Source organism: Mycobacterium sp., assembly GCF_025933915.1.
Classification (GTDB): domain Bacteria; phylum Actinomycetota; class Actinomycetes; order Mycobacteriales; family Mycobacteriaceae; genus Mycobacterium.
The window spans coordinates 1-42,157 of the sequence record NZ_JAICZA010000026.1 but is presented as its reverse complement, the minus strand read 5'-3'; the positions used below and the strand labels follow the sequence as shown (position 1 = coordinate 42,157).

The following is a 42,157-nucleotide window of genomic DNA, read 5'->3' as shown; positions in this document are numbered from 1 at the left end:
GGGGTGAGCCGGTGCCGGCCGGGTCGGCCGCCGCCAGCGCCGCGGCCAGATCACCAGCCCTGGCCCAGCGGTAGATGACATTGACGAAGCCGTCGTCGGGCTCGCGACTCGGGGCGATCCGGTGCGTCTGCTCATCGGCGCGCAGCGCCATCGACAGCCTCGACGTCTGCTGCAGCGCCCGCCGCAATTGCTGCGTGGGGGCGTCGGCCGCAAACGCCGCACCCGGCCCGTCCCCGCCTCGGCTTTCGTACAGAACCGACGAGATCACCGCCGCCAGCTCGGCCGGCTTCAATCCCGACCACGCGCCACTGCGCAGGCATTCGGCGACCAGCAGGTCGCTTTCGCTGTAGATGCGCGCCAGCAACCGGCCGGCGTCGGTGACGCGGGGATCACCGTCACGCCCTTCGATGAACTCCCGCTCGGTGAGCAGCCCGACGATCCGATCGAAGGTTCGGGCCAGCGAATTGGTCGCTGCCGCAACATTTTTCTCCAGCTGCGCGTTGTCGCGTTCGATCCGCAGGTAACGCTCGGCCTGCCGGACCTGTGCTTCCAGGCCGGCCGTGTTGTGCGACGGGTGCCGGCGCAGCTGTTCGCGCAAGGACGCCAGCTCCGGGTCGTGAAAGGCGCCGTCGGCGTCCCCGCGCCCGCCGCGGTGCCTGGCCGGAATAGTCAGCCCGGCGGCCGCCGACCGCAGCGCCGAGGCCAGATCACGACGGACCCGTGGCTGCCGGTGCTCGACCCGCTTCGGCAGCGACATGGAACCGACCGGCGCGGTCACGCCCGAATAGTCGGCCGAGGAAATCCTTCCCGCCCAGCGGTTTTCGGTCAGCACCAGCGGGCGCGGATCGGAGCTGTCGCGGGCCGATTCCAGCACCACGGCCAGCCCACCGCGCCGGCCGTGGGTGATGTTGATGATGTCGCCCCGGCGCAGCGCGGCCAGCGCGTCGCTGGCCGCCTGCCGTCGCTGCAACCGCGAGGCACGTGACTGCGCGCGCTCCATCTCGGAGATGCGCGCACGCATCCGGGCGTAATCCAGGATCGGCGCCTTGGATCCGCCCAGCTCGGCGGCGATCTCGGCGAGCATCGCGGTGCCCCGCTCGATCCCACGCACCAGCCCGACGACGGAGCGGTCGGCCTGATATTGCGCAAATGACTGCTCGAGCAACCGATGTGCCTGCTCGGGCCCCATCTGGTGCACCAGGTTGATCGTCATGTTGTACGACGGGGCGAACGAACTGCGCAGCGGGAAGGTGCGGGTGGAGGCCAGCCCGGCCACCGCGGAGGGTTCGGTAGTTTCCTCGCTGGGGTTCCAGAGCACCACCGCGTGGCCCTCGACGTCAATGCCGCGCCGCCCGGCGCGCCCGGTCAGCTGCGTGTACTCCCCCGGCGTCAGCGCCACGTGCTGCTCGCCGTTGAACTTGACCAGCCGCTCGAGCACCACGGTGCGGGCGGGCATGTTGATGCCGAGCGCCAGGGTCTCGGTGGCGAACACGGCCCTGACGAGCCCGGCAGTGAAGAGTTCTTCGACCGTGTGCCGGAAGGCGGGCAACATGCCGGCGTGGTGGGCGGCCAGACCACGCAGCAGCCCCTCCCGCCACTCGTAGTAGCCGAGCACGGCCAGGTCGGAGTCGGCGAGATCGCCGCAGCGATGCTCGATCACCTCGGCGATCTGCGCGCGCTCCTCCTGAGTGGTCAGCTGCAACGGGGAACGCAGGCATTGCTGGACGGCGGCGTCACAGCCGGCCCGCGAGAACACGAACGTGATCGCCGGCAGCAGCCCCTCCGAATCCAGGGTCGCGAGCACGTCCGGGCGCCCCGGTGTGCGGTAGAAGCGGGGCCGGCCCGACCCCGCCGGTGAACGCCCACGTCCGGCGCTTCGCCGCGGCTGCCAATCCGACATGCGATCCGCCTCGCGACGATGCGCGATGTGCCGCGACAGATCCGGGTTGACGCGCGGCTCGCGGGCGACACCCGGTTGCGCGGGGGCTTCCGGATTCCGGTAGTCGAAGAGGTCGAAAAGCCGCTTGCCCACCAACACGTGTTGCCAGAGCGGCACCGGCCGGTGCTCGTCGACCACGACCGTCGTATCGCCGCGCACGGTCTGGATCCAGCCGCCGAACTCCTCGGCGTTGCTCACCGTCGCCGACAGGCTGACCACCCGCACCTCGTCGGGCAGGTGCAGGATCACTTCTTCCCACACCGGCCCCCGCATCCGGTCGGCCAGGAAGTGCACCTCGTCCATCACCACGTACGAAAGTCCCCGCAGCGCAGGCGAATCCGCGTAGAGCATGTTGCGCAGCACTTCGGTCGTCATGACCACCACGGGCGCGTCGGCGTTTACCGACATGTCCCCGGTGAGCAGGCCGATGCGGTCGCGGCCGTACCGCGCCGTCAGGTCGGTGTGCTTCTGGTTGCTCAGCGCTTTGAGCGGCGTGGTGTAGAAGCACTTGCCGCCGGCCGCCAGCGCCAAGTGCACCGCGAATTCGCCGACCACCGTCTTGCCGGCTCCGGTCGGCGCGCAGACCAGCACCCCGTGGCCGCGTTCGAGCGCCGCGCACGCCCGATGCTGAAAACCGTCGAGCGCGAAGGGCAGGTCGGCGGTGAACCGGGTGAGCTCGACCAGCTCCGTCACGCCGCTGCCCCGTTACGCGAGGGTGCGCAGTTGTACGTCAACACCGGCGTGTCGCTGTGCAAACACGCACCCTCGCGCCAGAAAGACTCAGGTGACATCGTCGTGTTGCCCCGCGGTGACTGAGGGCTCCGGTATCGCGGTGGGCCGTTCGATGACCGATGCTTCGTCGTCGGGGACCACCGCCTGGGCTTCGCGCTTGGCCTTGCGCTTGTCGTGGAGCCGGGCGATCTGGATGGCGAACTCGAGGAGCACGGACAGCGCCAGCCCGAGCGCGGTCATCGAAAACGGATCGGATCCGGGCGTGAACACGGCCGCGAACACGAACATCGCGAAGATCAGACCGCGCCGCCACGACTTGAGCCGCTGGTAGGTCAGCAGCCCCACCGTGTTGAGCATGACGATCAGCAGCGGGAATTCGAAGCTGACGCCGAACACCACCAGCAGGTTGATCAGGAAGCCGAAATACCGGTCGCCGGACAGGGCGGTCACCTGCACGTCGCTGCCGACGGTCAACAGGAAGCCCAGCGCCTTGGACAGCACGAAGTAGGCCAGCGCCGCGCCCGCGCCGAACAGCACGACGGCCGGCACCACGAAGGCGACCGCGAAGCGGCGCTCCTTCTGGTAGAGCCCGGGGGTGATGAAGGCCCACAGCTGGTAGAACCACACCGGGCAGGCCAGCACCACCCCGGCGGTCAGGCCCACCTTGAGCCGCAGCATGAACTGGTCGAACGGCGCGGTGGCCAGCAGCCGGCATTGCCCGTCGGCACTGATACTCGCGCGCGCCGACTGCGGCAGCGAGCAGTAGGGATGACGCAACCACTGGCCGAGGCTTTCCAGCCCGAAGATCGAATGCGAATACCAGACGAACCCGAAAATCGTGGTCAGCACGATCGCCGCCAGGGAAATCAGCAGCCGGGTGCGCAGCTCGGTGAGGTGGTCGACCAGCGACATGGTCGCATCCGGATTGGTGCGACTGCGTCTGTTACGCGGGTTGAGGCGTTTCAGCACGCCGGAAGTGCGCGCTGAAGCCTTGAATACTTTCACGATGCTCGTCTAGGGCTCGGTCAGGGCGCTCGGGCACCGCGACGATGATGGCGGCTACGCGGGGCGTGCTTCGCTGTGCCCCTGCTCGCTGGGCGCCGGAGCGTCGACGCGCTGCGACTGCACGGGAGCGGGGTCCGCCGCGGAGGCGTCACTTTGGGTCCCCAAAGCCGATGTCTCCGGCTTGTTCTCGCTCTGCATTTCCCGGATCTCGGACTTGAAGATCCGCATCGACTTGCCCAACGAACGCGCCGCGTCGGGGAGCTTCTTGGCGCCGAACAGCAAGATCACCACGACCGCGAGGATCGCCCAGTGCCACGGACTAAGACTGCCCACTTTGATTACCTCCAGACGTTCACCCGATGCTACCGCAGCAGCGCCGCGTGCCGGTGGGCCCGCGCCGCACCGCGGTATGCCATATCGCCTGGACTTTTAGGGGCTCAGGGCGTCATAGGACGTCACGGCGGCCGCCGCGGCATCCCGCACCCGCTGCGCCAGTGAGCCCGGTGCCAGCACCTGGACGGCGGGCCCCAAGCCCAGCACCAGCCGCGTCATCCAGTCCTCGGACGCGTAGGTCATCACCGCCTCGCAGGATCCGTCCGGCAACTCGCGCACGTCGCGCATCGGGTAGTACTCGAACATCCAGGACGCCGCGGGCGCCACCCGCAGCGTGGCCAACGGCAGCGACGGATCGCCGTCGAACAGCGAGGTGTCGGGCGGCGCGTGCAGCACCGGCTCGGGCGGCGCGGCGGGCTCATCGAGCTCGCTGGCTTCCACGATCCGGTCGAAGCGGAACAACCGGACCCCGTCGGCCTCGCGCGACCAGGCCTCCAGGTAGCTGTGGCCGCCGATCAGCAGCACCCGAATGGGATCGACGACCCGGCTGGTGAGTGTGTCGTGTGACGCGGAGTAGTAATCAAGGGCCAGCGCGTGTCGCGACTGCACGGCCGCGCGCACCGCGGCCGCGGCCCGACTTTCCACCGGCGCAGGCTCGTCGACGGCCGTCGCCGCGTGCGTGGCGTCGTGTCCGACGGCCCCGGCGGCGTCCTCGATCTTGGCGATCGCGCTGCGCGCGGCTTCGGGGTCGACGACGCCGGGGATGTCGGCCAGCGCCCGCAGCGCCACCAGCAGGCCGGTGGCCTCCGGCGAGGTGAGCTTGAGCGGGCGGTCGATGCCGGCCGAGAACGTCACCTCGATGGTGTCCCCGGAGAACTGGAAATCGATGAGGTCACCCGGGAAGTAGCCGGGAAGCCCGCACATCCAGAGCTGGTTGAGATCCTCTTCCAGTTGTTTGGCCGAGACCCCGAGATCGGCGGCGGCCTTGGCCCGGGTGACCCGCGGGTTGGCCTGGAAGTACGGGACCATATTCAGCAACCGGACCAGGCGGGCGGAGATCGGGGTCATGTGGACACGCCCGCATGACCCCGCAACCGGGCCAGCACGTCGTCGCGCAGGGACGGCGGCTCGAGCACCAGGGCGTCCGCGCCGTAGCCGGCGATGTCACGTGCCAGCTGGTCGGTGGATCGGATGTCGAGTTCGATCACCTCGCCGTCGCGATCACCCAGTTGCCGCCCGCCGACGGGCCTGCCTGCGCGGCGTAGCGCGGTGGCCCGCCCGTCGGCCACCCACACCGTGGCCGGCCCGCCGGGCGGCGTCGCTGAAACCTCCGTGACCGTCTGGGCCACGATCCTGCGCAGGTCGATCCCTTCGGGCACGGTGACCGCGCCCGGCGGGTCGATCGGTGTGACGTCGGGACCAATCCGGGAGAGCCGGAAGGTGCGGGTGGCGTCGCGGTCGCGGTCGTGACCCACCAGATACCAGCGGCCCTTTTCCGTGACGACGCCCCAGGGTTCGACGGTGCGGGTGGCGTACGGCTCGGTTCGTGACGGCCGATGCGGAAACTGCACGGCCTGCCGGGAGTCGATGGCGGACAACAGGATTCCGAGAACGTCTTCCGAGCCACGCAGACCCGGCACCCCGGCCGGCGATGCGATGGCGACCGGCGCGTCGGGATCGACGTCGACGCCGGCCGCGCGCAGTTTGAGCAGGGCGCCCTGGGTGGCGGTAATGAGTTCGGGCGACTCCCACAGCTGGGTCGCGACGGCCACCGCGGCCGCCTCGTCCGGGGTCAGGTCGACCGGTGCGAGCGAATAGGCGTCGCGGTTGATCCGGTAACCCTCGCATGGATCCCCGGCCGACGCCCTGCCGACCTCGAGCGGGATGCCCAGGTCACGCAGTTCGTTCTTGTCGCGCTCGAACATGCGGGAGAACGCCTCGGCGCTGGCGCTGTCCGAATAACCGGCTACGCTCGATCTGATCTTTTCCGCGGTGATGTAGCCGCGGGTGGACAGCAGGGCTATGACCAGATTTACCAGCCGTTCGACTTTTGACGTCGCCACCTGTAGCAGCTTAAAGGTGCCGCAAAAAAGCTACCTCAGATGGCCGGGCGGGTCTCGTCGGCAGTTTGACTGACGAGTGTGCCGGAAACCCTGTGGTGATTATGAGACGACCGAAAAGGGCGTGCGACGTTGACCGAGTTTGAATACCAGCCGGGCCGCCCCGCACCCCAGCCGCCAGACCTGACCCAGGCACAAAGCGACGCCGACGATGACGATCTGTATGCGTCGCTGACTGGGTTATCCCGCATAGTGGTCGATGCCTTGACGGTGGACGAGTTGCTCACCCAGGTGGCCGAATTTGCCGCGCATGCGATCCCGGGCGTCACCGGGGCAGGTGTGACCGTGGCTCGCCCGTCCGCGCCCTTGCGTATCGAGTCGTGGGCAGTGACCGCGGAGTTCGTCCGGGAAATCGACGCCCTTCAGTACGAGGTCCACCACGAAGGACCCTGCATGAGTGCTATGCGAACGCGGCGGCCCTGTATCAGCGGATCGCTCGGTGACGACATACGCTGGCCGCACTTCGGCAGCGCCGTGGCACGCCTGGGCGTGAACTCGTCGTTGTCCCTGCCGCTGGTGCTCCGCGAACAGGTGATCGGCGTCATCAACGCCTACGCTGATGGCCTCGACGCATTCGACGAACACGCCGTGGCACTGGGCGCAAAGTTCGCCGGACCCGCGGCTGTGTCGATCTACAACGCGCGGTTGCTGATGCAGGCCCGGCAGCGGGCGGAGCAGCTGCAGCGCGCGCTGGGTAGCCGGTCGGTCATCGACCAGGCGATCGGCATCATCCGCGGTCGCTCCGGTGGCAGCGCCGAGGAGGCGTTCGGCCGAATGGTCAAGATCAGTCAGAACGAGAACGTCAAGCTGCATGTGATCGCCGAGCGAATAGTCGACCTATCGGTACGCCGCGCCCCCGCACGCGAGGACTAAACCTGACGCGTGAGTAGATCTACGCCGACGGCGCGGCTTTCAGGGTTGTCATGGCCGCGAGCATCGCGGCGCGGGAGTCGGGCTGGGCGATCAGCCTCCGCGACACCTCTGTCAGATGGTCATGGTTGGACCGCGCGTAGCGACGCAACAACGTAAATGCATCCTCCACCGACACGTCAAGGCGCTCACGCAGGAAGCCCTTGGCCTGCTCGATCACAACGCGAGCAGCCAGCGCGGTGCGCAGGCGGGGCCCCACCATCGCCGGAGTCGGGGCGTGTTCCTGCAGGATCGCGACGCTCGCGATGTGCGCCAGGCTTTGGCCGACCAACAGATCGGCGTCGTTGAGTTCACCCGGATGCGTACCGAACAGGCCCAATGCGCCTAATACGACGCCGGCCGCGCGCATCGGCACGGCGTGCACCGACGCAAAGCCGGCGTCAACGGCAGCGGGCGCGAATCGCGGCCAACGTGATGACGTGGCCGCGAGATCCGACACCGAAACAGGCTGTCCGCTGGCATAGCACTCCACACACGGACCTTCGTCGGCCTGCAGCTGAAAGAGCTCTAGATCGCGCGCATTTTCCGAAGTCGCAGCCAGCAGATGCAATTTCTCGAACGGGTCGACCAGCAGCAACCCGGCCGCGGCAACATCGAGTAGCTCTGCGCAGCGTTCCGTGAGTTCGGTCAACAGGTCGACCACGTCAAAGTCGTCGAGCAGACTGTCGACAAGCGATACAACGGCGTTCAAAACTCGGGTCTCACGAGGAGTATCGGTCATCTTCGACTCCTTCCTGGCTGATCACCGCGGGTCGCATCGAGCGGGTGGCTCACGTGAGGGGAGCGCATCAATCGTCCTCCAGTCGCAGTCGGCGGTCCAGGATGTCGCGCGCGACGTCGATGGCGCTGCGGTCGGTGGCGTACGCACGCCCCCGCAGCCGGACAAGAGCCTCCGCGGCGTCGATGTCGAGCTGAGCCATCAGCATGCCCGTGGCCTGGCTGACCTCCGCGCGAGACAAGGCATTCAATTCGGCCCAAGCATCGCTGTTGGGATCCGAGATCGCGGCCTGCAGGTCGGTATCCATGAGATCGAGCACAGGCACCGCCGCCAACTCGGCGGCCGTGATCGCACCGGCCAGTTGCTCGGTGGCCAACGTACCCGGCTCGACGCGAAACAGGTCTAAGGCTCCGACGTACTCGCCGGCGACCAGCACCGGAATCGCGTACACCCCCCGGATCTGGTGGCCCAGCATCGCCGATCCATACGCGGGCCAGCGTGCATTGTTTGGGTCGGCAAGGTCACCGACGAGCACGGGCGCCCGGCGAGCCACCGACTCCAGGCAGGGCCCTTCGCCCAGAGTGAATTGCAGCTCGTCATACATCAGCGCCGAGGGACCGCTGGACCCTAGCGTTCCCGCGTTGGCACCATCGAAGACCAGCGAAATCGCCGCAGCATCGACGTCGAGCAGCCTCACGCAAGCCCGGCACAGCCGGTCTGCCGCCTCTAGTCGGTGCCCGCCGCTGACCGCGGCACGCAGTTGCTCACCGATTGTCACAGCGATCCGAATTGTCCCAGTGATCCGAACATGGATCGGCCGAGTCGGCGCACGGGCCCGAATCGCGCGTTCGTAGTGTCATTCGCGCCACGTCCGATGCTGCCAAACAGCCAGCCAAGGATGACGGTTGCCGCCCACACCGTGGATGAGCAGGATCGGTCGGCCCGTCCGCCGCCAGGGTGTAGGCGATGGCGCAACCGCCGGGCCGCATCCGACCATCGCGTATTTGTTGGCCTGCCGCGGTTCGACAGCTGCTCAGCAGCGAAGAAGACGAGGACATGCCGACCAGCTCCAAGCTCTAGTTCACCGAAAGACCAGGTCTATCCGGCGCCTCGGAAATGACGCCGCGATATTCGCACAGAGGGGCGCGACAGTCTGGCTGGCTGGCTGGTGTGTCAACCGAGCCGAAGGATACCCGATTTCGCAAGTCCCAACCGGCGCAGCCGTATCCAATTGCCGGAGTGGCCGAATGACCGAACAGGGCGTAGCGTTGCTGTTGTTGGTTCTCACCCAGTCCGGAGCGGTTAAGGATGAGCCGCAATCATCTGTTCAAGCCGGACCCCAAACAAGCCAGTCGATTCCGAGGTTGCCGTAGCGTATCTCGGACGTGGCTGGGCGCATCCAACGATGCGCTACTGAATCAACACCATCATTTGATGGCAGACTGAAACACCTTGCTGTCAATGAATTTCGCACAAACCTCTGTCCAGGCGTACGTCCGATCGGACCGGTCGGACACTTGACAGGCTTACACCCAACTTAGGAATAGAAATGGCTATTAGTAACCCCACCGACGCGCGCCGCCCCAACGCACAGACCGCCTATAGCGCCGAAGGCGCCGACGTCAGTCGAGTCCGCGCACCAGCCGGAAATGAGACGAAAACATCGTTCAAGACATCCGAGTTCGCGGTGTTCGTGGCCGCAGTCATCGGCGTGCTGCTCGCGTCGTACTTGGTGAAGGCGACCGACGGACGTGCCGACTACTTCTTGGCCGATCGGGCATGGTTCTACGTCGTGTTGCTCAGCATCGGCTACATGGTCAGCCGCGGCCTGGCGAAGTGTGGTACTCGAAATCGCCGCGACGGCTAATCGGAGCTGTCGCCCCACCGTCGGGTCCGCCTGTTCTGTATTGACATGCCGCACAATGGAATAACTAGATCTCTCGCACCCGGGTATGACCCGGGTGCGAGCCCAGGACGACCCCGCAGGGGGCGTCCATGGGCAACCGCAATTCGCGGCTGCCCACCACAGAAGGGACACACCCATGGGAATCACCGACAAGGTCAAGAATGCCGCCCAGGACGTCGCGGGTAAAGCCAAGGAGCAGGCCGGCAAGGTCACTGGCGACAAGGACACCGAGGGCGAAGGCAAGAAGGACCAAACCAAGTCCAGCGTGAAGAAGGCCGGCGAAAACGTCAAGGACGCATTCAAATAACCGTTCTTGGTGTGGCCTGCCGCCGACCACGGCGGCAGGCCACACCGCTTCCACCACCAGGTTCCTTAAACCTTCAGCGCGACAATGATGTTCGCGCAGTTACCCCAAGCAACAACCTCGAACTCTCCAGGGAGCAAACATGACTCATGCCGCCATCGATAAGCTCATCAGCCAACTCCGCGCACTGCATCGCCTCACCAATAGCGAGATTCAAACCGCCCAAACACGGTTGGCGCAGGCGCGCAACGATACTGTGCGCCAACAATTCACGACGAACGCTGCCAACGCGCGTGAACGCGCAAGGCTGATCGCGGCGGTACTGCGTGAGCTCGGCGGCATTCCGGACGTCATCACCCCCGCGCTGGGCCGCGCTACCGCACTGGCCAAGACCGTGGCCGTACAGGGTCAACCGATATCGACCGCGCTGTTCGGTGACCTCGCCCTGGAACATCAACTGCTCGACCGTGCAATCTATCTCGAAGCCCTCGCCGACGCGGCCGACCACGTCGACGCCCGATTGCTTGCGCGACGTCTACAGGCTGCGCATCAGGAAACCATCGAATGGATCACCTCGGTACTGGCCCAGGAAGCAGCCGGAGAGCCCACCGCCGTGCGGCCCACCCCGGTGCAGACGGCCGTAGGTCGACTCACCAAGGCGGCCAATTATCCTTCCCGCTGGGTTGCCGAGCGGATCAACGGAACCGCCGAGGCCGTCGCCCGCACCCGCTCGCGAGTCGCCACCGTCGCCGAAGCCGCCGTCGACTCGCTGACCGCCGGCCGCGACGCTGGACTCCGTCACGCAGAGCAAACCGCGACCCGTAAAGGCGCCCGCACTACCGCCACCGCGTTGAACCGCACCCGTATCCTGACCGGGGGTCTTACCGAAGACGAGCTACCCGTCGCTAACTATGACGATCTCACCGTCGGCGACGTCGAGGCCGCGGTGCAAAAAATCACCGATGCGACCGCGCTGGGGATCTTGCTGCGCTACGAAAACAACCACAAAGACCGTGCCGGTGCGTCCACCGCAATCAAAAACCAGCTGGCCGAACTCAACGCGCGGCACAGCAACAGAAACTGATTGCCCTGGTTGGACGCGGCGGTCGCCGCACGGGGTCTACGGCAGCACGCGCTACATACTGGCGATCAGCCGTTTGACCCGCTCGTCGACCGCACGGAATGGGTCTTTGCACAGTACGGTCCGCTGGGCCTGGTCGTTGAGCTTGAGGTGCACCCAGTCGACGGTGAAGTCGCGGCCGGCTGCCTGGGCGGCGCTGATGAACTCGCCACGCAGCCGTGCCCGGGTGGTCTGCGGCGGATTGTCGACCGCCTCCGCGATGTCCTCGTCGGTGGTGACGCGCGCGGCAAGACCCTTGCGCTGCAGCAGATCAAAGACGCCGCGCCCGCGCTTGATGTCGTGATAGGCCAGGTCCAGCTGGGCGATCTTCGGATCGGACAGCTCCATGTTGTACCGGTCTTGATAGCGCTGGAAGAGCTTGCGCTTGATCACCCAGTCGATCTCGGTGTCCACCTTGGCGAAATCCTGGCTCTCGACCGCGTCGAGCTGGCGGCCCCACAGGTCGACGATCTGCTCGATCTGCGCGTTGGGCTCCCGGGTCTGCAGGTGCTCGACCGCGCGGCTGTAGTACTCGCGCTGGATGTCCAGCGCGCTGGCCTGACGCCCGCCCGCCAGCCGCACCGGTCGACGGCCGGTGACGTCGTGGCTGACCTCGCGGATGGCGCGGATGGGGTTATCCAGCGAGAAGTCGCGGAACGGCACGCCGGCTTCGATCATCTCCAGCACCAACGAGGCGGTGCCCACCTTGAGCATGGTGGTGGTTTCGCACATGTTGGAGTCGCCGACGATCACGTGCAACCGCCGGTACTTCTCGGCGTCGGCGTGCGGCTCGTCGCGGGTGTTGATGATCGGCCGGCTGCGGGTGGTGGCCGAGGAGACGCCCTCCCAAATGTGCTCGGCGCGTTGGGAAAGGCAGAACGTTGCGGCCTTGGGGGTCTGCAGCACCTTGCCCGCGCCGCAGATCAGCTGGCGCGTGACCAGAAATGGCAGCAGGACATCGGAGATCCGGGAGAACTCGCCGGCCCGCACGATCAGGTAGTTCTCGTGACACCCGTAGGAGTTACCGGCGGAATCGGTGTTGTTCTTGAACAGGTAGATGTCGCCACCGATGCCCTCGTCGGCGAGCCGCTGCTCGGCGTCGATGAGCAGGTCTTCGAGCACCCATTCGCCGGCGCGGTCGTGGGTGACCAGCTGCACCAGGCTGTCGCACTCGGCGGTCGCGTACTCGGGGTGGCTTCCGACGTCGAGGTAGAGCCGCGCGCCGTTACGCAGGAAGACGTTGGAGCTGCGGCCCCAGGACACGACGCGCCGAAACAAGTAGCGGGCCACCTCGTCCGGGCTGAGCCGCCGATGGCCGTGGAATGTGCAGGTGACCCCGAACTCGGTCTCGATGCCCATGATTCGCCGCTGCACGTAATCGAGCGTACTGGTTGTCCGAGCGCCGCGGTAAGCAAGCCGCGCCTATCGATCCGACGAAGTTTCTCCCGCGCCCTTTTCCGGAGCGCCCCGGGCCCAATGGGGCCACGAGGCTCCGGCGCACAACCTTGATGACGTGAGAGCTCACCAGCACCTTGAGCACCACCAGGCCCAGCAGTACCGGCCATGGGAAGCCGCCGATCCATTGCGGGTCGGGTCTATTCGGACGGTCCGCCGTCCGAATCCGCCTCTTCGCCGTCGTCTTCGGACCCGTTCGAATCCAGCTCGCGGAGCAAATTTTCCAGGGTGGCACGATTGATCCGCCGAAACGCCCGTCGCGGCCGGCTGACATCCAAGATCGCGACCTCCAGGCTGCCCACGTCCAGGGTGGACTGGTCCCCGTTCGAGGATTCGCTGCCGGCCCGCAACGCCTTCACCGCGATGCGCGTGGCCTCGCGCAGATTGGCGTTTTCGGCGTAAGAGTCCTTCAGCGCGGTGGCGATCGGCTCGGTGGTGCCGCCCATCACCACGAAGTGCGGCTCGTCGGCGATCGATCCGTCATAGGTAATCCGGTACAACTCAGGCGGTTTCGTCTCGCCGTAGTGCGCCACCTCGGCGACGCACAATTCCACCTCGTAAGGCTTGGCCTGCTCGGTGAAGATGGTACCCAGCGTCTGCGCATACACGTTGGCCAGCTGGCGACCGGTGACGTCGCGGCGGTCGTAGGCGTACCCGCGGGTGTCGGCGAATTGGATTCCGCCACGGCGCAAATTGTCGAATTCGTTGAACTTGCCCGCGGCGGCAAAGCCCACGCGGTCGTAGAGTTCGCTGATCTTCTGCAACGACCGCGACGGGTTCTCCGCGACAAAGAGCACACCGCCGGCGTAGACCAGGGCGACCACGCTCTTGCCCCGGGCGATGCCCTTGCGCGCGAGTTCGCTGCGCTCGCGCATCGCCTGTTCGGGCGAGATGAAATACGGGAAGCTCACTTCTCACCACCATCGGGGCCGAAAGTGTCAGCGCGCGAACGACTTTCGATCACTTCACGAGCCAGTTCGGCGATGCGGCCCTCCGGCACTTCGAGCGCCCCCTCGGCGCCGATGGTGACCGCCGTGGGGTAGATGCCGCGGACCAGATCCGGCCCGCCGGTCGCGGAGTCGTCATCGGCCGCGTCGTAGAGCGCCTCGATCGCGACCCGCACCGCCGAATCGGCGTCGGTGACCTGTGAGTACAACTTCTTCATCGACGACTTGGCGAAAATCGAGCCCGAGCCCACCGACTGGTAGCCCTCCTCCTCGAAGTTCCAGCCGCCGGCCGCGTCGAACGAGACGATGCGGCCGGCGCCTTCCGGATCGGCCGCGTGGATGTCGTAGCCCGCCAGCAACGGCAACGCCACCAGCCCCTGCATGGCGGCGGCCAGGTTGCCGCGCACCATGATCGCCAGCCGGTTCACCTTGCCGGCAAACGTGAGCGGGACGCCTTCGAGTTTCTCGTAGTGCTCGAGCTCCACGGCGTAGAGGCGAGCGAACTCCACGGCAATGGCGGCGGTGCCGGCGATACCGGTGGCGGTGTAGTCATCGGTGATGTACACCTTCTTGACGTCGCGCCCGGCGATCATGTTGCCCTGCGTCGAGCGCCGGTCGCCGGCGAGCACCACGCCGCCCGGAAACTTCAGCGCGACGATGGTGGTCCCGTGGGGCAGCTGCGACCCGGCGCTTCCCGGCTGGGCGGCCCCGAGGCTGGCGGGCAGCAACTCCGGCGCCTGACGGCGCAGGAAGTCAGCAAACGACGAAAGGTCTACAGCGCGGTTTCCCGGAAGTGCGGAGTTGATGGGTAGGCGATCAGAGAACTGCCAGGTCACTGGCCGCCCTTTTGGACGTATGCCCGAACGAAGTCCTCAGCGTTCTCCTCGAGGACGTCGTCGATCTCGTCGAGCAAATCGTCAGTCTCCTCGGCCAGCTTCTCCCGGCGCTCTTGGCCCGCGGCCGTGCTGCCGGCGAAGTCGTCCTCGTCGTCGCCACCGCCACCACGCTTGGTCTGCTCCTGCGCCATCGCCGCCTCCTGCTTGGTCTGGGCTTGTTGAATGGCTTTCCATTGTCACGTTCAATGTCACGTTCAATGTCACGCCACGCATGCCCGTTGGTCTTTCCTACCCTACCGGTCAACCCCAACGTTCCCCGGCTGAACCGACGTCTAGCTGGTGAGTTGTTCTACCAGTTCCGCGGCGCTGTGGACTGAGTCCAGCAGCGCTCCGACGTGCGCTTTGCTGCCACGCAGCGGCTCCAACGTCGGAATGCGGACCAAGGAATCGCCGCCGAGATCGAAGATTACGGAGTCCCAACTGGCCGCGGCGATGTCGGCGCCGAACCGGCGCAGGCATTCACCACGAAAGTATGCGCGGGTGTCCGTCGGCGGATTGTCCACCGCTTCGAGCACCTGGTGTTCGGACACCAGACGCTTCATCGAGCCACGCGCGACGAGCCGGTTGTACAGGCCCTTGTCCAGCCGGACGTCGGAATATTGCAGGTCGACCAGGTGCAGTCGCGGCGCCGACCAGCTCAGGTTCTCCCGCTGCCGGAACCCTTCGAGGAGACGCAGCTTGGCTGGCCAGTCCAGCAGCTCGGCGCATTCCATCGGGTCGCGCTCCAGTTGGTCGAGCACGTGCGCCCAGGTTTCGACGATGTCGGCGGCGCGCGGGTCGGGGTCGCGGCTATCGACCAGCTTCGCCACCCGATCGAGGTAAACCCGCTGCAGCGCAAGCCCAGTCAGTTCCCGACCATCGGCCAGGGCCACCGCGGTACGCAGCGACGGGTCGCGGCTGATCGCGTGGACCGCGTGCACCGGCCGGGCCAGCGCCAGGTCGCTCAGGTCGATGCCGTGTGACGGGCCCTCTTCGATCAAGTCCAGCACCAGCGAAGTGGTGCCCAGTTTCAGGTAGGTCGACGTCTCGGCGAGGTTGGCGTCGCCGATGATGACGTGCAGCCGTCGGTACCGGTCGGCGTCGGCGTGCGGCTCGTCGCGGGTGTTGATGATGCCGCGTTTGAGGGTGGTTTCCAGGCCGACCTCGACCTCGATGTAGTCCGAGCGTTGCGACAGCTGAAAACCGGGCTCGTCACCGGAGGGTCCGATGCCGACGCGTCCCGAGCCGGTGACCACCTGCCGCGAGACCAGAAAGGGGGTCAGCCCGGCGATGATCGCCGAGAACGGCGTCTGCCGCGACATCAGATAGTTTTCGTGCGACCCGTAGGAGGCGCCCTTGCCGTCGACGTTGTTCTTGTAGAGCTGCAATTTCGCGGCCCCGGGCACGCTGGCGACGTGCCGGGCGGCGGCCTCCATCACCCGCTCGCCGGCCTTGTCCCAGATCACGGCGTCCAGCGGGTCGGTGCATTCGGGTGCGGAGTATTCGGGGTGCGCATGGTCGACGTAGAGCCGGGCGCCGTTGGTCAGGATCATGTTGGCCGCGCCGACCTCGTCGGCGTCGACCACCGGGGGCGGGCCGGCCGAGCGGCTCAGGTCGAACCCGCGGGCGTCGCGCAGGGGCGATTCCACCTCGTAGTCCCACCGGGTGCGCTTGGCGCGCTGAATGCCCGCTGCCGCCGCATACGCCAAGACCGCCTGCGTCGACGTGAGGATCGGGTTGGCAGTCGGGTCCGATGGCGAGGAAATGCCGTATTCGACCTCCGTTCCGATAATCCGTTGCATGCCCCAAGGGTAAGCCGGGCGACGGGGCGCCCCGCGAAGCGGGGCGCGCAGGAGGCGGCCCATCGGGACCGATCGGACGACGAAACGCCCCCCGGCGATAGGCCGGCACGGGTGGCGTGGCCGCCGTAGGGTGAGCCGGCATGGAGCTGCTTCGCGGCCGCGCGCCGGACCGTCCAGCCGAGCCGAGCGCCGCGGCTGAAAGCTGGTTTTTGGAGCGGGGTTTGCCGTCCGTGCTCACCCGGCGCGCGCGGTGGCGCAGGCTCTGGACGCGGTCGGCGCCCATGCTTGCGGCGTACGCGGCGCTGCAGGCCTGCATGCTGGCCATCTATCTGATCACCGGCGGCCGCGACGTCGAGATCAGCGGCGAACCGACGACCTCCGAGTGGGCCGTGCTGGTTCTCCTCGCCTTGGCCCTGCCATCGATGGGTGTGGTCGGCTGGCTGGTGTCTCGATCGCGACGCCGGAAGGCACGCACCGCAATAGCGGCAGTCGCCGTCCTGTTCGTGGCGTCCGTCGGAGTCGCCGTGGCCGACCTCGCGCAGGAGGCCATCGTCGTGGCCGCCGTCCTGATCCTGACCGGGCTCGGCATCGGGTCGGTGGTCGGATGGGCGGTACGGATGATGCTGTCGCATCTTGCGACGGTGGGCGCCTTGGCCGTTCGGGCGTTACCGGTCGTGCTGCTGACCGCATTGGTGTTCTTCAACACCTACGTCTGGCTCATGGCCGCGACCATCAGCGGCAACCGCCTGGCGCTGGCGATGGCATTTTTGGTTTCCATCGCGGCGGCCTTCGTCACCTCGGCCACCCGCGAACGGGTCCGGCCGATGCTGCACTCGGCCACCATGCCGCGCGAGGCACCCGAAACGCTCGCCGGCACACCGTTCGCGATGATGCCCCACGCCTCCGACGCGGCACCGTTAAAGAAGGCGGAACGCCTCAACGTCGTGTTTGTTCTGGCGGTCTCACAACTGGCGCAGATCCTGGTGGTGGCGGTGGTGACCACCGCGATCTACTTGATCCTCGGCCTCATCGTGCTCAGTCCGGAACTCCTCCACGAGTGGACCCATACCTACAAAAGCAGCGCGACGGTGCTGGGATTCACGCTGCCGGTGCCGGACTCGCTGATCCACATGACGCTGTTCCTCGGCGCGTTGACGTTCATGTACATCAGCGCCCGCGCGGCCGGCGACGCCGAATACCGTTCCACGTTCCTCGATCCGCTGATCGACGACCTGCACACCACATTGGTGGCGCGCGATCGCTACCGTGGCGCCACCGGGTAACCGTCCGCCCTGTTGACGGCACCGACACCAATGATTAATTTCACCGGAGTGTCCGCGCCCGAATCCGACCGCGCCGTTGGTAAGCACGCACTCGACCTATTCGGGAAGCGCTACGGCGAGGTACTCCTCGTTACCCCCGGCGAGGCGGGACCGCAGGCGACGGTGTACAACAGCTTCCCGCTCAACGACTGTCCGGCCGAGCTGTGGTCGAAGCTCGACGCCCAGGCCGTCGCCAAGGAACACGGGGCGGCCACGGCGTTGCTGAACGGTCCGCGCTACTGGCTGATGAACACCATCGAGAAGCAGCAGCAGGGGCCGCAGATCACCAAGACCTTCGGCGGGATCGAGATGATTCAGCAGGCCACGGTCCTGCTGTCGTCGATGAACCCCGCGCCCTACATCTCCAACAAGGTCAATCGCCACACGGTCTTCGTCTTCAACCCCGGCCAAGAGATCTACGAACTCATCGATCCCCTGAGCCGCCACTGGGTGATGCAGACCTGGAGCCAGGTCGCGGACGCCACCTTGTCACGAGCAGACCTGCCGGGCCTCGCCAACCGGCTCGACCTGCCAGCCGGCTGGACCTACCAACCGCGCGTGCTCACCGGCGAACTGCGGGTGGACACCACAACCCGGGCCGCCGAGGTGCTGCAGGACAATTTGACCAACAGCTATTCGCTGGTGACCGACTGACGTCTCGTCAGCAGCGGTTCGCCATCCAGCTCTGGTGCCGCACCGCCGCTTTGCGCGCGGCTTTGGCCAGTATGCGGTCCGGCAGATGGCGGCCCAGCGCATCGAGAACGAGCGCGGTCTCGGGCACCGGATGGCGCCAGATGTCCTCCAGCAGCTGCGACGGATCGGACAGACCGGCGAAGAGGCTGCACAGCTCCTCGGGCGATTCCAGGGTGCTCGACAGGACGTCGACGAGCACCGCGACGTCGATGAAACTCGCGAGAGTCTCGGCATCAGCGGGGTCACGCTGGATCAACCACAGCGCCGCGTGGCCGGCCACCGGACTGTCCAGCAGCTGACGAACGAAGGGTTCGGCTACGTCGATGTCGAACTCATTCAGCGCGATGAAGCCCATCGTTCGGCCGGCCGCGGTGTCCATGGCCGCCGCCGCCTCGGTGAGCATCTGTACCCGTTCGGCGTCCGGGCGGTCGGGCTGCCAACGCCCTATCAAAGTCGCGTGAATAGTGTTGTCCACCAACAACATTGCGCTGATCAGGTCCGTCGCGTCCCAGTCGGCGGCGCGGTCGAGGCGGCGCAGCGCGAATCCGGCGTCCTCCAAATAATCCGGCAGGATGTGGCGCCCCAGCGCAGTCAACGCCACCGTTCCACCGGTCCAATCGCTAGGCCCAAGCGGCTGCGGCACTTCGACTGGATCAGTCCACCGCACCACACCGGCCTCCCGCAGAACTTCGAAGAGACGGCCCATGTCGCCCTCGGCGCAGTCCTCGAGCAGGTCCGCCTCGTCCCCATACGAGCTGTGCGACACCGGCTGCGTGGCCACCAGCGCGTGCACCCACTCCAGCAGGGACTCGAAGGGAAGTTCCGCGCCGTCTTGCAGCAGCGGCGCCAGCCAATACACAATCCCGTCGTCGAACAGCTCGTGCATTGTGTTGCGCTCGGGATAGAGCTGCGACGATTCCGACGACCGCAACGGGCGCGACAAGAGGATCGCCGCGAACAGCGACTCCGCCCGCTCGACGGGCGAGCGCGTCCCCCACTCCTCCGCCGGCACCAGACGGTGTTGACGCACGTCCACCGCGCCAGCCTCGATGGCCACGTCGACGAGGAAATTCAGGCGCCGGAGTGCCGCCGTCGACCGAGCCGGAAGTATCCGCTCACCCAACTCCACATCAAGCACGTCGCCGGTGTCGAGCGATTCGACCAGCGCGCGACCGTCAGCCAGTTCGAGGTCCCCGTCGCCGGTCAGTGGCTTACCGTCCGACCCGAGATAGCCGCGGAGGGTATCGAGTTTGGCGAGCAACGGGGTCGCTGCCGCGGCGGCCGCCACGTCGGCCGCGGAGGGCGGGATGTGGAGGAACGGCAGTTTCAACGGCTCCGGCGCCTCGACGTCGGCCGCGGTGGGGTCGCGTGCTTCCGCCAGCAGGGTCGGCGCGAGATCGTCGGCCAGCCGCCGCAACCTGGCGGCGCGCTCGGCACCCCCGATCAGACGTCCCGTGGCTGCCATGAAGTCGACGTAGACGCCGATCGCGAAGCACAGGCACACCGCGTCGTCGGGCCGCCCCGTGAACCGATTCGGACACCAGTCGAGCAAAAACTCCGCGATATCGCCGGGCGTGAAGTCGTCGAGAACGCCGGTGGAATCGCAATAACGCCAGTCCAGGAAGACGCCGACGTCGGAGACGACATCCTGCCGATCCGAATCGAGCCCGTCCCACCAGCTCTCGAGCTCATCCAGCAGCGTGTCACGCGCCTCGGCATAGGCGTCGTCGTCACCTGGAGCGTCAAAGCGGAGCCGCACGGATGCGACGCTAGTCGGTGGTACCGACAAATGCTTACAAGTACTGACCCAGGTTCGACTCGGTGTCGATGGCCCGCGACGCGCTCGAGCTCTTGCCGGTGACCAGCGTGCGGATGTAAACGATCCGCTCACCCTTCTTGCCCGAAATCCGCGCCCAGTCATCGGGGTTGGTGGTGTTGGGCAGGTCTTCGTTCTCGGCGAACTCGTCGACGATCGAGTCCAGCAGGTGCTGGATACGCAGACCCGGTTGACCGGTCTCCAGCACCGCCTTGATGGCGTTCTTCTTCGCCCGGTCGACGACGTTCTGGATCATCGCCCCGGAGTTGAAGTCCTTGAAATACATGACTTCCTTGTCACCGTTGGCGTAGGTGACCTCCAGGAACCGGTTGTCGTCGATCTCGGCGTACATCCGCTCGACGACCTTCTCGATCATCGCCTTGATGCACGCGGTGCGGTCGCCGCCGAACTCGGCGAGGTCGTCAGCGTGCAGCGGCAGCGACTCGATCAGGTACTTCGAGAAGATGTCTTGCGCCGCTTCGGCATCCGGCCGCTCGATCTTGATCTTCACGTCGAGGCGCCCGGGCCGCAGGATGGCGGGGTCGATCATGTCCTCCCGGTTGGAGGCGCCGATCACGATGACGTTCTCCAGTCCCTCCACGCCGTCGATCTCACTGAGCAGCTGCGGGACCACCGTCGTCTCGACGTCCGAGGACACCCCGGTGCCACGGGTGCGGAAGATCGAGTCCATCTCGTCGAAGAACACGATCACCGGTGTGCCTTCCGACGCCTTCTCGCGGGCGCGCTGGAAGATCAGCCGGATGTGGCGCTCGGTTTCACCGACGAACTTGTTGAGCAGCTCGGGGCCCTTGATGTTCAAGAAGTACGACTTGGCCTCGCGCGCGTCGTCGCCGCGCACCTCGGCCATCTTCTTGGCCAACGAATTCGCCACCGCCTTGGCGATCAGTGTCTTACCGCAACCGGGCGGACCGTAGAGCAGCACACCTTTGGGCGGGCGCAGCGCGTACTCCCGGTACAGCTCCTTGTGCAGGAACGGCAGCTCCACGGCGTCGCGGATCTGCTCGATCTGGCGGGTCAGACCGCCGATGTCCAGGTAGCTGACATCGGGCACCTCTTCCAGCACCAGATCCTCGACCTCGGCCTTGGGGATGCGTTCGAAGGCGTAGCCGGCCTTGGTGTCAACCAGCAGCGAGTCGCCCGGACGCAGCTTGCGGGGCCGGGTGTCGTCGTTGAGAGCATCGGGATGACCGTCCGGCAGGTTCTCGGCGACCAGCGGGTCGGCGAGCCAGACGATGCGTTCCTCGTCGGCGTGGCCGACGACCAGCGCCCGGTGCCCGTCGGCCAAGAGCTCACGCAGCGTGGAGATCTCGCCGACCGATTCGAACGTGCCGGCTTCCACGACGGTCAGAGCCTCGTTGAGGCGAACGGTTTGGCCCTTCCGCAGCAACGCGAGTTCGATGTTCGGCGAGCAGGTCAGGCGCATCTTGCGGCCGGATGTGAACACGTCGACGGTCTCGTCTTCGTGCGTGCCGAGCAGGACGCCGTAGCCGCTGGGCGGCTGCCCCAGTCGATCGACTTCCTCGCGTAGCGCCAGTAGTTGCTGGCGGGCCTCTTTGAGGGTCTCCATCAACTTCGAATTACGGGACGCGAGAGAGTCGATGCGGGCTTCGAGCTGATGCACATCGCGAGCAGTGCGAGCGGCGCCTTGCGTGCCGACGGCGTGCTCGAGTTGCTCCCGCAACATCGACGCCTCACGGCGTAGTTGCTCCAATTCGGCCTCGTCGCCGCTGGACAGGTCTGATTCGTGGGGGGTTCCGAAAGCTTCAGAACGCTCTGAGCTACCCATCGTGCGCTCCTTTCCCACACCGAATTGGCGCGGCGGATACTTCAAAGCTACCGGCGATTGCCGATTGATGTGCGTAGTCAAATACCCACGAAAAGTTAAGATTTTCGTCACGCTGGTAATCTCGGCCACTAATCGTGATGATCGAAAGGGCCGTGGGAGGTGGCAGAGTGACCGCAAAAAGCCCCACCACGGGCTCGGCTCGCGTCACCGTCAGCGCCAGCTCCGCCGGTGTGAGTTCAGTTGCACCCATCGGCCCGACCTTAGCGACATCTCTCCCACCCGAAGCGGCCAGAGCCGCCTAGCCGGCCGACCGACTGGATGCCTCGACCACTGTCCGTAGCGCTGCGCACCGCCACCGCCGTGGCGGCGATCGGGCTCGCGGCGTGTTCGTCGAATCACCCCACGAGCGGGTCGACGACCGTCTCTTCGCTACCACCGGCCTCATCCCCTCAGGCTGCTGCGCCCGTCACGGCTCCCCTGCCGCCGCCCGAAGCCCTCACCGATGTCCTCGCCCGCCTGGCGGATCCAAACGTCCCGGGTGCGGCCAAGGTGAGCCTGATCGAAGGCGCCACCCCGGAGAGCGCGGCCACTCTGGACAAATTCACCAACGCATTGCGGGACAACGGTTACCTGCCGATGACCTTCGCCGCGAACGACATCGCGTGGTCGGACAAGAACCCGTCGAACGTGAAGGCCAGCATCGCCGTCCACACCGCCCAGGCCAACAACGCCAACTTCACCTTCCCGATGGAATTCGCTCCCTTCCAGGGCGGTTGGCAACTCTCCCGGCGTACCGCCGAAATGCTGTTGGCCCTGGGTAAGTCGCCCGCGGCCCCGACTTCCGGGGCTCCTGCGAGCCCGGCCCCCGCGCCGCCGCCCGGACCCGCTCCGCCACCCGAACCCGCTCCGCCACCGACACCACCGCCACCACCACCGGCACCACCGCCTCCCCCGCCGGCGCCGGTTCCGGAACCCGCACCTTCCGAAAACCCGCCAGGCTGACCCGCGGGATGTGGATCGGCTGGCTCGAGTTCGACGTGCTGCTGGGCGACGTTCGCTCACTCAAACAGAAGCGATCGGTCATCCGTCCCGTCGTCGCCGAGTTGCAGCGCAAGTTCAGCGTCTCGGCGGCCGAGACGGGTTCGCATGAGCTGTATCGACGAGCCGGCATCGGTGTGGCCCTGGTGTCCGGAGACCGCGGCCACGCCGTCGACGTCCTGGATGCGGCCGAGCGGCTGGTGGCCGCGCATCCCGAGTTCGAGCTGTTGTCGGTGCGGCGCTCACTGCTGCGCAGCGAGGATTTGAGTTAGCCGATAGTGGCGGCTCGCTGCGCCCGGCAACGCCGCGCTTGCGATCGCCACTGATTAGCCGTCGCGGCCTTCGCGTTTGCGACCCAGCGGCGTGGGCGCGACCACACCGGGAGCGAGCCGTCGCGTGAAGATCAGGAAGGCGGTGTGCCCGCGCATCGAATGCTGCGGGCGCACCGCGAGACCGACGACGTTCCAACCGCGTTGCAACGTCTCCCAGGACCTCGGTTCAGTCCAGCACTGCTGCGCCCGCAGCGCCTCGACCGTGCGCGACAGCTGGGTGACCGTGGCCACGTAGATCATCAACACACCACCGGAAATCAGCAGCCGCGCCACCGACTCCAGCACGTCCCACGGGGCGAGCATGTCGAGCACGGCGCGATCGAAAGAACCGTCCGGCAGATCGGAGTCGGCCACGTCGCTGACGATCAGTTGCCAGTTGTCCGGCACGTCGCCACCGGAGAACACCGACACGTTGCGTTGGGCGTGTTCGGCATGGTCGGCGCGCTGCTCGTAGGAGACCACCCGCCCTTCGGGCCCGACCGCGCGTAACAGTGAGCAGGTCAGTGCGCCCGAGCCGGCCCCGGCCTCGAGCACCCGGGCGCCCGGGAAAATGTCGCCCTCGTGAACGATCTGAGCGGCGTCCTTCGGGTAGATCACCTGCGGGCCGCGGGGCATCGACATCACGTAATCGATCAGCAAGGGCCGCAGCACCAAGTACGTGGCACCGTTGCTGGACTTGATCACGCTGCCCGGCTCGAGCCCGATCACCGCGTCGTGGGGGATCGCCCCGCGATGCGTGTGGAACTCGGCGCCCTCCGCGAGCACCATCGTGTAGTGCCGACCCTTGGCGTCGGTGAGCTGAACGCGCTCGCCCACGGTGAACGGGCCGGTTACGGACACACGGTCTAGCGTGCCAGCCGACTCACCGCAGCAGGTGCTTGGGGGTTGTCGGCGCCCGGTCATAGGCTTTCGACATGATCGTCCAGCCGGAGGCGCCGCAGTCGGCGCTGGGCCCGGCGAGGCAGGTGTCCCGCCCGGCGCTGTCACCGTCGCGGGCGGCGGATTTCAAGCAATGCCCGCTGCTGTATCGGTTCCGGGCCATCGACCGTCTGCCCGAGGCGCCGTCGCCGGCGCAACTACGCGGGTCGCTGGTCCACGCTGCCCTACAGCAGCTTTACGGCCTGCCCGCCGCACAGCGTGGCCCCGACACCGCCATGTCGTTGTTGGCGCCCGCGTGGGAGCAGATGATCGCCGCCGCGCCGGAGCTGACCACGGTCTTGGACCCTGGCCAGCGCACCCAGCTGCTGGCCGAGGCCCAGGCGTTGCTCACCGGCTACTACCGGCTCGAGGACCCCACCCGTTTCGACCCGCAATGCTGCGAAGAACGTGTCGAGGTCGAACTCGCCGACGGCACGCTGCTGCGTGGATTCATCGACCGCATCGACGTTGCCGCCACCGGTGAACTACGGGTAGTCGACTACAAGACCGGAAAGGCACCGCCGGCCGCGCGAGCCCTGGCCGAGTTCAAGGCCATGTTCCAGATGAAGTTCTACGCGGTGGCCCTGTTGCGTTCGCGTGGTGTACCGCCTACCCGGCTGCGGCTGATCTATCTGGCGGATGGCCAGGTGCTGGACTATTCGCCGGATCACGATGAGCTGCTGCGCTTCGAGAAGACCCTGATCGCGATCTGGCGGGCCATCCAATCCGCCGGCCAGACGGGCGATTTCCGTCCCACCCCGTCACGATTGTGCGACTGGTGTCCCCACCAGCAGCACTGTCCGCTTTTCGGTGGGACACCGCCGCCCTATCCGGGTTGGCCGGAATCGATTGGTGCGCAGACTGATTCGCCTTCGGCCGAACCAGCGGCGTAGGCGGGCGGTCAAAGCGGCGACAGCTCCTGCAGCATCGTCGGAATGAGCTCGCTGACGGTGGGATGAATATGCATGGTGCGTGACAGCGTGGTGTACGGCGCTTTGGCCGACATGACATCCAGGATGCAGTGGATGGACTCGTCACCGCCGACCCCAAAGACGGTGGCCCCTAGGATCTCCTGGGTTTCGGCGTCGACTACGACTTTCATGAAGCCCTGCGTCTCACCCTTTTCCACCGCCCGACCAACTCTGGTCATCGGCCGCTTGCCGACCAGCGCCTTGCGTTTCGACGCGCGGACCTGGTCGACGGTCAGACCGGCGCGTCCCAGCGGCGGATCGATGTAGAGCGCGTAGGTGGTGATGCGGTCGCTCACCCGGCGGGGGTCGTCGTCGAGCAGATTGGCGGCGACGATCTCGAAATCGTTGTACGAGGTGTGGGTGAACGCGCCCTTGCCGTTGCAGTCACCCATCGCCCAGATGTGATCGACGCTGGTCTTGAGCTGGTCGTCGACCACGATGTAGCCGCGGGTGTCCGTCCGCACACCGGCCGCCTGCAGGCCCAGCTCGTCGGTGTTGGGTCGCCGGCCCACCGCCAGCAGTAGATGACTCCCCCGGATGGGCGGTGCGCCATCACGAGGAATGAGCTCAAATCCGCTGTCGGCCTTGGTGACTCGTATATCGTCAGCACCGAGGATGACGTCGATGCCCTCGTCCCGCAGGATGCCTTCGATCGTTTCCGAGACGTCCTCGTCTTCCCGGGACACCAGCCGCGGGCCCCGCTCCACGACAGTCACCCGCGCCCCGAAGCGCCGATACATCTGCGCGAACTCGAGCGCGATGTAGCCGCCACCCACGATGACGAGATGTGATGGCAGTGTGTCGAGTTCGAGAATCGACACGTTGGTGAGGAAGTCAACCTCGTCCAGGCCCGGGATGTCGGGCACCACGGCACGGCCGCCGACGTTGAGGAAGATACGGTCGGCGTGCAGCGCGTTCTCGCCGACCCGCACCGTATGCGGATCCTCGAACATCGCGTGCCCGCGAACGACGGTGCAGCCGTCCATACCCTCGAGCCAATCTTCCAGACCCTTGCGGTCGCCCAGCATCACCTGGTCCTTGCGGGCCTTGACTTTCGCCATGTCCACGCTGATCTCGCCGGTGCCGACGCCGTAGTCCGCGCCGCGGCGCGCCAGATGCGCGGTATGCGCGGAGGCCACCAGCGTCTTGGTCGGGATGCATCCGGTGTTGACGCAGGTGCCGCCGATCAGTTTGCGTTCGACGATCGCGACGCGCTGCCCGGCTGCGGTCAGCCGCCCCGCCAGCGGCGGGCCGGCCTGGCCCGCACCGACGATGATCGCGTCGAAATGTTCTGTCACTTAACCGCCGTCAGCAGGTACTCCGTCAGTACGTGACCTGTGACGGCCAGAATGACGAATCCCCCGACGATCGCGACGGCATCCTCGAGCAGCGCGATGGGCAGGTCCTTACCGGCGACGGCGGCCAGTCGCTTGCGCGCCTGGTAGCCGCCGAGCGTGCCGAGTACCGCGCCGATGACGCCGGCGCCCAGCGCGGTAAAGGTCCAGTGCGGCCAGGCGCCCAGGGCCGCGCCCGCAAGCCCGCCCATGACGATGCGGGCCGCGAAGATCGGTGGCGCCGTGCGGGGCGGGGTCTTGGGCAGCTTGTCGTTGATCAATTCGCCGACGGCGAGAACGGTGAAAACGATCACCGCGATGATGCTGGCCATCCAGGCCGCCCAGGTGCCATGCAGGTCGATCCAGCCGAGGAGAGCGGGGGCAGCGGCCCAGGCGACGACGGCGGGAGCCGTCAGCGAACGCAGCCCCGCGACGACGCCAATCAGCAAAGCCAGCAACAGAACAAGCGCGTGTGTCACGAAGACCTCCTGGAGGACGAAACAGCCGGCGACCCTTTGTCAGGAACGGCCCACACGCCAACCCGGGCAGTCCCCGAGGCGGACGCTAACACAGCCGCGGCGTTCACACCGCGTGTGCAATCAGAACCGGCAAAACCTGATATCGGACGCCAGGATCGCCTTGGCGCCGATGGCGGCCAGCTCATCCATGATTTCGTTCACACCCCGACGCGGGACCAACGCCCGGATGGCAACCCAGTCCGGGTCGGCCAGGGGCGCGATGGTGGGCGACTCCAGGCCCGGCGTGATCGCGGTGGCCTTGTCCAGGGCCGAGCGGGGACAGTCGTAATCGAGCATCAGATACTGCTGACCGAACACCACACCCTGGATCCGCGCCACCAGCTGATCGCGCGCCGCCTGCGTCCCGGACCGGCTGCTCTGGTCGCTCTCGATCAGCACGGCTTCCGAATCGCACAGCGGATCACCGAAGGCAGCCAGGTTGTGCAGGCTCAGGGTGCGCCCGGACCCGACCACGTCGGCGATGGCGTCGGCGACGCCGAGTTGCACCGAGATCTCCACCGCGCCGTCGAGTCTGATGACGGTCGCCTCAATACCACGTCCCGCCAAGTCTTTTCGGACGAGGTTGGGATAGGCGGTGGCGATCCGTTTGCCGGCCAGATCCGCGATCTTCCAGTCACGCCCGGCCGGGGCGGCGTAGCGAAAGCTCGACGACCCGAACCCCAGCGCCAAACGTTCACGCACCGGTGCGTCGGAATCGCCCACCAGGTCGCGCCCCGTGATGCCGAAATCCAGCTCGCCCGAACCCACATAGATGGCAATGTCTTTGGGCCGCAGGAAGAAGAACTCGACCTGATTGGCGGGGTCGATGACGGTCAGGTCCTTGGAATCGGTGCGGCGCCGATAGCCGGCCTCCGCCAAAATCTCGCTGGCCGGCTCGCTCAGCGTGCCCTTGTTGGGAACCGCAACCCGCAGCATGGTCACAGCTTCCGATACACGTCGTCGAGGGACAGCCCGCGCGCCACCATCAGCACCTGCGTCCAGTAGAGCAATTGGCTGATCTCCTCGGCCAGCGCGTCGTCCGGCTCGTGTTCGGCGGCCAGCCATACCTCGCCGGCTTCCTCGAGGATCTTCTTGCCGAGCCCGTGGATGCCACCGTCCAGCGCGGCGACCGTCGCGCTGCCGGCCGGCCGGGTGCGGGCGCGCTCGCCCAGTTCGGCGAACAGATCCTCGAAGGTCTTCACGGCCAGCGATTGTTTCACGCGGCGCCCGGCAAAGTCACGGCGGTTTCGCCCTGCCGGGTTTCGAGCCGCTCCGTCAGTCGAATCCGGCGAGGGTGAGCCGCAGCGCTTCTTCCAATTGCTCGTGAAACGGCGGCCTCTCGTCCATATCCGAGGTCAGCCATCCGTCGAGGACGAATTGGACTGTGGCCAAACTGGTGTGGACCAACAATGCGGGCCGGACGTCAACCATCGCGTCGACACCCATCCGGTGCGCGACCTGCTGGATCAGGTCGCCGTGATCGGTTTTGCTGACCAGCACGGATTTACTCAACAGGTGGGGCGCGGTGGCGACGGCGAGACGCCAGGTTTCGAGGTTGTCAACCTTGCTGACATCCCTGGCGTGCGTGACGAACAGTTGAATCAGCGCTTCGACCGGCGACTCGTGTGGCGGCCTGGCGCGATAGGAACCCACGATCTCGGCGGCGGCCTCTCGGACCGGATCAACCAGCAACCCCTCCTTGGTGGGCGCGTAGCGGAAATAGGTGCTGATGGAGATTCCGGCGGCCGCAGCGATGTCTTCGGTCGTCACCGCCTCGAAGCCGCGTTCGGCGAACAGCTGATGCGCGGTCTGCTGGATCTGGGTCAGCAGCTCGGCGCGGCGTCGGTCCCGCAATGAACCGGTGTTTGCTGAGGGCATGCCATCACCTTCGTCAATCCGACATTCAACTCGGGCGGTATCGTCCGGTGACGAACTCAGATGAGTGACTCTACACTATTGAAAGTGCCTATCAAGTAGGTTAGTGTGATGCGGCACACACCATTGAACTGCGAAGTCGTGGTAGCTGTCGACCCTATTTGAATAAGATCGTGCTCGATGGCCGCTCAACGTCTTCCGCTCGGCACTCATGCTTAGGGGTGGGAAGAGGGCCGATGAAAGCGGTAGCTGGTACGCGATGACCTGTGCCATTGGTTTGCTAGGCGGGCTGCAGGTCACGCCGCTATGACGACGACCCAACTCGATGGCGTCACCGCCATCCGGAACTGGTCCGTCGGGTACGTCAAACGTCACCCGGTCGCCTCGCTGACGACGGTTGGTGAACAGTTCGTCCTGGGTGTGCGCACCGTTCAATATTTCTTCTTCGACCTGATAACCGGGCGATTTCAATGGCACGAATTCGTCCGGCAGGGCGCGTTCATGGCCGGTACCGCCGTGCTGCCGACGATCCTGGTGTCGCTGCCGATCGGCGTCACCCTGTCCATCCAGTTCGCGTTGCTGGCCGGTCAGGTCGGGGCCACCTCGCTGGCCGGCGCGGCCAGCGGGCTCGCGGTCATTCGACAGGGGGCGTCGCTGGTGGCCGCGGTTCTGATGGCATCGGCTGTCGGGTCGGCCATCACCGCCGATCTGGGTTCGCGCACCATGCGCGAGGAAACCGACGCGATGGAGGTGATGGGGGTCTCGGTGATCCGGCGGCTGGTCGTCCCCCGCTTCGCGGCGGCGGTCATGGTCGGTGTGGCCCTCACCGGTGTCGTGTGCTTCGCCGGATTTTTCGCGAGTTACATGTTCAACGTGTACTTCCAGGACGGCGCGCCGGGCAGTTTCGTGTCGACGTTCGCGTCGTTCGCGACGACCGGCGACATGGTGCTGGCGCTGCTGAAGGCCGTCGTGTTCGGTGCCATCGTGGCCGTCGTGTCGAGCCAAAAGGGCTTGTCCACCAAGGGCGGACCGACGGGTGTCGCGAACTCGGTGAACGCCGCCGTCGTCGAGGCGATCCTGCTGCTGATGATCGTCAACGTCGCCATCAGCCAGCTCTACGTCATGTTGTCGCCCCGGACGGGGCTCTGAATGACGGCGTCGGCTTATGAGCCTTTTGCACCGATTACGCTCCCGTTGGTCCGGCTCTATCAAAGCGGCAAGGCACCGATCATCCGCCTCGGCCATCTGCTGGTCTTCTTCGTCCGGGCGGCGGCCGCCGTGCCACTTGCCTTGCGCCAGTACAGCGGCGAATTCTTGCGACTGCTGTCGAACATCACCTGGGGCAACGGCTCGATCGTGGTGGGTGGGGGCACCGCCGGCGTGGCCGTCGTGCTCGGCATGACCGTCGGCGCACTCGTCGGGATCGAGGGCTACAACTTTTTGGACCTGCTCGGCCTCGGACCCGCCACCGGGTTCGTCTCCTCGTTGGTCAACACCCGGGAGCTGGCACCGCTGATGGCCTCGCTCGCCTTCGCCATGCAGGGCGGCTGCCGCTTCACCGCCCAGCTGGGATCCATGCGCATCGCCGAGGAGATCGACGCGCTGGAATCGATCGCGATACGCCCGATCCCCTACCTGGTGACCACCCGGCTGATCGCCTCGGTGGTGGCGATCGTTCCGCTGTATGCCGCGTGCCTGGCGATCGGGTATCTGAGCACCCAAATGGTGGTGGGAATCAGCAGTGGCGGCTCGACCGGCTCCTACCTGCATTACTTCACGCTGATGCTGGCCGGCCAGGACATCCTTTATTCGCTGATCAAGGCCGTCATCTTCGTGTGGATCGCGTCCACCATCCAGTGCTACTACGGGTACTACGCGAGCGGCGGTCCCGAAGGCGTCGGGGTCGCCGCGGGACACGGCATGCGGGCCAGCATCACGGTGGTGATCATCGTGAACATGCTGCTCACCATGGCGCTGTGGGGCGTCGACTCCGGCGCAAGGTTCGGCGGGTAGGCCCGTGGCGAGGTCGGTGGAAGATGCCCAATTCCCTTGAGCTGGACGGACGCGGCCCGTCGGACCGGCAGCTGTTCGGCATCGGCATCGCGGTCGTGGTGGTCAGCGCCCTGGTCACCATCGCGATGTTGGTCAAATCCACTGGCAGGCTGAACGATTACGTGCGGGTGGTCGCCGATCTGGTCAACGTGGGCGATGGCCTTCCGCAGAAATCGGACGTCAAATACCACGGCGTGCTTGTCGGAATGGTCAACGACGTCGTCCCGGCGGCGCATGGCAAACCCAACTATGTCCACATCGACCTCAAAGAGGAATACGCCAAGTCGATTCCCGCCGCCGTGACCGCGCGCGTGGTACCGAGCAATGTGTTCGCCGTGTCATCTGTCCAGTTGGTGGGCAATGGCCCGGGGGCGAAAATCCGCCAGGGCGCGCATATTCCGGAGGACAAGCAGCTGCCGACCGTGTTGTTCCAAACGACCGTCAGCAAATTGCGCGACCTGCTCGCCGCCGCGGGGCGCGGCCGCGACGACAGGTCCGTGGGGATCTTGGCCGCCCTGGGCGCCGCCACCGACCACCGCCGCGTCAGCCTGCTCAATGCCGGTGCACAATTGAATCGCCTTCTCGACCAGCTCAATTCGATTGTCAGCACCGACACCGGCCCGTCGACCGTGTCCGCGCTGCTGGATGCGACGAGCGGGCTCGCGCAGACGGCCCCCGATCTTCTCGACGCATTGCACCAGGCCGTCGAGCCGATGCGGACCTTCGCCGAGACGCGTGGCCAGCTGGCCGCGCTGCTGGCGGGCGCCGACTACACGGTGGGCACGACACGCCAATCGTTCGACAACCACATCGACCAACTCATCCGGATCACCACCGATTTCACGCCGGTGCTGGGCGTGTTGGCGCAGAAGTCGAACAACTTCGTGCCCGCGGTGACCAAATTGGACAACCTGGCCAACCAATTCATGGAGCAGGTCTGGAACCCGGAGAAAAATCTGGGCAACATGCACGCGATGCTGACGTTCACGCCCAGTTCCACGTACACACGTGCTGACTGTCCGCATTACGGCGAGCTGAAGGGGCCCAGCTGCTATACCGCACCGCTGATTCCGGTGCGGCCCGATCTGCCCGAGGTGCTGCTGCCGCAGAACTATCACCCGCCCAAGGATCTCGCGCCGCCGCCGGGCACCGTGATCGGTCCGGACGGAAACCTGGTTGCCGTGGGACCGCCGCTGGTCAACCCGAATCCCAATTTGACCGATCCCAATCCCCCGCTGGCCCCGGGGATTACGCCGTCGCCGCCCGTGCCGGGGAGCGCGAATCCTGACAACCCGTCGCCGGGGGCGCCGGCGACCCCACAACCGCACCAGCCGTGGGTCGCGCCGGTGGCGCCCAAGGCGCCGTGGATTCCGCAGTCCTCGTTTGGGGGCTCTCATTTCGGGGGGAATGTGGGACCGGTTGGCAGCCAGTACGAACGAAACATGTTGGGCGTGATCACCGGAGCGCCCGCCACGCCGGCCACCGAGCTGCTGCTCGGTCCGGTGGCTCGTGGAAGCACGGTGTCGCTAGCTCATCCGCCCGGGGAGGCCAAATGAAGTTTCGCGGCCCACTCATCGCGTTGGCCCTGTTCATGATCGTCTCGTTGACGCTGACCTGGCTGGTCTACGTGAGCCTGCGGCGTGACGTGGCCGGCGACACGGCCCGGTATTCGGCCGTGTTCACCGATGTGTACGGGCTTCGCGAGGGTGACGACGTTCGCATGGCGGGAGTGCGCGTAGGCCGGGTCGAAAACGTCGAGCTCGATGGGAAACTGGCGAAAGTCTCGTTCGTGGTCCAGCAAGAACAGCGGCTGTTCGGAAACACCCTCGCGTCGGTTACCTACCAGAACATCGTCGGCCAGCGTTACCTCGGACTGTCTTTGGGCAAGGAAGGCAGTCCGGAGCTGCTTCCCCCGGGCAGCACCATCCCGCTGGAACGCACCGAGCCGTCTTTCGACGTCACCACGCTGCTCAACGGCTACGAACCGCTGTTCAGCCTGTTGAACCCCCGCGACGCCGACAACCTCACCAAGGGCATCATCGCGTCGTTGCAGGGCGACACGTCATCGCTGGCCACGCTGGTCGGCCAGACTTCCACTCTGACAGACACATTCGCGGGTAGGGATCAGGCCCTCGGCAGCGTGATCACCAACCTCAACAAGGTGGTGGGCAACCTCGCGGAGCAGAACGACAATCTCGACGGTGTCATCACACAGACCCGCAGCGTCGTCGCCGAGCTCGACCGGCGGCGCCCCGACCTCGTCGCCTCGGTGGGTTCGCTGGCGCGGGTGACCGGCCGACTGTCGACCTCGGCGTCCGACGTGTACCCGGCGTTGCGCGAATTCATCGACCGCCAGCCCGGTGTCACCAGACACATCATGGACGTCGAACCGCAGGTGGCGTTCTTCGGCGACAACATCCCGCTGCTGCTGAAGGGACTCATCCGGGTCGGCAATCAGGGCGCCTATGGCAACGCCTATGTGTGCGACGTGAACTTCTTGGGGTTCTTCCCCGGTCTCAACGATGTCGTGCCGATCATCATCAATGCCGCCACACCGGGAAACCGGGCGTGGCACACCCCGCGATGCAGGAGCACGGTCGATGGCTGACAATTCTGTGCGGCAGCGGCTTTCGAGGATGAGGCAACGTCCGCTGGAAAGCTACAACAAGACGTGGCTGGGGTTCATCGCCGTCGCGGTGGTCGCGGTGGTGATCGGAGTCATGCTGTTGGTGCATGCCGTCGGTGCCGGATACCGGCATTACACCGCGGAGTTTCTCCAAGCGGCCTCGCTGCGGGCCGGTAACCCGATCGTGGTCGCGGGCATTCCGGTGGGCAACGTCACGAGCATGAAACTCGTTGGCGACCATGTCGAAGCGGGGCTGAAGGTTCGGGACAACATCGCGCTGGGCAAGGACTCCCGCGCGCGGATCAAGGTCACCACCATCCTGGGTTCGCGCTACCTCGCGCTCGAACCCAACGGACCGGCACACCTGCCCAACAACACCTTCGACGTGGCACACACCGAGGTGCCCTACGACCTGCAAGCCGCACTGCAGGACGCCACCACCACTTTCGAGCAGGTCGACTCAGACAGGTTCGCCCAGTCGCTGGCGGTGCTGGGCAAGCAACTCGAAGGTCTGCCGGCGGTTGTGCCGCAGGCGATCACGAACATCAACACACTGTCGTCGATCATCGCGGTGCGCCGTGACCAGCTCGGACAGCTACTGCGCAGCACCGAGCAGGTGACGAACACGCTGCGACGCCAGCAGGCCGGCATCGGCAACCTGGTCAACCAGGGCCAAGACCTGCTGGGCCAGTTCGTCGCGCGACGCGCCGTTTTCCACGCGATGATGCAATCGCTCTCGAGTCTCGTCGACACCATGAGTCAGCTCGTGGTCAACGACCGAGCGGGCCTGGACTCGTTGATCAAAGACATGCGGGACTTCACCGACTTGATGTCTGCGCACGACGACCTGCTACACAGCATGCTGCAGATCAGTCCGATCTTCTTTCGGGAGGCGGCCAACCTCACGGGTGAAGGCAATGCGGTCAACTTCAACGCTCCCAACGTTCCATTGATCGACTCGTGGATGTGCGCGATCAGTGGCCGCGCCAAACAGTTCGGCATGATTGAGTACTTCAAGGACTGCAAGTGAAGGGCCTCTCGAACACGGCTGGGACCGCCCTCGCCGTCAAAGTGGTGACCATCGTCGCCGCCGTCGCGACAATCGCCGCGGTGGTCGGCACCGGCTGGTGGTTCCTGCGCTCCGACGAGGACACGATCACGGTAACCGCCCAATTCGACAGCGCCTCAGGACTTTACGAGGGAAACGTGGTCGCGGTGCTGGGCATGCCGGTGGGCAAGGTCACCAAAATCAACCCCAAGGGCGGCTACGTCGAGGTCGACTTCACCATCGACCGCCACGTCAAAGTTCCCGCCACCGCGCAGGCGGTCACGGTGTCCACCTCCATCCTCACCGACCGGCAGATCGAACTCACGCCGACCTATCACGACGGGCCGACCCTGCAGAACCACGACACCATCGGGCTGCCCCGGACCAAGACACCCGTCGAATTCAGCAGCGTCCTCAACGTTTTGGACAAGGTGACGAAGTCACTCGAGGGCGACGGCCACGGCGGCGGGCCGATCGCCGACGTGCTGGGCGGCGCCACCGAGGTGGTCAACGGCAACGGCGAAAAGATCAAAGCGGCGCTGGGCGAGCTGTCCAAGGCGCTGCGCCTGTCCAGCGACGGCGGTGCGGCAACCCGCGAGCAGATCACCACGATCGTCAAAAACATCAGCACCCTGTTCGACGCCGTGGCCGCCAACGACACGAAATTGCGCGAATTCGCCTCCACCATCCACCAAGTCAGCCAGATCATGGCGGACGAGGACCTTGGCACCGGCAGCACGGGACGCAAACTCGACCACCTGATCCAGCGGGCCGGCGACCTGCTCGACGCCAACCGCGACAACGTCAAGCAGGTCGTCGTCAACGGCAGTACCACCTTGAAGACCGTGGCCGACCAGCGCCGCGATTTGGCGGAACTCCTGGATGTGGCCCCGATGCTGGCCGACAACGCCTACAACATGATCGACCGGGCCAACGGCGCCGTCCGGGCGCGCTTCCTCACGGATCGCTTGATCTTCGACAGCCAATACACCAAAGAGATCTGCAACCTGATGGGCCTTCGGCAACTGGGATGCAGCACCGGGACCATACAGGACTTCGGCCCCGATTTCGGGCTGACCTATGTGCTCGACGGCATGGCCGCCATGGGGCAGAAGTGATGACCGCTGGCACGCGGGGACTGCCGGCGGTGCTGGCCGCGGCCATGGTTACCGCGGGATGCGCCACGAACGGCCTTGCCAGCCTGCCCCTTCCGGCCCCAGGAGTGGGTTCTGGGGGCTACTCGTTGAACGCGGTGTTCTCCAACGCGCTCAACCTGCCGATGAACGCCAAGGTCAAGCTCGGCGGCGCCGACGTCGGGCAGCTCGAATCGATGATCGCACGCAACTACACCGCGGTCACCAGGCTTCGGATCAGGGACGGCGTGCAACTGCCCCGCGGCAGCACCGCCGAATTGCGAACCGCAACACCACTGGGCGACGTGTTCGTCGCGCTGAAACCACCTGCCGACGATCCCGCGGCCACGCCGCTGTTGCGCAATGGCGACACCATCGGCCTGGATTCCACCGCGGCCGCCGCGACCGTCGAGTCGGTGCTGAGCTCGGCGGCAATTCTGGTGAACGGTGGGGCGGTACGCAATTTCACCAACATCATCAACGGTTTCGGCAAGGCGACCGGTGACCAGGGCCAGGCGTTCGGGGACATGATCCGCAAATCCAATGAGCTGCTCGGGACGCTGGACTCCCGGTCCGATCAGATCAAGAACGCGTTGACCCAATTGTCGCGTCTGGCCGACCAACTCGACGCCAAGAATCACACCATCAGCGACCTGATGGCGGCTGCCGGTCCAGCCACTTCGGCCCTGGCCGACAACACCGCCGAGCTTTCCAATTTGGCCGTGCAGGTGGGCGACACCTCCCGGTTGCTGGCCAGGTTCCCCTCGATCGGCGGGACCGACACCAGCGGCCGCAGCGTGATCCGCGACCTGAACACGGTCGCCGGCGCCGCCAACGACGTTGCCGTGAGCCCGGACACCAGCTGGCTGTCGGTGAACCGGCTGATCCCCCCGTTGGTCAAATCGACTGCAGGGAACTCGATTTCGGTGAACGTGAGCGTGGACAAGATCCTACTCGGATCGCTCCCCGATATCGGATTCCCGGGTGACATCGGGCTACACGGACCGCACCACTACAACGTGAACCTACTCGTCGGCACCCTCAAGTACACCCTGTGGCGTCTGCAGGAACGCGTGGTCGGCCGGGGGCCGAATTCGCCGCAGGTTCCCGTCATCCCGGACCCAACCATCCCCGGCCAAATCGATGTCGCCCCCGGACCCCCACCGGCACCGGCCTTGCCGCCGGGGCCATCCGAGCCGCCGCCGGGGCCGCAACCATGATCCGGGTCCTCGCCGACTTCGCCAACCTCGTCGTGCGGACGGTGCGTACCGGCCACCGGCAACAGGTTTGGCTGTCGGTGGCCGGATTGGTGCTCATCCTGGTCGTCGCCACCGCCTACCTGCTCATCGGCGCGTTGCGGGTGACGCCCTTCGCCTCGTCCTACCGGGTCACCGTGCAATTGTCGGAATCCGGTGGCCTGCTACCCAATCAGGATGTGGCGCTGCGGGGGGTCCGCATCGGCCGTGTCGAGTCGCTGCAGATCACCGACAACGGGGTGAACGCCATCGCCAGCATCACGTCGAAGGTGCGGATCCCGGCGAACAGCGTCGTGCACGTCTCGGCACTCTCGCCGGCCGGTGAGCAGTACATCAACTTCGAAGCCGCATCCGACGCCGGACCGTATCTGCACGACGGCAGCCGCATCGCCCTGGACCACACCACCGTCCCCGTCAGCCTGGCGCGGTTGCTCGGCGACGCCGACGGGCTGCTGGCCCAGGTGGACCCCCACAAGATCGAGTTGATCAAGAAGGAACTGAGCCTGAGCAAGGAGGGCCCGGCGAAGCTGACCGCCATCGTCGACGGCGGCACGTTTTTGCTTTCGACGCTTGATTCGGTACTGCCCCAAACCACCAGCATCATCAAGACCAGCCGGGCCGTGCTCACCCTGGCAAGCGACAAGAATTCCGGCTTGGGCGCTGCCGCAACGGAACTCGACCAAACACTCACCGGCGTGGCCAGGATGCAGGCCGGCTATCGTCGTTTGACTCAGCAGACGCCGCGCACCCTGTCGGCCGTCGACAATCTGTTCGCCGACAACTCCGACACGATGGTGCAGTTGCTGGGCAGCATGGCCACCATGTCGCAACTGTTGTATCTGCGGGTCCCCGCGCTCAACGCGCTGTTCCCGGACTACCGGGGGTCAGTCTTGGACGCGGTGACGAGCGCCTTTCACGACAACGGAGTCTGGGCGATCGCCGATCTCTACCCCCGCTACGTATGCGACTACGGGACCCCCTCGCACCCGCCCTCGGCCGCCGACTACTACGAGCCGTTCATGTACACCTACTGTCGCGACGACGACCCCGCCGTCTCGATCCGGGGGGCCAAGAACGCACCGCGGCCGGGAGGCGACGATACCGCCGGCCCGCCGATGGGCGCGGACCTGGGCCGCAGAACGGATCCGACCCCCAAGGGCCGCTACACCATCCCCACCCCCTACGGCGGCCCGCAGCTGCCGATCGAACCGCCGCACTAGGCCCCAAACCATCCGAGCCGATCCCTAGGAGATGATCGTGATCGTGACCTCCAAAAAGAATCCGAAGTCCGAGGCAGTGAAAGCGGACGCCGAATTGGCGGACGCCGCGCCCGAGGAGGCGCAGGTCGACGACGTTGTTGACGAGGTTGACGAGGTTGACGAGGTTGACGAGGTTGACGACGAGACCGCCGGCGCGGCCGGTGAGCCAGACGGTGAACACGACGAGGGTGGGCTGCTCAAACGCAAGCGTCCTGAGTCCGAGCGCCGGAAGCGGCCTTGGAAACAGGACCTGAAGCAGTATCTTCGTCGCAGCATCCTGCCGCTGTTACTCGTTGCCTCACTTGCTGTTTCGGGGTTTCTGGGATCGCGGCAGTGGCAAGAGCATCAGGTCAAGCTGGCCGGTGAGCAGGCCCAACAGGCGGCCATCGCTTACGCGCAGGTGCTGACGAGCATCGATTCGAACAGGGTGGACGAGAACTTCAGGCAGGTGCTCGACGGCGCGACCGGCGAGTTCAAGGACATGTATACGCAATCCAGCGTCAAACTCCGGCAGCTGCTGATCGACAACAAGGCGACCGCGCACGGGGTGGTGGTGGACTCGGCCATTCAGTCCGAATCCACGAACAAGGTTGTCGTGCTGGTGTTCATCGACCAGACCGTCACCAACACGGCCGCACCCGACCCGCGCATCGATCGGAGCAGGATCAAGATGACCATGGAAAAGGTCGACGGCCGCTGGCGGGCAAGCAAAGTGCAGCTGCTGTGATCCGCCGGCTCGTAGCGGCCGTCGTATTGGTCGCCGCCGCAACGCTTTCCTCCACCGCCCACGCGCACGCATCGGCCCCGTCGTTCTGTGGCGAGCTCGGCGGCGACTGGGACGGCCGGTACTGCCACACCTCGGTGACCTCGGAACGCAACGCCGTGCGCGACATCAAGGTCGCCGTGCCCGAGGACCTGGTCGACAATCCGGCGACGGCCCCGGTGATCCGCGACTACCTGCGCACCCTGGTCAACAACTGGCGAAATGCCAACTCCAGCATGGCCGCCGACAGCTACGGCGAGGAGAACTTCGAGGTCTTCCGGCACGCCAACCTGCTCAGCGCGGTGTTTCATGAGGACTATCACGCCGACGGGCCCAAGCCCAACAACGCCTACCGGACCTTCACGTTCGACATGGCAAGCGGCAGACGGGTGCAGTTGGCGGATCTGACGACGTCAGATCCGCTGACCGCCATTCCCCCACTGGCTCAACCGTTTGTCCAAACCGCGCTCGATCAGGCGCCGCCGCCGCACGACCCCGGCACCTACCCGTTCGTCGTGGACCGCTGGACGCCGGACAAGGTCTACTCCGGGGCGTACAAGGCCTGGGCGGTGACGCCCGACGAGCTGATCCTCTACATGCCGGACTACCCGGTGGGCCACGACAGCCCGATCAACTTCACGCCCGGCGTCATGCAGTGGTACATGGACGGCGGTACCGTGCAGGCGCATATCCCGCTGTCCGCCTTGGCTTCCGTGCTGCGCATCTAAGCGGAACGGCGCACGCCGCGAGCGTGCACGGATTGCCACCCGCAGCGGCGTGTCGCCGTACAAACACGCACGCTCGCGAGGGGCGGCGCGATCAGCGCTCAGTCCTCCGGGTTGTAGCCGAGGTTGGCGCCCAGCCAGCGCTCGGCTTCGGGCAGGGTCCAGCCCTTGCGCTTCGCGTAGTCGGCGACCTGGTCCTGGGCCATCCGGCCGACCACGAAATATTGCGACTGCGGGTGCGAGAAATACAGGCCGCTGACGGCGGCACCGGGCCACATCGCCATCGACTCGGTCAGCTCGATGCGGGTCCGCTCGTGGACGTCCATCAACTTCCAGATCGTCGCCTTCTCGGTGTGCTCCGGGCAGGCCGGGTAGCCCGGGGCGGGGCGGATTCCCTGGTACTTCTCACCGATGAGCGCCTCGTTGTCCAGCTGCTCGTCTGGCTGGAATCCCCAGAACTCCTTGCGAACCCGCTGGTGCATCCGTTCGGCGAAGGCCTCCGCCAGCCGGTCGGCGACCGACTCCAGCAGGATCGCGCTGTAGTCGTCGAGATCCGCCTTGAACTCCGCGATCTTCTCGCCGCTGCCGAGCCCCGCGGTGACGGCGAAGGCCCCGATGTAGTCGGCCAGACCGGTCTCCCGGGGCGCGATGAAATCGCCCAGCGACCGGTTCGGGATGCCGTCGCGGTGCTGGCCCTGCTGGCGCAGGTTGTGGAACATCGTCAGCACCTCGGTACGGGTGTCGTCGGTGTAGACCTCGACGTCGTCTCCGACCGCGTTGGCCGGGAAGAACCCGATCACCGCGTTGGCTGTCAGCCACTTCTCCTTGATCAGGGTGTCGAGCATCTGCTGGGCGTCGTCATACAGTTTGCGGGCAGCCTCGCCCGACGCCGGGTTGTTGAGGATGTCGGGGAAGCGGCCCTTCATCTCCCAGGCGTTGAAGAACGGCTGCCAGTCGATGTACTCGCGCAACTCGGCAATGTCGTAGTCGAGAAACTCCCGCACGCCGAGGCCCTGTACGGGTACCGGCGGCGTGTAGCCGTCCCACTCGATCGGCGTCCGGTTCGCGCGGGCCTTCTCCAGCGGCACCATGGGCCGCTCGTTCTTCTGGGCGTGCCGTTCCCGCAGGGATGCGTAATCCTTCTCGGTGGCCTCCAGCAGGGCGGGACGCTGCTTGTCGTCGAGCAGCGCGGCAGCGACCGGCACCGAGCGGGACGCGTCCTTGACCCAGATCACCGGGCCGCTGCGACGCGGCGCAATCTTCACGGCCGTGTGGGCGCTCGAGGTGGTCGCGCCGCCGATCAGCAGCGGGATCTGCAGGCCCTCGCGTTCCATCTCGGCGGCGAAGCCGGCCATCTCGTCCAGCGACGGGGTGATCAGGCCGGACAGGCCGACCATGTCGGCGTCGTACTCATTAGCCGCGGCCAGGATCTTGTCCGCGGGCACCATCACCCCGAGGTCGATCACGGTGTAGTTGTTGCACTGCAGCACGACCCCGACGATGTTCTTGCCGATGTCGTGAACGTCGCCCTTCACGGTCGCCATCACGATCGTGCCGTTGGTGTGGTCGGCTTCGCCGGGCTGCTTCTCCGCCTCGATATACGGCAGCAGGTAGGCCACGGCCTTCTTCATCACTCGGGCCGACTTCACGACCTGGGGCAGGAACATCTTGCCCGCGCCGAAGAGGTCGCCGACGACGTTCATGCCGTCCATCAGCGGGCCCTCGATCACCTCGATCGGCCGGCCACCCGCGGCGGCGATCTCGGCCCGCAGCTCCTCGGTGTCGTCGTCGACGTGGGCATCGATGCCCTTGACCAGGGCGTGCGTGATCCGCTCGCGGGCCGGGAGGCTGCGCCACTCGGCGGCCGCGGGATCTTCGGCCTTCTCGGAGCTGTTGAACCGTTCCGCGATCTCCAGGAGCCGTTCGGCCGCATCCTCGCGACGGTTCAGGACGACGTCCTCGATGCGCTCCCGCAGCTCGGCGTCGATCGAGTCGTAGGGCACCAGCGCACCGGCGTTGACGATGCCCATGTCCAGACCCGCCTTGATGGCGTGGAACAGGAACACCGCGTGGATCGCCTCGCGGACAGGGTTGTTGCCCCGGAACGAGAACGACACGTTCGAGATGCCGCCGGAGATGTGCACCCCGGGAAGGTTTTCCTTGATCCAGGCGCAGGCCTCGATGAAGTCGATCCCGTAGGTCGCGTGCTCCTCGATTCCGGTCGCCAGCGCGAAGCAGTTCGGGTCGAAGATGATGTCCTCGGCCGGGAAGCCGACCTCTTCGGTCAGGATCCGGTAGGCGCGCCCGCAGATCTCCTTGCGGCGCTCCAGGTTGTCGGCCTGCCCCTGCTCGTCGAAGGCCATCACGACGACGGCGGCGCCGTACTTGCGGCACAGCCGTGCCTCGCGGATGAACTTCTCCTCGCCCTCTTTCATGGAGATCGAGTTGACGATCGGCTTGCCCTGCACGTTCTTCAGGCCCGCCT

Annotated in this window: 40 protein-coding genes; 19 read left to right on the top strand and 21 right to left on the bottom strand. The window is 66.1% G+C overall.

The window, feature by feature from the left end:
- The 5 genes from Q0W90_RS06570 to Q0W90_RS06550 all read right to left on the bottom strand — a co-directional run.
- A partial coding sequence (locus Q0W90_RS06570; protein WP_297773721.1) for an RNA helicase occupies nucleotides 1-2,632 on the bottom strand: 2,632 nt, incomplete at its 3' end.
- An 87-nt stretch (nucleotides 2,633-2,719) separates the two neighbouring features.
- Complete coding sequence (tatC, locus tag Q0W90_RS06565; protein ID WP_297773718.1) at nucleotides 2,720-3,676, bottom strand: twin-arginine translocase subunit TatC; 957 nt, start codon at nucleotides 3,674-3,676, stop codon at nucleotides 2,720-2,722.
- Between the two features lie 54 nt (nucleotides 3,677-3,730).
- Nucleotides 3,731-4,009, bottom strand: a complete 279-nt coding sequence (gene tatA / locus Q0W90_RS06560) for a Sec-independent protein translocase subunit TatA (protein WP_297773715.1) — start codon at nucleotides 4,007-4,009, stop codon at nucleotides 3,731-3,733.
- A 96-nt stretch (nucleotides 4,010-4,105) separates the two neighbouring features.
- Nucleotides 4,106-5,077, bottom strand: coding sequence for a YafY family protein (locus tag Q0W90_RS06555; protein ID WP_297595693.1), 972 nt, complete (start codon nucleotides 5,075-5,077; stop codon nucleotides 4,106-4,108).
- Nucleotides 5,074-6,072 (bottom strand): YafY family protein, encoded by a 999-nt coding sequence (locus Q0W90_RS06550; RefSeq protein ID WP_297595694.1) that lies wholly within the window; start codon nucleotides 6,070-6,072, stop codon nucleotides 5,074-5,076. Before Q0W90_RS06550 ends, Q0W90_RS06555 begins: the two co-directional genes overlap by 4 nt.
- Before the next feature lie 129 nt (nucleotides 6,073-6,201).
- On the opposite strand from Q0W90_RS06550, the gene Q0W90_RS06545 reads away from it, so the two are divergent.
- A complete protein-coding gene (locus Q0W90_RS06545) occupies nucleotides 6,202-7,002 on the top strand; it encodes a GAF and ANTAR domain-containing protein (RefSeq protein ID WP_297595695.1) in 801 nt (266 codons plus the stop codon).
- Between the two features lie 19 nt (nucleotides 7,003-7,021).
- Here Q0W90_RS06545 and Q0W90_RS06540 read toward each other — a convergent pair whose 3' ends face one another.
- Nucleotides 7,022-7,780, bottom strand: coding sequence for a GAF and ANTAR domain-containing protein (locus Q0W90_RS06540; RefSeq protein WP_297595696.1), 759 nt, complete (start codon nucleotides 7,778-7,780; stop codon nucleotides 7,022-7,024).
- Between the two features lie 67 nt (nucleotides 7,781-7,847).
- On the bottom strand, nucleotides 7,848-8,555 hold the full coding sequence (locus Q0W90_RS06535) for a GAF and ANTAR domain-containing protein (protein ID WP_297699889.1): 708 nt from the start codon (nucleotides 8,553-8,555) through the stop codon (nucleotides 7,848-7,850).
- Between the two features lie 771 nt (nucleotides 8,556-9,326).
- On the opposite strand from Q0W90_RS06535, the gene Q0W90_RS06530 reads away from it, so the two are divergent.
- The 3 genes from Q0W90_RS06530 to Q0W90_RS06520 all read left to right on the top strand — a co-directional run bounded on the left by Q0W90_RS06530 (nucleotide 9,327) and on the right by Q0W90_RS06520 (nucleotide 11,071).
- Nucleotides 9,327-9,644 carry a hypothetical protein gene (locus Q0W90_RS06530; RefSeq protein WP_297595699.1) on the top strand — a complete coding sequence of 106 codons (318 nt, stop codon included), beginning with the start codon at nucleotides 9,327-9,329 and terminating at the stop codon, nucleotides 9,642-9,644.
- Nucleotides 9,645-9,819: 175 nt separating this feature from the next.
- Nucleotides 9,820-9,990: a CsbD family protein gene (locus tag Q0W90_RS06525; protein ID WP_297595700.1), complete on the top strand. Its 171-nt coding sequence runs from the start codon at nucleotides 9,820-9,822 to the stop codon at nucleotides 9,988-9,990.
- A gap of 229 nt (nucleotides 9,991-10,219) precedes the next feature.
- Nucleotides 10,220-11,071 (top strand): ferritin-like domain-containing protein, encoded by an 852-nt coding sequence (locus Q0W90_RS06520; protein WP_297699892.1) that lies wholly within the window; start codon nucleotides 10,220-10,222, stop codon nucleotides 11,069-11,071.
- A gap of 51 nt (nucleotides 11,072-11,122) precedes the next feature.
- Here Q0W90_RS06520 and pafA read toward each other — a convergent pair whose 3' ends face one another.
- The 5 genes from pafA to dop form a co-directional block, all read right to left on the bottom strand.
- Nucleotides 11,123-12,481, bottom strand: a complete 1,359-nt coding sequence (gene pafA / locus Q0W90_RS06515; RefSeq protein ID WP_297595703.1) for a Pup--protein ligase — start codon at nucleotides 12,479-12,481, stop codon at nucleotides 11,123-11,125.
- A 221-nt stretch (nucleotides 12,482-12,702) separates the two neighbouring features.
- Nucleotides 12,703-13,473 carry a proteasome subunit alpha gene (gene prcA, locus Q0W90_RS06510; protein WP_297595704.1) on the bottom strand — a complete coding sequence of 257 codons (771 nt, stop codon included), beginning with the start codon at nucleotides 13,471-13,473 and terminating at the stop codon, nucleotides 12,703-12,705.
- On the bottom strand, nucleotides 13,470-14,345 hold the full coding sequence (prcB, locus tag Q0W90_RS06505) for a proteasome subunit beta (protein ID WP_297595706.1): 876 nt from the start codon (nucleotides 14,343-14,345) through the stop codon (nucleotides 13,470-13,472). Before prcB ends, prcA begins: the two co-directional genes overlap by 4 nt.
- On the bottom strand, nucleotides 14,342-14,536 hold the full coding sequence (locus Q0W90_RS06500) for a ubiquitin-like protein Pup (protein WP_067168450.1): 195 nt from the start codon (nucleotides 14,534-14,536) through the stop codon (nucleotides 14,342-14,344). Before Q0W90_RS06500 ends, prcB begins: the two co-directional genes overlap by 4 nt.
- A gap of 141 nt (nucleotides 14,537-14,677) precedes the next feature.
- The gene (dop, locus tag Q0W90_RS06495) at nucleotides 14,678-16,186 is read right to left on the bottom strand and encodes a pup deamidase/depupylase (protein WP_297699897.1); all 1,509 of its coding nucleotides are present in this window, start codon (nucleotides 16,184-16,186) and stop codon (nucleotides 14,678-14,680) included.
- Between the two features lie 140 nt (nucleotides 16,187-16,326).
- Here dop and Q0W90_RS06490 point away from each other — a divergent pair, with 140 nt between their 5' ends.
- Together Q0W90_RS06490 and Q0W90_RS06485 are read left to right on the top strand one after the other, a co-directional pair.
- Entirely contained in the window at nucleotides 16,327-17,469 is a 1,143-nt protein-coding gene (locus Q0W90_RS06490) for a hypothetical protein (RefSeq protein ID WP_297699899.1), read from the top strand.
- A 48-nt stretch (nucleotides 17,470-17,517) separates the two neighbouring features.
- Nucleotides 17,518-18,162: a hypothetical protein gene (locus Q0W90_RS06485; protein ID WP_297595709.1), complete on the top strand. Its 645-nt coding sequence runs from the start codon at nucleotides 17,518-17,520 to the stop codon at nucleotides 18,160-18,162.
- Nucleotides 18,163-18,169: 7 nt separating this feature from the next.
- Here Q0W90_RS06485 and Q0W90_RS06480 read toward each other — a convergent pair whose 3' ends face one another.
- Both Q0W90_RS06480 and arc read right to left on the bottom strand, forming a co-directional pair.
- A complete protein-coding gene (locus Q0W90_RS06480) occupies nucleotides 18,170-19,960 on the bottom strand; it encodes a hypothetical protein (RefSeq protein WP_297773703.1) in 1,791 nt (596 codons plus the stop codon).
- Between the two features lie 34 nt (nucleotides 19,961-19,994).
- Nucleotides 19,995-21,824 (bottom strand): proteasome ATPase, encoded by a 1,830-nt coding sequence (gene arc / locus Q0W90_RS06475; protein ID WP_297773700.1) that lies wholly within the window; start codon nucleotides 21,822-21,824, stop codon nucleotides 19,995-19,997.
- A gap of 318 nt (nucleotides 21,825-22,142) precedes the next feature.
- Here arc and Q0W90_RS06470 point away from each other — a divergent pair, with 318 nt between their 5' ends.
- Both Q0W90_RS06470 and Q0W90_RS06465 read left to right on the top strand, forming a co-directional pair.
- Nucleotides 22,143-22,826 (top strand): hypothetical protein, encoded by a 684-nt coding sequence (locus Q0W90_RS06470; RefSeq protein WP_297599408.1) that lies wholly within the window; start codon nucleotides 22,143-22,145, stop codon nucleotides 22,824-22,826.
- Between the two features lie 8 nt (nucleotides 22,827-22,834).
- A complete protein-coding gene (locus Q0W90_RS06465) occupies nucleotides 22,835-23,134 on the top strand; it encodes a DUF503 family protein (RefSeq protein ID WP_297599407.1) in 300 nt (99 codons plus the stop codon).
- Between the two features lie 54 nt (nucleotides 23,135-23,188).
- On the opposite strand, the gene trmI is transcribed toward Q0W90_RS06465, so the two are convergent.
- Nucleotides 23,189-24,034: a tRNA (adenine(58)-N(1))-methyltransferase TrmI gene (gene trmI / locus Q0W90_RS06460; protein ID WP_297599406.1), complete on the bottom strand. Its 846-nt coding sequence runs from the start codon at nucleotides 24,032-24,034 to the stop codon at nucleotides 23,189-23,191.
- A gap of 74 nt (nucleotides 24,035-24,108) precedes the next feature.
- On the opposite strand from trmI, the gene Q0W90_RS06455 reads away from it, so the two are divergent.
- Nucleotides 24,109-25,005 (top strand): RecB family exonuclease, encoded by an 897-nt coding sequence (locus Q0W90_RS06455; RefSeq protein WP_297701442.1) that lies wholly within the window; start codon nucleotides 24,109-24,111, stop codon nucleotides 25,003-25,005.
- Between the two features lie 8 nt (nucleotides 25,006-25,013).
- Here Q0W90_RS06455 and Q0W90_RS06450 read toward each other — a convergent pair whose 3' ends face one another.
- The 5 genes from Q0W90_RS06450 to Q0W90_RS06430 form a co-directional block, all read right to left on the bottom strand.
- Nucleotides 25,014-26,381 (bottom strand): FAD-containing oxidoreductase, encoded by a 1,368-nt coding sequence (locus Q0W90_RS06450; RefSeq protein ID WP_297773696.1) that lies wholly within the window; start codon nucleotides 26,379-26,381, stop codon nucleotides 25,014-25,016.
- Nucleotides 26,378-26,896, bottom strand: a complete 519-nt coding sequence (locus Q0W90_RS06445) for a DUF4126 domain-containing protein (RefSeq protein WP_297773693.1) — start codon at nucleotides 26,894-26,896, stop codon at nucleotides 26,378-26,380. Before Q0W90_RS06445 ends, Q0W90_RS06450 begins: the two co-directional genes overlap by 4 nt.
- A 120-nt stretch (nucleotides 26,897-27,016) precedes the next feature.
- A complete protein-coding gene (gene hisG, locus Q0W90_RS06440) occupies nucleotides 27,017-27,871 on the bottom strand; it encodes an ATP phosphoribosyltransferase (protein ID WP_297599402.1) in 855 nt (284 codons plus the stop codon).
- Between the two features lie 2 nt (nucleotides 27,872-27,873).
- Entirely contained in the window at nucleotides 27,874-28,155 is a 282-nt protein-coding gene (locus Q0W90_RS06435; protein ID WP_009953388.1) for a phosphoribosyl-ATP diphosphatase, read from the bottom strand.
- Nucleotides 28,156-28,210: 55 nt separating this feature from the next.
- On the bottom strand, nucleotides 28,211-28,813 hold the full coding sequence (locus tag Q0W90_RS06430) for a TetR family transcriptional regulator (RefSeq protein WP_297599401.1): 603 nt from the start codon (nucleotides 28,811-28,813) through the stop codon (nucleotides 28,211-28,213).
- Between the two features lie 303 nt (nucleotides 28,814-29,116).
- Between Q0W90_RS06430 and Q0W90_RS06425 the strand changes: the two genes are divergently transcribed.
- The 10 genes from Q0W90_RS06425 to Q0W90_RS06380 are packed head-to-tail and all read left to right on the top strand — an operon-like array spanning nucleotide 29,117 to nucleotide 39,675.
- The gene (locus Q0W90_RS06425) at nucleotides 29,117-29,959 is read left to right on the top strand and encodes an ABC transporter permease (RefSeq protein ID WP_297701005.1); all 843 of its coding nucleotides are present in this window, start codon (nucleotides 29,117-29,119) and stop codon (nucleotides 29,957-29,959) included.
- Nucleotides 29,960-30,823 (top strand): ABC transporter permease, encoded by an 864-nt coding sequence (locus tag Q0W90_RS06420; protein WP_297599399.1) that lies wholly within the window; start codon nucleotides 29,960-29,962, stop codon nucleotides 30,821-30,823.
- A gap of 23 nt (nucleotides 30,824-30,846) precedes the next feature.
- Nucleotides 30,847-32,418: an MCE family protein gene (locus tag Q0W90_RS06415; RefSeq protein ID WP_297773687.1), complete on the top strand. Its 1,572-nt coding sequence runs from the start codon at nucleotides 30,847-30,849 to the stop codon at nucleotides 32,416-32,418.
- Nucleotides 32,415-33,470: an MlaD family protein gene (locus Q0W90_RS06410; protein ID WP_297599397.1), complete on the top strand. Its 1,056-nt coding sequence runs from the start codon at nucleotides 32,415-32,417 to the stop codon at nucleotides 33,468-33,470. The genes Q0W90_RS06415 and Q0W90_RS06410 overlap by 4 nt, the downstream gene beginning before the upstream one ends.
- Nucleotides 33,463-34,518 carry an MlaD family protein gene (locus Q0W90_RS06405; RefSeq protein ID WP_297773685.1) on the top strand — a complete coding sequence of 352 codons (1,056 nt, stop codon included), beginning with the start codon at nucleotides 33,463-33,465 and terminating at the stop codon, nucleotides 34,516-34,518. Before Q0W90_RS06410 ends, Q0W90_RS06405 begins: the two co-directional genes overlap by 8 nt.
- Nucleotides 34,515-35,654 carry an MCE family protein gene (locus Q0W90_RS06400; protein ID WP_297773683.1) on the top strand — a complete coding sequence of 380 codons (1,140 nt, stop codon included), beginning with the start codon at nucleotides 34,515-34,517 and terminating at the stop codon, nucleotides 35,652-35,654. The genes Q0W90_RS06405 and Q0W90_RS06400 overlap by 4 nt, the downstream gene beginning before the upstream one ends.
- The gene (locus Q0W90_RS06395; RefSeq protein ID WP_297773681.1) at nucleotides 35,654-36,889 is read left to right on the top strand and encodes an MlaD family protein; all 1,236 of its coding nucleotides are present in this window, start codon (nucleotides 35,654-35,656) and stop codon (nucleotides 36,887-36,889) included. The genes Q0W90_RS06400 and Q0W90_RS06395 overlap by 1 nt, the downstream gene beginning before the upstream one ends.
- Entirely contained in the window at nucleotides 36,886-38,145 is a 1,260-nt protein-coding gene (locus Q0W90_RS06390) for an MlaD family protein (RefSeq protein WP_297773679.1), read from the top strand. Before Q0W90_RS06395 ends, Q0W90_RS06390 begins: the two co-directional genes overlap by 4 nt.
- 31 nt (nucleotides 38,146-38,176) lie before the next feature.
- On the top strand, nucleotides 38,177-38,911 hold the full coding sequence (locus Q0W90_RS06385) for a DUF3329 domain-containing protein (protein ID WP_297773676.1): 735 nt from the start codon (nucleotides 38,177-38,179) through the stop codon (nucleotides 38,909-38,911).
- Nucleotides 38,908-39,675, top strand: coding sequence for a mannan-binding family protein (locus Q0W90_RS06380; RefSeq protein ID WP_297773673.1), 768 nt, complete (start codon nucleotides 38,908-38,910; stop codon nucleotides 39,673-39,675). Before Q0W90_RS06385 ends, Q0W90_RS06380 begins: the two co-directional genes overlap by 4 nt.
- A gap of 98 nt (nucleotides 39,676-39,773) precedes the next feature.
- On the opposite strand, the gene metH is transcribed toward Q0W90_RS06380, so the two are convergent.
- Nucleotides 39,774-42,157 (bottom strand): methionine synthase (gene metH / locus Q0W90_RS06375; protein WP_297773670.1); only part of this gene is annotated, 2,384 nt, incomplete at its 5' end.

Excerpts from the sequence above, each read along its gene's own strand:
- Q0W90_RS06555 (WP_297595693.1), bottom strand. The coding sequence starts at position 5,077 with ATGACCCCGATCTCCGCCCGCCTGGTCCGGTTGCTGAATATGGTCCCG.
- Q0W90_RS06540 (WP_297595696.1), bottom strand. The coding sequence starts at position 7,780 with ATGACCGATACTCCTCGTGAGACCCGAGTTTTGAACGCCGTTGTATCG.
- Q0W90_RS06530 (WP_297595699.1), top strand. The coding sequence starts at position 9,327 with ATGGCTATTAGTAACCCCACCGACGCGCGCCGCCCCAACGCACAGACC.
- Q0W90_RS06525 (WP_297595700.1), top strand. The coding sequence starts at position 9,820 with ATGGGAATCACCGACAAGGTCAAGAATGCCGCCCAGGACGTCGCGGGT.
- Q0W90_RS06500 (WP_067168450.1), bottom strand. The coding sequence starts at position 14,536 with ATGGCGCAGGAGCAGACCAAGCGTGGTGGCGGTGGCGACGACGAGGAC.
- dop (WP_297699897.1), bottom strand. The coding sequence starts at position 16,186 with ATGCAACGGATTATCGGAACGGAGGTCGAATACGGCATTTCCTCGCCA.
- Q0W90_RS06490 (WP_297699899.1), top strand. The coding sequence starts at position 16,327 with ATGGAGCTGCTTCGCGGCCGCGCGCCGGACCGTCCAGCCGAGCCGAGC.
- arc (WP_297773700.1), bottom strand. The coding sequence starts at position 21,824 with ATGGGTAGCTCAGAGCGTTCTGAAGCTTTCGGAACCCCCCACGAATCA.
- Q0W90_RS06470 (WP_297599408.1), top strand. The coding sequence starts at position 22,143 with ATGCCTCGACCACTGTCCGTAGCGCTGCGCACCGCCACCGCCGTGGCG.
- Q0W90_RS06465 (WP_297599407.1), top strand. The coding sequence starts at position 22,835 with ATGTGGATCGGCTGGCTCGAGTTCGACGTGCTGCTGGGCGACGTTCGC.
- Q0W90_RS06455 (WP_297701442.1), top strand. The coding sequence starts at position 24,109 with ATGATCGTCCAGCCGGAGGCGCCGCAGTCGGCGCTGGGCCCGGCGAGG.
- hisG (WP_297599402.1), bottom strand. The coding sequence starts at position 27,871 with ATGCTGCGGGTTGCGGTTCCCAACAAGGGCACGCTGAGCGAGCCGGCC.
- Q0W90_RS06430 (WP_297599401.1), bottom strand. The coding sequence starts at position 28,813 with ATGCCCTCAGCAAACACCGGTTCATTGCGGGACCGACGCCGCGCCGAG.
- Q0W90_RS06425 (WP_297701005.1), top strand. The coding sequence starts at position 29,117 with ATGACGACGACCCAACTCGATGGCGTCACCGCCATCCGGAACTGGTCC.
- Q0W90_RS06420 (WP_297599399.1), top strand. The coding sequence starts at position 29,960 with ATGACGGCGTCGGCTTATGAGCCTTTTGCACCGATTACGCTCCCGTTG.
- Q0W90_RS06415 (WP_297773687.1), top strand. The coding sequence starts at position 30,847 with ATGCCCAATTCCCTTGAGCTGGACGGACGCGGCCCGTCGGACCGGCAG.
- Q0W90_RS06410 (WP_297599397.1), top strand. The coding sequence starts at position 32,415 with ATGAAGTTTCGCGGCCCACTCATCGCGTTGGCCCTGTTCATGATCGTC.
- Q0W90_RS06405 (WP_297773685.1), top strand. The coding sequence starts at position 33,463 with ATGGCTGACAATTCTGTGCGGCAGCGGCTTTCGAGGATGAGGCAACGT.
- Q0W90_RS06395 (WP_297773681.1), top strand. The coding sequence starts at position 35,654 with ATGACCGCTGGCACGCGGGGACTGCCGGCGGTGCTGGCCGCGGCCATG.
- Q0W90_RS06390 (WP_297773679.1), top strand. The coding sequence starts at position 36,886 with ATGATCCGGGTCCTCGCCGACTTCGCCAACCTCGTCGTGCGGACGGTG.
- Q0W90_RS06385 (WP_297773676.1), top strand. The coding sequence starts at position 38,177 with ATGATCGTGATCGTGACCTCCAAAAAGAATCCGAAGTCCGAGGCAGTG.